Below are 57,671 nucleotides of genomic sequence, written 5' to 3'. Positions count from 1 at the left end.
AATTAAAAAAGTGGGAGATTCTACATATAAACACAAACAAATATCAACAAAAAATTTATTAAAGTGAAATATATTTGAGTGCTTTGTTATTTTAACCGCTTTACGGCAATTTATAGGCCAAAAAACACAGTGTTTTAGCGTTTTTTATTCCATTATATGCATAGATAAAATATCTAAACTTTAAGAGCAAATGTTAAAGGCGGTTGTAAAAGTGGTATTTTAAATAGTCATTTGGGTGAGCTTAGCTTTATTGCCATTTTACTATGACTTAACTCATCAATTTTTAAGGCTTTATTGTTATGTTATATCGTATGTTGTTGTTTTAAAAGCAACTCCTTAAAGCATCGTTTTTTTAGTGTAAACCCCCTTTACAGTTTTGGTGTTTATGGCAATAAATCACTTAATTAAGTGCTCTGAATACCACCTTAAAAAAATGGTTGTTTATCGTTAATTTATTGAACATATAGCTTATTTTTGTCAAAGTACACACTCCAAAATACCCAGGGATTAAAAATGAAAAAAACAATTGTTACATTGAGCGCATTTATATTGCCCTTAGTGTTATCAAATGGCGCTATGGCATCGTCAGTTGAGCAAACAAAAGGTTCGTTTGTTGATAAATTTCGCCAGTTAGATGAGGCGTTACCAACGCCTAATGTTTATCGCAGTGCAGCCGGTGCGCCTGCTGAGAATTATTGGCAACAGCGTGTTAACTACGATATTGATGTAAAGTTAGACGAAAAAAATCGTCGTTTAACTGGTGAACAAACAATCGAATATAAAAATAATTCACCACACACATTAAAATATTTATGGTTACAATTAGATCAAAATATTTTTAAAAGCGACTCTATCGCCGAAACAACTAAAACCTTTAACAGTACGTTAAAAAGCTTTCCTGCTGCTAAACCCGCTAAATTAAGTTTAACAGAGCTTCGTCGTCAGCAATTTATGAGCGATAACGAACTTGGTTACACTATCACTAATGTGAAAGACGAAGATGGTAAGCCGCTTAAAATAACGGTTGTTGATACCTTAATGCGTGTTGATTTAAACGAACCGCTAAAACCAGGTAAAGACGTTGAATTTAGCATGAACTTTGCGTTTAACATTGTTGAAGAAGATGCGGTAAATGCACGTTCAGGTTACGAGCATTTTGAAGAAGATGGCAATGACATTTTCTTACTTGCACAATGGTTTCCTCGTTTAGCTGCTTATACTGATTATGAAGCATGGACCAATAAGCCATTTTTAGGCCGTGGTGAGTTTACGCTTGAGTTTGGTGACTACGATGTAGAAATTACAGTACCGAGCGATCACATAGTATCTGCAACGGGTAAATTAGATAACCCAAGTAAAGTACTAACTAGCACGCAACGTAAACGTTTAAAGCAAGCTGAAAAATCAAAACGTCCTGTCTTTATTGTGACCGAAGAAGAAGCGCTAGAAAACGAAAAAGAAGGCACTAATAAAACAAAAACATGGCATTTTAAAGCAGAAAATGTACGTGACTTTGCATGGGCTTCTTCACGTAAATTTATGTGGGATGCTAAAGGTTATAACCAAGGTGGCAAAGAACAACCTTTAGTTATGGCTATGTCGTTTTACCCTAAAGAAGGTGGCGACTTATGGAAAAAATACTCTACCGAAGCGGTAGTACATACCATGGAAGTGTATTCACAGTACTCGTTTGATTATCCGTACCCTGTGGCTCAATCGGTAAACGGCCCGGTAGGTGGTATGGAATATCCAATGATCACTTTTAATGGTCCTCGTACTGATTTACAAGATGATGGCACGCGTACTTATTCTCAAGCTGAAAAACGCTTTTTAATTGGTGTTGTTATCCATGAAGTAGGTCATATTTACTTCCCTATGATTGTTAACTCAGACGAACGTCAGTGGACATGGATGGATGAAGGTTTAAATAGCTTTTTAGATGGTGTTGCTGGGCGTGAATGGGATCCAACGATCCCGTGGGGTGTTGAACCTCGTGATATCGTGTCTTACATGAAGTCTGAAACACAAGTACCTATTATGACCCAGTCAGACAGTGTTCTACGTTTAGGTCCTAATGCGTATACTAAGCCTGCTGCTGCACTTAATATTCTACGTGAAGTGATTTTAGGGCGTGAGTTATTCGATTTCGCCTTTAAAGAATATGCACAACGTTGGAAATACAAGCGCCCTACTCCGGCTGATTTTTTCCGTACAATGGAAGAAGCATCAGGTGTTGATTTAGATTGGTTTTGGCGTGGCTGGTTCTACAGTACTGACCATGTAGATATTTCATTAGATAAAGTGTATCAACTGCGTTTAGATACCAAAAATCCTGATATTGATTTTAATCGTCTTCGCGATATTGAAAACGACAAACCTAGCTCATTATTTGTTGAACGTAACCGCGCAGAAGGTAAAAAAACATGGGTAGAAAACAACCCAGATGTTAGCGATTTCTACGACGAAAACGACCGTTTTACTGTTACAAATAAAGAGCGTAATAAGTACAATAAATTCCTTAAAGGCTTAGAGCCATGGGAACGTAAAACACTTGACCGCGCTGTAGCAGAAGATAAAAACTACTATGTGATGGAGTTCTCTAATTTAGGCGGTTTAGTTATGCCTATTTTACTTGAGCTAACTTACGAAGATGGCAGCAAAGAATCGCGTTATATCCCTGCTGAAATTTGGCGTCGTAACTATAAAAATGTTCAAAAGTTAATTGTAACCGATAAAGATAAACCGCTTGTATCTGTAAGCGTCGATCCAGGCTGGGAAACCGCTGATGTTGATGTTGAAAACAATAACTACCCGCGCCGTATTATTCCTTCGCGTATCGAAACATACAAAAGGGAAAAAAGTAAGGCAAAAGTAAGTCGCGATATCATGCAAGATATTAAAACTGAACTGAAAAAAGACGACGAAGAAACCAAAACTGAGAAATCACAGTAATGCGTTGGCTTGTTGTTATTGCATGTCTTTTAGCTGCTGTGCCAAGTATGGCGCATCAGTTAAAGGCATCGGTTACTACGGTGTTATTTAATCATCGCACGCATAATATTGAGTTAATGCATCGATTTTATTTGCACGATACTGAACATGCGGTTGAGCATTTATTTAAAGGTAAAGCCGATATACTCAGTAACGAGGCCGATTTAGAGCGTTTTGCGCAGTATGTTGAGTCGCACATTGCCTTACAAACTTTAACCGGTGAGGCACTCACGCTAAACTCGGTAGGAGCGCAAATAGATGGCAAATTTGTTTGGGTATACCAAGAAGTTGCCATCCCTGAAACAATAAAGGGAATTCGTATGAGTAATGGCGCTCTGCGTGATTTATGGCCTTCACAAGTGAATATGGTTAATGTTGAAGGGCAAGGTAAAATTAAAACGTTGCAATTTAGCGAAGACGATACATGGCTTGAAGCTCGATTTGAAAGTAAATAAACCCGTTATAATTATAAAAACGCATGCCTAGGCATGCGTTTTTTTTTGCCTTTTTATAAAACAAATAGTCAGAACTTATGCTTTTATTTGTGTATGTGTAAATAGCATTTAGGGTTTAAAACTAAGGCGTTACCTTATTTTAATCGATGGTTAAAACTGAATTTGGCCGAATGTAAAGTTTGGTAAAGTTACCTAAAAAAGAGACGATTATTGATATAATGCGAATAACCCAATCATGACCTCAAGGAAATACATGACACATCATATAGAGGCAATAAAAGGTGTTATTTTTGATCTAGATGGAACCTTGGTTTCATCAGAATTAGATTTTGCACTTATTAAAGCACAAGTTGGTTGCCCAAAAGATAAAGACTTACTGGCGTATATTGATAGTTTACCTTCACCGTATATGCGAGAAGAGGCAATTAATATTGTGCATCAACACGAACTACTCGATGCACAAAGTGCCACTTTGTTACCCGGTGTTGCTCAGGCTATTTCTACTTTGCATAATAATAATATCCCTATGGCTATTGTTACCCGCAATTTTGAAAAAGCAGCCACGCTTAAGCTTAAAAATAATCCATTACCTATCGATATAGTACTGACTCGCGAAGACGGCCCTGCTAAACCCGATCCTACGGCGTTAAAAAGTATTGCCAGTTTGTGGAATATTCATAGCGACAATATCATTTATGTGGGTGATTATTTATATGATATTCAAGCGGCGCATAATGCTAATATGCGGGCGTGCTTGTATGTACCAGGGCAAGCTCCTACTTTTGCCAGTGAAGCCGACTATGTCATTCACAATATGCACGAATTAGTAACGTTAGTTGATAGTTACGCTGCTGAAAAAGAATTATGTTAAATTGGCTGTTTATAAACTTATTTAGCAAGTTAGTTTGTATTATAAAAATAATAACAAGGTTTAAAAGTACAGTTTAACGCTAGCCCAATAGGTTGTGAGTTGATAAAATAATTACAAATAATGAATTATTCAGAGGCGTAAGATGGGCAGAGCATTTGAAGTTCGTAAAAGCTCTATGGCTAAAACAGCCAATGCAAAAACAAAAATTAATTCAAAATACGGTAAAGAAATTTACGTAGCAGCCAAAAATGGCGAACCCGATCCAGATGTAAATTTAACATTACGTCGATTAATCGAAAAAGCCAAAAAAGACCAAGTTCCTGCACATGTCATCGAAAAAGCAATAGAAAAAGCAGCCGGTGGGGCAGGGGAAGACTATGCAACAGCACGTTACGAAGGATATGGTCCGGGTAACTGTATGGTGATCGTTGATTGTTTAACCGACAATCCAAATAGAACGATTAAAGATGTGCGTTTACCTTTTACTAAAACAGAGTCTAAAATTGGTACTCCTGGCTGTGTTGCGCATATGTTTGATCATTTTGCTGTTTTGGGCTTTTCGGGTAATGACGACGAAGTAGTACTTGAAGCATTAATGATGGCAGATGTCGATGTGACCGACGTTGAAGCGCAAGATGGAAAAGTATCGGTTTTTGCCCCTCATACAGAATATTTTAAAGCTAAAACAGCATTAGAAGACGCATTTCCTGAGATAAACTTTGAAGTTGATGAAATTACGTTTGTACCACAAGTACATATTGAAATAAGCGACGAAGAAGTTATTGCTAATTTTGATAAGTTTATTGCTATGCTTGAAGATTGCGACGATGTGCAAAATGTATATCACAACGCGATTATAAAAAACTAATTCGCTAGACTCGATTTAATTAAACAACGCATTGGTTAACGCTAATGCGTTTTTTTATATCTCGTGTTTTTGCTATTGGACTTAAAACAGCAAGGTCACAGCGGGCAAAAGCATCGGTGTCACTGCACATCGTATAAGCTTATTAACCTTAAATACCCTTTGCTTCGTTTGCGTTTAATTATCAGATCAGGTTTTAACCAAGGTGTAGTATTAGATCAGGTTTTAACTAAGTTTAGTATTTTTAGATCAGCATTTAACTAAGAATACTGTAAAGCGGTGTAACACCGGCAAAATCGAATGCTTTATCATTAAAATATTCGATTTTTTAGCGCATTTTACAATTATTTTTATATTTTTAGCTTTCTACAGTGTTTAATAAACCACATTTTTACTAACTTATAAGCCTTATAAACCAAATTTTTACTAACTGAGGGGTTGTAAACAGTGGCTCAAACCGATTTTTTACTAACTCAAAAGTAAAATAATAAGTTAAACCGAAATTTTACTAACTGAATTTCTCTTAAGTCCGATATTTAATGGGGTTTTATCTGTAAAGGGGGTTTACAGTTTAATTTTAAAGAGAAGCCACAGTATAAACTGTGGCTTTTTGTAGGTATACCGATGTGTAATTATATTACCTGTAAAGTAAATTTACTCTATGGAGTATATAAAGTTATTTACTGTGTTTATCAAACCACCACTGAATATAGGCCACTTTACTCATTAAGTTAGAAGGGCGTTTAGTAATACCATGCGACGCGTTAGGTATGCGTACCATCGCAGTGTCGACACCTTGTAACTTTAATGCTTGATAAAACTGCTCGGTTTCTGAAATCGGTGTGCGGTAATCAGACTCACCTGTCAGTAACATTGTAGGGGTGCTAACGTTACCGACATAGCTAATTGGAGATCGTTTCATGTAATGCGCAATATGATCCCATGGTTTACCCGGAAACCAATAATCTGCAAAAAACGGATAAAAATCGGCAGTTAGTACAAAGCTGATCCAATTAATCACTGGCTTAGCAACAACCGCTGCGGCAAAGCGGTCTGTGTGGCCAACAATCCACGCCGTTAAAACACCACCACCAGAGCCACCGGTAACAAACAGTTTAGACTCATCAATGTAGCCTTTTTTAATAAGGGCATCTACACCACTCATTAGGTCGTCAAAATCGTTACTAGGGTAATTATGATGAATCGTTTGGGCAAACTCTTTACCATACGAATCACTGCCTCGTGGGTTCATATAGAGCACCACATTTCCCTTCGCTGCATACAGTTGTACTTCAGCGCTAAAATGGGGGCCATAGTTAGCGACAGGCCCACCATGTATTTCAAGAATGAGCGGGTATTTTTTAGATTTATCGAAACCGGGAGGATATGCCACCCAACCTTGTATTGGCAATTGGTCGTGACTCGACTTAACCCAAATAGGCTCTACTTTAGCCAGCTCTGTGTTACCTAGCGCATCGTTGTTTAATTGAGTTAACCTATGTACTTTTTTGCGTTTTATCGTAGCGATATCGGCAGGGCGCTGGGTATCGGCCAAAGTAAATGCAAGTTCACCTTCGGCACTTACATCAAAGTCACCGCCCGAATATGGACGACCAAAAGAAACGCTGCCTAGCTGCTCTGTAAGTACTTTTCGGTTGCCGCTACGAGGTTGATAAGCCAATGCTGTTTGGCCTTTATCTGCATAGCTAAAATAAATCCCTTTCGAATTACTGCTCCACTTTATTTGCCCCACGCTACGGTCAAAATTTGGCGTTAAGCTAGCTGTTTTACCGGTTTTTAAATTACGAATATACAGTTGTGTATTTTCATAGTTTGTACGTTTATCATCATAACCGGTATACGCTAAGTAACGACCATCGGGCGATATTTTAGGTTGGTTATCGGGGCCATTTCTATCGGTGATTGCTTTTATGTTTAATGTGTCTAAATTAAGTTGATAGATATCGCTATTAGTAGGCTTTAATTGGTTATTGTTATGTCTATTAGCCGAGAAATATAGTGACTTTCCATCGGCGCTAAAGCTTACCATTCCAGCGTTATCAAAATTATCATGGGTTAATTGTTGCGCGTTTCCGCCATTTGCTTCTATTGCAAATAATTGGCTATAGCCTTTTTTGGAATATCCACCGCCATCGGCTCTGTAAAAAACATCGTCTATAAATTTAGCTGGCTCTGCCCATGTTGCTCCCTGAGGCTTTCCGGGCAAACTGACAGGCGCTGAAGCGGCACTGGGTACAAACATGCCAAATACAATTTTTGTTGAATCAGGTGACCAAACTAATGAGTGTGGACTGCTGGTTAAGTTACTTATTTTTGCAATTGCACCGGTTTTAAGCCACTTCATATAAATTTGGCTACTGCCATCACGGGTTGATATAAATGCTAAACGCTGTCCATCTGGCGAAAGCACGGGTGCATAATCCATATGCACGCCAGATGTAAGTGGCTGTAATTGTTTTGTTTTATAATCAACAGACCATATATTTGTAAATTTTCGATCTGTTTTTATATCCATGCGATTACGAACAAAGTAAACCGTTTTTCCGTCATCGGTCATATCAATTTGATTGGCATACTCAAGATTAAATACGTCTTGCAGTTGTAGTGTATTTGCAAAAGCACAATGACTAACGCCGAGAAGTAAACTTATCGCTAATGTTTTTTTCATGAAAATCCTTTGTTATTTTTATACTTTTTAATAATTACCAATGTAAACGTGATAGTCAGTATGTTTGTTACAACGTTGGTAATGTGTGATGTTCTACTATTTACGATACCGAAGTGGGTTAGGTTAGTTATAAAATACAGTGTGTGTAATTAGAAGCTTAATGCGATGAAGTCCTTAATTAACTCTATGAATGAAACTGTAAAGGGGGTTTACATAACGGCATAATTACTTAAAACCAAAACAAAAGCTATTACTCACTTAAAACAAAAACCAATGCTCACAAAGAGAAGCCACCGCGTGCTGAGAAGCCAAAAACACAAATTCATACACGAGATCTAGTTACTAATCACTAAGTCACTACTCTAAAGCGCAGCGTCTCTAGAGCGCAGCGTCTCTAGAGCGCAGCGCTTCTTTGTGTATAAGTGCTTTAATCACTAGCTTTAATCACTAACAAATCAAAAACAAAAAACAATGCTCACAAAGAGAAGTAAATGAGGGTAAATGAGAAGTGAAAAACACAAGACTAAACACGATCTGAACACTACTCTAAAGCGCAGCGTCTCCAGAGTGTAGCGCCTCTTTGTGCATAAATGTTTTAATCACTAGCTTTAATCACTAGCTTTAATCACTAACAAATCAAAAACAAAAACCAATGCTCACAAAGAGAAGAAAATGAGGGTAAATGAGAAGCCAAAAACACAAATTCATACACGATCTAGTTACTAATCACTAAGTCACTACTCTAAAGCGTAGCGTCTCCAGAGCGAAGCGCCTCTTTGTGCAAATAATGGCTTAATCGCTTAATTACTGAATCATTTAAAACCAAAAACAAAAACCAATGCTCACAAAGAGAAGCCACCGCGTGCTGAGAAGCCAAAAACACAAATTCATACACGAGATCTAGTTACTAATCACTAAGTCACTACTCTAAAGCGCAGCGTCTCCAGAGCGAAGCGTCTCTTTGTGCATATATGTCTTAATCACTTAAAAACTAAAAACTAAAAACTAAAAACTAAAAACTAAAAACTAAAAACTAAAAACCAATGCTCACAAAGAGAAGAAAATGAGAGTAAATGAGAAGTGAAAATACAAGGTCACACGATCTAATCACTAATTCACTAGGTCACTACTCTAAAAGCGCAGCGTCTCCTGAGCGAAGCGTCTCTTTGTGCATATATGTATTAATCACTAGCTTTAATCACTAACAAATCAAAAACAAAAACCAATGCTCACAAAGAGAAGTAAATGAGGGTAAATGAGAAGTGAAAATACAAGACTAAACACGATCTAGTTAGTAATTCACTAGGTAACTTACTCTAAAGCGAAGCGCCTCTTTGTGCATATATGTTTTAATCACTTAGTTTTTATTTAGTAAAAAATTAACGACAAAGCACTAAAACATGATTTAGCAAAGCCGTATAAGTAGTTAAATAAACACTATGTCTGAGTCGCTACTATTAATGCTTTGATATCTTGTATTAGCGCGATACTTGCCTCGTTGTCGCCATGAACACATAAGCTATCGGCATTAAGTACAAGCTTTTTATTACAGCGAGTAGTAACACTATTTGAAGTGAGTAATTGAGAAACTTGATCGATAAGTGCAGTTTTGTCATGCACGCTACCAGATAGTTTTCTTGAAACTAATTGACCCGTCGCGGTGTATTGTCTATCTGCAAAAGCCTCGAGTAACAACTCAAGATTTAAACTTTTAGCTTGTTGCCTATGTTTAGAGCTTTGCTGTGTTGCTAAAATCATTAATTTTAATGTGCTTGGATAACTTGAAACTGCTTGCATAACCGTATGTAAAATAGCATCGTCGTTCATCATATCGTTATATAAAGCACCGTGAGGCTTAACATAACTTAATGTAAGACCTTGCACCTTTGCCATACCTTCAAGTGCAGCAATTTGATAATGTAAGCTGTTTTGTAGCTCTTGCGATGAAAGCACCATCGAACGCCTACCAAAGCCTTGTTGATCAGGGTAACTTGGGTGCGCGCCAATTGTTACCTTATGTTCACCGGCTAACGCTAATGTACGAGCTATCACATCAGGATCACCCCCATGAAACCCACAGGCAATATTGGCCATATCAATATGAGGCATTACTTCACTGTCGAGGCCCATAGTCCATACTCCAAAGCTTTCACCTAAATCGCAATTGAGTTTCATAATTTTTATCGCTTATAAATTAAAATAAAGAAACATCACTGTTTTTTATATCAGTGATTAACATGTGCCCAGGACGTTGAGTTATTGTTGAGTCTATTCTTGCATTCATCATCGCCACTTCTGCCGTGGCAGAGCTTGCCCAAAAAACAGGTACTTCACCTTCTTTTATTGTCACGGGGTCCCCAAAAGTAGGGCGGTTTATATTTTTAATACCAATATCTGCTGGGTTACCAAAATGGATAGGTACTCCGTGCATATCGGGGTAACGGCAACATATTTGTATTGCACGTATGGCATCGGCAGGCTTCATTGGGCGCATACTAACCACTAGGTTAGATGCAAACTTACCCACGGCTTCACAAGGTATATTAGTTAAATACATGGGGGCATTTTTTAACTCAGTTATGTTGCGTACTTCAATACCGGCATTACGTATCGACTCTTCAAACGATAAAGAAGAAGCGAGTGCAAAGCTAATATAATCATCACGCCAAATATCTTTAACATTAGCCACTTCATTAAATAATTGGCCATGTTTAAAAACCCGATAACCAGATAAATCACTTCGTAAATCGAGATCAAATGCAACATGCTCAGGCAAATCGGTAGCCCCAGCTACTTTACTGCTAGCTAAAACAGGGCAAGATTGCCTATTTGCTTGGCAAAACTGTAAAAACTCTAAAGCGTACTGTTGTGGTAATACAATTAAGTTAGCCTGAATCATCCCTGGCACAAACCCCGATGTTTTTCCGGTGTAATCCTCATTGCGGATCATCATTCTAATCGAGTATGGCGTTGTGAGTGATGCGTTGTGTTGCATAATATCCTCTAAAATAAAATTTAAGCGCGTTAGTTGTTTATAGAGACCGGCAAAGTTCCTTTTGCTATTGCAGTACCTACTAATATTTTTGCCAGAGCGCTAAAAGCGGGACCAGATACGTTAGTGCCATCATCTACATCAATATTATATGCATAGGTTGCTAAAATTGTATCACTAAACTCACTAAATCGCGCTGTATCATAAGGCGCTCGTAAACTAATAAAAACCACTTTTTTATTATGGTTTTTTGCAGTGCTTAATAAAGCTTTTAATTGGTTTTCACGATCGCCATTTGCAATAGCAAAGGCAGGATTATCAGCTAAGTCATCCATACCGCCAATTTCCACGGCACTTTGATTCGGAGTCGCGTTACCCGCAATAACAATATCGGCTTGTGCAATGTGCTGGTTAGCTAATTTATAATCGAAACCTTGTAAGCTGCTACAACTAAAAGTAATAGAAGCCGGAACTAAAGGAATGAGAGCTTGTTCAAGTGCAGCACATTTACGCGTGTCGGGCATTATTATATGAATATGCTGTTGTGCTTTTAGCGCGAGCGGTAATAAGTTGTTATCATTTTTTATTTGAGTAACAGCCTCAAGTGCTAATTCGCTTTCTAGCTGACGATGAGCCTTGCTACCTATAATGCGCTTTGCATCGACTAAGGCTGTTAACTTGTCTTTTTGTTTAAGCAAATTAAATTTGTTTTTTAGATTAACAATCCTTTGCGTTGACGTAGCTATTTCTGAGCTGTTTAGTTGTTGATTTTTTACCGCATTCACTAAGCTATTAATTAATGTATCGAGCTTTAATAAATCGGCTTCGTTACGAATTTCTATTGGCATCAGTGCAATATCAACCCCTGCAGAAAATGTATTAATAACGGCTTGAGTGGGATCAAAAAATTGGCTAATACCTGCCATATCAAGGGCATCGGTAATAACAACGCCTTGATAATTAAACTCGTTTCGAAGTATGTCAGTCATAATAGTACGCGACATTGTTGCTGGCTTTATCATGCTTTTTCCATCAACACTGATAAATGTTGAATCATCAAGAGCAGGGTACTGAATATGAGCCGTCATAATCATACCGGGGTTTTCATTGGCGATAATATCTTTAAATGGCGCTAAATCTTGCTGGTATATCACCGCCTTAGAATGATTAACGCGGGGTAACCCAGTATGGCTGTCTACATTCGTATCGCCATGGCCGGGAAAGTGCTTTAACGAGCTTATAACTCCATTATTTTCAAACCCTTTAACTTGCGCCGCACCTAATAGTGCCACTTTTTCTGGGTCTTCCCCAAAAGAGCGCACATTAATCACGGGATTATTAGGGTTCATGTTTACATCAATCGTTGGCGCATAATTTACATTAATACCTAATACCGATAGTTCGGCAGCAATAACTTCTGCTGATTTTTTTGCATAAAATGTTCCGTGCTGTTCATAGGTTGCCCCAATCGACATATTTCCAGTGAATGAGGTGGCAACATCTCGGGGAAGGCGTGCTACTCGGCCACCTTCTTGGTCAATCGAAATAAAAAGTGGTAATTGAGAGCTAGATTGACTCGCTGCGTGTTGTAAATTGTAATTAAGCGATAGGGTTTGCTCTATTGATTGCGTATTTTCAGAAAACAAAATAACGCCACCAATATTATATTTAGCAATCGCCTCTGCTAAGGCTTTTGGCAAAATAGTCATGGGGGTACGACATTGTTTTTCGCTGTTATTATCACAGTAGTAACGAAAATCGAGCATCAGTTTTTGACCAATTTGTTGAGGCAATGAAAGTGAAAGCTCAGCAGATGAAGAATTAAATGGCATTAAGTACCCTAATGATAACAAACAGAAAAATATAACTGGCTTATTTAGCACAGCAAACTCCAGGCTAAATGTGTTTATAGATAGCCAGCTTAACTATTTTTGAGTGCAACTGCAAAGGCAGCAATGAGATAAGTTATGCTAAAAATTGCATGTTTTGATAAACATGAATAATTGGTTTTTAGAAATGATTTTTGTAAATTAATGTAAACAAAAAATTAGCAGGTATATATTAAAGTTAAAATAACAGTATTTAAATTAACTTGTTTAATAACAGTTGCTTGTGTTTTTTGGTGGTGTTTTTTTAATCGGGTTTGTTTGGGGTGTAAAGTTAAGTCTTTTAACATAAGCAAAAAGTTACTAGAGATTAGTAAACATAAAGACCACACCGCATTTACATTTAATTGTTCTGTGATATTGTCATAAAGTAGCTTTATATTCAGGATTTGTGTTTTTTTATTCATATTCTTGTTTGTATAAGCACAAAAATAATAATTACACAGCGTTATAAAACGTCAAGGAGAATTCCGTGAAAACTAAAGTAGCATTAGCTGTATCAGCAGCATTATTAACAGCGTCACTCAGTTCAGTCGCAAGTGTTGATGATATCCATCAAAAACTAGCACTAGCAAAATCACCTATTTCTAAAAACACTTCAGTAAGCAGTGTTAGTGTTGAAAAAATTGCTATTGAGCCTAACTTGGCTGCTGGCGAGTATACCTACATTGTTCGCTTAAAAGATTTACCGCTAGCAACTTACGACGGAAGCATTGAAGGATATGCTGCAACAAGTCCAAAAATTGCTAAAAAAGAATTATTCGCTCAACTAGCTACAAGTAAGCTTAGTTCGCAGCAAGTTCGTGATGAATTACGTTTAGACGTAAAATCGTCTGATGCTGTAAAATACGCAAGCTACCTTGAAGGCAAACAACAAACATTCCTTGCCCAAGCACAACAAGCTGCCGGCGTCAGTGCTGAAGTTCTTTATACTTACAAAAATGCATTTAACGGTGTTGCGATGCGTTTAACGCAAGCGCAAGCTATTAAACTTTCTGCACTAAGTGACGTTGCGTACGTTGAACGCGAAAAACTAGAAACAATGGACACAGATACGGGCCCTATCCATATCGGTGCTACACAAGTATGGGAAGGTGAAGGTACTTCTGCAATTAACATGGGTGAAGGCGTAATTATCGGTGTTATCGATAGTGGTGTTAACTCAGATCATGATTCATTTGCAGATATCGGCGGTGATGGATATGACCACACAAACCCATGGGGTGAAGGTGTTTATGTTGGTGACTGTGCTGGCGATTTTGTTGAGATGTGTAACGACAAACTAATCGGTGTTCGTTCATACGCAAGTGTTACTGATAGCTACGATGATGTTTCTGTTTTTGGTGATACTCCACCACCAAAAAATGGTGAAGATTACGGCGGTCACGGTTCTCATACGGCAAGTACTGCCGGCGGTAATATATTATTAGATGTACCATTAGTATCTGGCGATACAGGTAAATTAGAAAGTGACGGTATCGTTAATGAAGCGTTTTCTTTTGAACAAATTTCTGGTGTAGCACCGCATGCAAATATTGTTGCATACCAAATTTGTCGTGCAGGTAATGCTGATGATACATATACAGGTTGTCCGGGCGCTGCAATTATATCAGCACTAGATGATGCCGTTGCTGATGGTGTTGACGTACTTAACTACTCAATCAGTGGTGGTGGCAACCCGTGGACAAGCTCTACAGAACTTGGCTTTTTAGCAGCCCAAGAAGCGGGTATTTTCTCTGCTGTGTCAGCGGGTAACGATGGTCCAGACGCTTATACAACGTCTAAAAATGCTCCTTGGTATACTGTTGTAGGTGCATCTACTCATGGCCGTACTTTAGATAGCTTTGTGAATGTAAACGATGAAAGTTTTGCATTTACAATCGGTACAGGCCCAGTGCTAACTTCTGAAATTACAGCGATGCCTGTTTCTTCATTATCAGTTGATGCTGATAACTTTGAAGGTTGTAGCGCATTTGCTGCCGATTCATTTAAAGATGCTGTTGCGGTAATTAGCCGTGGTTCGTGTGCATTTTCTGATAAAGTAAACAATGCAACTGCAGCTGGCGCTGAAGCGGTAATTGTATACAACAATACCGATGGTGATGCCCGTATTACAATGTCAGGCCTTGAAGGCACGACTATTCCATCTGTATTTATTTCAGAAAATTCAGGTGCAGCACTAATTGACGTATTAGCAACAAACCCTGAAGAGCTAACTATCGACCCAGCTATTACGCTAACTATTGGCCAAGCTGATGATATGGCTGATTTCTCTTCACGTGGTCCTAACTTAACTGTTTCAGATATCATGACGCCGTCTGTAACTGCGCCAGGTGTATCTATTTATGCAGCTTACAATGACCAAGATTATGGTAATGACGTAACAGCAACTTCGCCTGCTGACTTTGCATTCTTGCAAGGTACTTCAATGTCTGCTCCGCATACCTCAGGTGCAGGTGCTGTACTAAAATCAGCTCACCCAACTTGGACACCAGATAACATCCGTTCAGCACTTATGATGACTGCAACAACCGATGTTCGTAAAGAAGATGGTGTTACACCTGCTGATGTATTTGACATGGGTTCAGGTAGTATTCGTGTTAACTTAGCACATCAAACGGGTCTAGTTATGGACGAAACGTTTGGTAACTACATTAAAGCTAACCCTGCAACAGGCGGTAGCCCATTAACGCTTAATATCCCTTCAATGACCAATACTCAATGTATTGACACATGTACTTGGACACGTACTTTCACTGCAACTACTGATGCAAACTGGACGGCTAGCACGGTTTCTGCAAGCAGCACGATGGACTTAACTGTATCACCAGCAAGCTTTGATATTGCAGCAGGCGAAACACAAACATTAACAGTAACCGCTGATGTTTCTGATTCAGCTGCTGATGTTTGGAACTTTGGTAGCCTAGAGCTAACATCTGCGGGTTTACCTGATTTACACTTACCTGTTTCAGTACAAGTAGCAGAAGATAACTTACCAAGTTCTCTTTCGATTTCAGCATCACGTACTTCAGGTTCTTACACATTTAGCGATTTAATGTCTAAATCATTAAGTGATATTGAAGTGGGTGTATTTGATAAAACATCTGATTTAATTGAACCGCAAACAGTGTTTGTACCAGACGGCGGCCTAGATTTCATTGTTCTAACGTTTGACGAAGTTGTACCTAATGTTGTGTTTAGCATTTCATCTGAAACAGCTCCAGATGTAGATTTACGTATATTGGACAGTGCATTCACTAACATCGGTAGCAGTGCTGGTATCGATTCTAACGAGTCTGTATCGTTCTTAAATCTACCAGCTGATACATACTACATTGTTGTTGATGGCTACACAGCGTCAGCTGAAGGAGCTACTGATGAAGTAGTGATTAAAGCATCAGCCATTTTAACTGATGAAGACTCTAAGAGTGAAAGCGTAACGGCTTCTGTATCTGAAAACGATGATTCATTCGATTTAACAGTAAACTGGACTGATAATTCAACAAGCAGTTCTCTGTTATCATTAAAATCAGGTGACGATACTCAGGTACAAATTCCTTTAACTATCTCTTACGCTGCTGATGAAGTAACTGAAGTTGTATCAGATGACCTAGCTGCTTCTATGCAAACTATGACTCCAGGTGAAGCGCAAGCAATTAGCTTTGAAATTGATCCTAACTATAGCAATGCAGATAAAGTGTACACGTTAACTGCAACGCTTCCTGCAGGTCATGAAGTTGAAAACGTTACTAACGACGGTGTTGTAACAGATAACGTTGTACAATGGGATGTTACGCGCGTAGCGGGTGAGTCTACAGAAACGTTAGTTGTAGGTTTTGACTTTATACCTAGAGCATCAGGTACTGAGCAAGAAATTACACTATCTAATACCATTGAAGATAGCACCGTTGAAACAACATACAGCTTTGGTGTTGTTGAAGTGGCACCTGTAGCATCAATTGCTGCTGTTACCTCTACGACAGAAGGTAGCACAGTTACTATTGATGGTTCTGGTTCTAGCGATGCTAATAACGATGAACTGACTTACTCTTGGACACAGTTGGCTGGTCCATCAGTATCATTCTCAGCAAGTGCTGCATCAATTAGTTTTGAAGCGCCGTCTGTTTCTGATGATTCAGTGCTTTCGTTCCAATTAGAAGTAACCGATGCAAATGGAAACTCTGATACAGAAGTTACATCTGCTACGATTGTGAACAAAAAATCAAGTGGTTCATTTGGTTGGATTATGGCGCTATTAACGCCAATGTTATTTATCCGTCGTAGAAAAAACAACGCAAAATAATATAAAATCTTAATACAAAAAGCCATTAACGAGAGTTAATGGCTTTTTTATTTTTTATCCAATAACTTACTGCAAGTAAATCAACAAAGAATACCTTTTATATACTTTGAATGTGTACTATTGTTTACAAATAGAGTTTGAGCTGGGGGGTCACTTGTTATTAAAAAGTATATTAAAACTTAATTTAAAAAAGTTAATTGTATTACTCGCACTTTCGGCGTCCTTAGCGTTATTAACTGTAAGTTTTTACTCAACCTATAAAGTACAAAAAGAGCAGTTAATTAATTACACTTTAAAAGCGAATTTTGCTTATGCGAGTAAATTAGCTTCAGCGACCGACAATTTTTTATATTCAGCACAACAGCAGCTTGAATACAGCGCACATACCCTCGAAAAAAATATTAACAACAAAGCTCTACTAAAAAGCGAAGTCGAACGTTTAAATTTACAAACCGATAGCTTTAATTCGGTCATCATTAGTATAGGTGGAGTTGTTGCGGCCAGCTCCCCGGTATTTGCCAATATGATTGGTAAAAAGCTTGAGTCAGCGGCTTCTTTAGCAGCTTATGCGGCAAAAAAACCACTGATCAGTAATCCCTTTGTTTCGTTTGCAAATAATTTGGTTATATTTATTTCGCAACCAATCTTTGATGAAAAGGGGGTCTACTTAGGTTACATCGGAGGGACGTTATACTTAAAAGAAACCAATATTCTCAGTAAATTATTAAAACAGCATTATTATGAAGGCGGCTCTTTTATTTACGTAGTTGATGAAGGTCGGCGCATTTTATTTCATCCCGATGAGTCACTCATCGGAACTCGTTTAGCACGCAATCCTATGCTTGATGCGGTTACCGCTGGCGAAACAGGAGCACAACCAATAACGAATAATTCAAATATAGAAATGTTAGCCGGATATGCACCTATAAAACGAGCGAATTGGGGAGTTATTGCCCAGCGTCCCGTTTCGGCTACGCTTTCGTCGGTTAGCGATCAGGTCATGGCTATTATTTGGCACACTTTACCCTCAGCGCTGATTATATTTATACTGGTTGGAATATTTGCTCATTACATTTCGCGGCCATTAAAACAACTTGCCGATAAGGTTGCCCTTTTAAACGATGTTGATACCGCCGAGTCGGTTAACAAGGTAAGTGCATGGTATTTTGAAAGTAAGCGGTTAAAGGGCGCGATGCTAAAAGGTGCAAATACGGTACAATTACAAATGGGGCAGCTAAGAAATGAAGCATTGCTTGACCCCTTAACAGGCGCTCAAAACAGAAGAAGCCTTAATTTAGCATTAGAGAACTTAGTTTTAAATACGACGGAGTTCACTATACTCACAATTGATATTGATCACTTTAAACGTATTAACGATAACTTTGGACACGATATTGGTGACAAAACGCTGTATCAAGCGGTAAAAGTAATTGAAGGAATGTCTCGTAAAGACGATATTGTTGCTAGAGTGGGCGGTGAGGAATTTATGTTAATATTACCTAATCAAAATAGGGATAGCGCAATAGTAATCGCAGAGCGGTTACGTATAAGAATAGCAAATACTTCATTTGAAACGATTGGCAACATTACTGTTTCTATTGGTATAGCACATTGGCCATTTCATGGTGATGATATTAACTCTGTATTTAAATGTGCCGACAAAGCGTTATATCAAGCAAAATCGAATGGTCGAAATTGTTGTGTACTCTCTCCAGCTGTTCTTAACGAATAATTTTACTTTTATCAATTATATCAAGCTATAAAAGCTTGTATTATATCTTGTATTTTGGCGAGTAAAAGCCGTATTGCTAATACGGTTTTAAAGCCCTTCCTAATACTGACTTCCTATAAACCATTCGCTATAACGACACTTTTTGTGTATGGTATTTATACATTACTTTTTAAAAAAAAGTAGTGCTTAAATACTGTTTTGTTAATGCGAATTTTTCATTAATCTAACTTAAAGTTTTTTTAATAACCTAGGTGCCCATTTGTCCCATTTATTACACCCTTTTATAAACATAAAACGCTTAATTTTATTTTTAGCGTTTACCGCAGCCATTATCACATTAATAAATGGGTTTTACTCAAGCTATCAAGTACAGCGTGAGGAGTTAATAAAGCATAATTTAGAAGTAAATCATGCTTATGCAACTAAGCTAGTGTCTGCTACCGAAAACTTTTTAAAAGATGCGCAACAACAATTAAGTTACAGCGCTAAATTAATCGAAGGCAATATTAAAAATACTGACTATTTAACTCAAGAAGCCGATCGCCTTCGCTTACAAACAAATAGTTTTAATTCAGTTGTGATCACCGATGCTAAAGGGGTTGTACTTGCCACCTCTCCTAATACATTACAAGTAAAGGGTAAAGTTTTAGCATCAACAGGGTCGCAGCAAGCTCTTGCTGCGCGCAAGCCTTTAATCAGTGAGCCTTTTGTATCGATAGCTAATAACTTGCTTATTTTTATTTCACACCCTTTATTTGATAATAACGGTCGTTATTTAGGATTGATTGGCGGCACTTTATATTTAAAAGAGCGCAGTGTACTTAACGATCTATTAGGACGACACTATCAACAAGATGGTTCGTATTTATATGTAGTCGATTCGCAAAAGCGTATATTGTACCACCCTAATGAAACGCGGATTGGCACTCAAGTCACAGGTAATAAAGCCGTTGACATGGTTTTAACGGGGCAAAGTGGTTTTTTAAGGGTCACCAATACAAATGATATTGAAATGCTTGCAGGCTTTGCGCCAGTAAACACAACAAACTGGGGGGTTATTTCGCAGCGCCCGGTAAACTCAACCCTTCACTCGTTAGATGGTTTAATAGGCGAGGTAATATACCGCACGTTACCTATGGGTGTGCTTACTTTCTTATTAATTTGGTTTTTAGCGCAGCTTATTTCAAAACCATTACAACAGTTAGCCGATACAGCTCGTACTTTAGATCATCCCGCAACGCCTGAGTCGCTAAATAAAGTTAAATCTTGGTATTTTGAAAGTGCAGAATTAAAACAGGCCATGTTAGTCGGTGTAAACTTATTGCAAACGCAAATAGGAAAACTTGAAAAGGACTCTCGAACCGATCCCTTGACCGGTGCACATAACCGTCGCAGTTTAGATTACATTTTACAAACATTAATTGTTAAACAAGAACCCTTCAGCGTGTTGGCTATAGATATAGACTATTTTAAACGCATTAACGATACCCATGGCCATAGTGTAGGTGACAGAGCTTTAAAAGAGCTTACATTACATTTAAAAAACATAGCCCGTGAACACGATACTGTTGCCCGTATGGGGGGAGAAGAGTTTGTTATGGTATTACCGAATACGAGCAGCGAAAATGCGTTAATCGTTGCCGAAAAAGTGCGTGAAAAGATTGCCAATACCCCGATAGACCCTGTTGGCAATATGAATATATCGTTAGGTGTTGCCAGTTGGCCTAAAGATGGTATTACCTTAGAACATGTATTAAACAATGCCGACACTGCGCTTTACCAAGCGAAGTTAAAAGGTCGTAATCGAAGTATTGTATATGGCGCTAAGGCAGTATTAACCGCAGTAAATAACCAACCTAATAAACAAGCCTAAAAAATAATAAGCGACAAGTAAAATAACTAATCTTGTCGCTTATTACACAAGCAGTTAGTACAACATAAAATATGTAACGAACTTTAACTTGACAACGAGCTGAAAATCTCTATAGTAGGCCGCAGCTAGAAAGAAAGCATGATAATTTTTAAATCTTTATTTCGTTGTTGTATAAGTATTACTTGTAGTACCGTCCTGAAGTTTTTAAGTACCATCTCATTTTTTGCTACACCCGCCCACATGGGCATTTATTAAATTTTATATCAGGATATTACAATGTCTAACATCGTATCAGGTACAGTTAAGTGGTTCAACGAGTCTAAAGGTTTTGGTTTCATCGAGCAAGAAAATGGCCCAGACGTTTTCGCACATTTCTCAGCAATCAAAAGCGAAGGTTTCAAAACTTTAGCTGAAGGCCAACGTGTAGAGTTCACTCTTTCACAAGGTCAAAAAGGTCCACAGGCTGATAACATCACGCCAGTATAATTTTTACTTTTAAAGTAAAAATAAAAAAAAGCGCCTAAGGCGCTTTTTTTGTGTCTTAAAATTAATTATAAGGCACAAAAAAAAGCAGCTTAATAAGCTGCTTTTTTAATATTCTATAAATGTTATAGCATAGTAAATAACTTTTGTAGTTGTGGCATGTACTCATTCACAAGTTCTAAGTTACTTTCGCTTACTACCGACTCTTCTTCGCTTGATGAACCACCAAATGCACCCATTAATGAGCTTGTATCTTTACTCTTTAATGCGCTTAAGCCACCCATAACTGTATTTGCAGTTTCTTGATTTTCAGTTGATAAACCAGACTTTAAGTTTTCAACATAAGCCATAGATACTTCTGTACCAACAGTTAATAACTGTTCAGGAGTAAAACCATAGCTTGAGGTTAAAGTAGCAAAGCTTTGATATAGCTCTTGCTCTTTAAGCATGCTCATTGCACCGCTTATCATAGAGCTTTGCGCTGTATCACTGGCAACACCACCTAGCATACTGGTTAAATCAAAGCCTTCTAAAGAGTCTTGGCTATCAGCCCAGCTAGAAACAGCCGGTAGTGCCGACATGTAGCTTTGTAATTCGCTTTCGCTAAAATCAAACGCTGCGCTTGAAAAGCTCATAGCAAGTAAACTGGCAGATAAAAGTAACTTTTTCATTAATGAATTCCTATTAGTAAGTTTGTAGTAATTAGAAACTAATTTGCAGGTAATGCCAACAAAAAAACACTTTTTTATGCATTTTATGTTAATTAGCGTCACTATAACGAGCTAGCAACGAACCAGCGATAGTTGAATATTACAAATATATATACAAATGATATAATGCATTTTTACGGAAAACAGCTGAACACGATGTTAACAATTTCAAATACAGTCACAATAGATGAATGGGAATTAGAGCTTACCGCTATTCGCTCTCAAGGAGCCGGTGGGCAAAATGTTAATAAAGTAGCCAGTGCCATACATTTACGTTTTGACATAAACCGCTCAAAACTCCCCGATTTTTACAAAGAACGTTTATTAAAATTAAACGACTCACGCATTACCAAAGAGGGGGTTTTAATCATTAAGGCGCAAAGCCATCGTACACAAGAGTTAAACCGTGAAGACGCGCTTAACCGCTTAAAAGAGCTCATTCTCAATGCAACAAAGGTAAATAAAGCACGCAGAGCCACTAAGCCGAGCCGCAACTCTCAGCGTAAACGCATGGATAAAAAAACAAAACACGGACAAACTAAAGCATTACGAGGGAATATTAAATTTTAATGGTGGGTTAAACTTTAATTAAACGATACAAAAGAAGTTAAAGTCAAAATAAACCTCAGTGTCTTCTTTACTACCTCAATTTTTAAATAACGTGTTGAGTTGATCTGCCTTACTTTCTATAAGTTTACTAATAGCATCAGCATCTTCTTGGCTGGTACTGCTTTTGCTCAAGGCGTAACGCACAACACTCTGATTTAACGGAGGTAGGTTTGTCGCTTTTAATGAAAATGAGTTTTTTAAATAAAAATCACCAACACGTGCATCTTCAGCTACATAGTCTACTCGTTTTAAATCAAGCATTTCAAAACGCTTTTTAGCCGAGTTTATATAAATGATTTGGCTCGGGTGGCTTTCTTTATATGCTTCAAACTCATCACCGTAATAACTGCCAATATTAGCGGCCACTGTCATATTGTTATTAATAATGTCGGCTAAATTAGCCATCGATTGCGTGTTGTCTATATGGGTATATAAACGTAAGGTTTCATCACGGTAGGTTGTCGTAAAGTTAAAAAACCGGGCTCGGCGAGGGGTGTAAGTAATTGCCCAACTTAAATCGATTACCCCTTTTTTTTGCTCTGTTAAAGCGCGTTTGGTATTCGCTAATTGTATTATGTTATAACAATACTTAGAATTTTCAAATATAAGATCAAGCGCTTTAACTTCTAAGCCTGTTACTTTGTCATTGCTTTTTGAAACATAGGGCGCCCATAAATTGTCGTGTATACCTACGTTAAAAGTTCTATCGCATGCGTGTACTGGCTTAGAGGCGAGCAACAATAAACCAAGTATGATTGTCATTATCCTTTTCATAGTATGCCTCCTGCGTAAGTAACCTTACTTAATGTAAGTATATGCAGCTTTTAATAGAGATAAAAGATAAAAGTACATAAAAGGAACAAAAATAATTAACAATAAGTTATTTTTGTCTTTTTCGTTCATGTAAATGAGCTTTTAAATCGGTTTTTATTATCGACGTAATTTAGTTATCACCGCTTTTATATCATTTTAAAAATACGACTTATAGCAGCATAAATATTGTGCATTCGTCATCCTCAGCAGGTCATGGCTTAACACACATCCATGCGGTGTTGTTACTCATTAATTACGCCTTTTCGGGCAAAATAACGGGGGAAGGGGAGTAGGTTTAGCTTTTTACATAAGGGGGCGCATTTATAAACCGTAAATACATGCCAATTATGTCGTGGTATATCGAGTAGTTAATTACATTAAGTACCTGTATTAGGTTTTTGTTGTCTAACCATCTATATTTATTAGTTTTATTAATGTAAATTAATAGTATGAGTACACTATTTAATAAAAACGTGAGTTAAATAGTACAAACCAAGGAGTGGTTTATACAGCCGCTTTAATATTGGAAGATTGATTATGCGGTTGAAAGAAGCCCTTAGCGTTTTATCAAAATCATCACCTTATGCCGTTTCTACAGTATATAGGGCGTACAAACCATGCCTACCTTCAGCTAAAAAGGTCTATAAAGTATAATGTTTTCTTCGTTAGACTTGAAGGAAGAGTATAGGACAGGAGAGGCTAATTTAGTCACTGACTTTTATCTTCCGTGCCTTAATCAAAGTGATGTATATCAACGTTCAGTTGGATACTTCAGCTCCACAGTATTTTTGCTTATTGGCCCTGAGCTAATAAATTTTGCTCGTAAAGGCGGGAAAATTCAACTCGTATGCTCGCCGTCTTTATCAGCAGCAGACATTGATGCGTTAGAGCAAGGTTATGGAAGGAACCTTCAAAAAGCTAACCAGGAAATAATTCACACAGTTGATACTTTGTTAAGTGATCCTAGATTAATTAAAAACACAGAAGCTTTAGCAACACTTATCAAGTTAAATATAATGCAAGTAAAAATAGCATTCAGGAAAAATTCAACTGGTATTTATCATGAAAAGCTTGGAATATTAACCAGTAATACTTCCTCAGTTTCTTTTAAAGGCTCGGTAAATGAAACATGGAGTGGCTGGCATGAGCGAGGTAATTATGAGTCACTAGATGTATTTTGCAGCTGGAAGGATGGAAGAGATGAGCGACAAGTAGAACGGCATAAAAGATATTTTGAAAAACTATGGGCTAATCAAGTTGAAGAGCTTGAAATAATCGATTTCCCTTTAGTCGCAAAAAATAGATTAGAGGCAAAAGCTTATAACTCTCTAGGTGAAATAGATACAGAAAAACTTACCGATTACTTTTCACTTGGTAATGAATATGAGAAGAAAAGATCATTGTCTCTATCACATAAGAGAAAGCCACTACCTCATCAGGTAGCAGCTTTAGAGGCATGGGAAACGCAAAACTACCAAGGTATTTTCGAACATGCCACCGGCAGCGGTAAAACTTTTACTGCACTAACAGCTTTAAAAGAGCACCTGTTAAATGGTGGCGTTGCAATTGTTCTTGTTCCTGACCGTCTCTTACACAAACAGTGGACTGAAGAAATAAAACAAGAGTTGCCTGACGCTATAATTTTAAAAGCAGGTGATGGATATAACCGATGGCGAAAAAATCGGAGGCTTTATCATTTTACTCAACTAGGTGAAGGGCTAGGGAAAAGGATTGTTTTAGCAACGATGCCAACAGCAAGATTAAATGATTTCATCAATGGTCTTGCTGATGGAAATCACCTTATGGTGGTTGCAGATGAAGTGCATGAAATTGGTAGTATCGAAAACTCTAAAGCGCTATCTATTCGAGCTGGTAAAAAGCTTGGTCTTAGCGCAACACCTACGAGGTATAGTGATGCTTTTGGGACACAAAAAATAATTGATTATTTTGGACCTATAGTTCAACCACCTTTTACCTTAATAGATGCAATCAAAAGTGGCAGACTAGTTGAGTATGAGTACTTGCCTGAAGCGATAAGGTTTACAGTTGAAGAATCTGAGGCTTGGGAAACTGCAACTAAAGAAATTTCTAAGGAGTTTGCTCGCTCAAAAAGAGATGATACGGGTAAGCCTGTCCCCTCAGTAAAATTGCAGAACATGTTGATTCAAAGAGCACGCATAGCAAAAAAAGCAAAATCAAAAGTGCCTTATGCAATTAAAACAATTATTGAAAATTATAAAGATGGTGAAAGTTGGCTTGTTTACTGCGAAGACCAATATCAATTAAAAGAGGTAATGGAAGCTCTTATGCTTAAAAGTTACTCACCTTGCGAATACCATACAAACATGGAAGGTGATCCTGCAGCATCATTAGACTGGTTTAAGCAATTTGGAGGAATAATGGTTTCTATTCGCTGTTTAGATCAAGGCGTGGATATCCCAAAAATTTCTCACGCAATTATTCTAGCATCATCGCAAAACCCAAGACAATTTATCCAGAGAAGGGGGAGGGTATTACGAACTTGTCCCGGAAAATATAAAGCAGTTATTTTTGACGCAGTAATGGTTCCTGTTTGTTTAGAAAGTGAGCCAGGGCAATTATCGTTGCTAAAAAGTGAGCTACAAAGAAGTATTCAGTTTTCAAAAACAGCCATTAATAAATCTGGTTCAAACAAGTTAATTAATATTGCTATTGAATTAGGTATTGATCCTGAAGAAGTTGGATTATTAGACTCTGATGGTATAGAGGAAGAAACATCATGACACATAAAAGCGACCCACTTACAGTCTTATTAGAACTAAATTCAAAGTTAAATCTAGAGTTAGATAAGCAGCTAATTAAAGATTGTTATCAAGTACAAAAAGATCATCAATACGATAAAGATCGAAATACTCTGGATAAAGTCAAAGCAATAGTTGAAGAGTCCGTAGTTGAAAAACAAGGAAGCAAGTTAATATGAAACTTCAAGAAATCGTCATTCAAAACTTTATGCCATACAAAGGGGAGCAGAAAATTGAATTCCCACAGCATGATACTCAAAATGTGATGTTACTTTTTGGGGATAACATGCGAGGTAAAACAAGCTTTTTGAACTCAATACGTTGGGGTTTCTATGGGTTGGCCTTGGGTCGACATATGCGACTAATTCCACGGCTTAATTTGATTAATAGTATTGCTGCATCAGAAGATGACTGGAGTATGTCGATTAAGCTTAAATTTAGTCATGAGGGAAAACAATATGAGCTTCGTAGGCAGCTAAACAAAAAAGAGCATGTTTCTATACCAAGAAACGATGGTGACTTTGAAGAGTCAATAGGGTTAAAAATTGATAACCAAGTTATAAATGGTGACTCAATAATTAATGAAATTAACCAAGTAACACCTGAAGAAATATCACGTTTTTTCTTGTTTGATGGTGAGCTACTTCAAGAGTATGAAAACCTGCTTGTTGAACAGAGTGAGCAAGGCGAGAAAATCAAAGAGCACATAGAGCAAGCTTTGGGTGTACCAGCCTTAGTTAATGGCAGAAATGAATTTTCTAAATTATTAACAGATGCAAGAAGAATACAAACCAGAGATGCAAAAAACTCTTCAGATGCAAAAACGTATGCAGAGCAGCAAAGAGTTAATGAGGCAAAACAAGCAACTTTAGAAAAGGATGTACAAGACCTTGAAATACAACAGCGTGATGTTCAAAAACAAATAGATGATATTGAAGAAGAGCTAAAAAATACTGAAGCTGTGCAAAGAAAAAAATACGAGTTAGATGCATTAAAGGCGCAGCTAAAAAAGGTTGAAGAGCAACTCGCATATGATGCGGACGAACAGAGAAAGTTATTCAAAGATGCCTGGAAAGATGTTTTATTTAAAGGCGTTGAGCCATTAATATCTAACTTGCAATCAAAGCGAAATTCTTTAATGTCAGCTGCAAATAATAAAGCTGTATTAGATTCTAAAATATCAGAATTGCAAAAAAGCTTAGCGAACCCGGTTTGTCCTACATGTACTCAAACTATTCCACGAGAAGAGCTTGATGGCATAAAAGCTAAGATAGAAGAACTAAAAGCTGAAGCCGAATTGTCTATGGTAAATTTTGATGATGTTACGGACATAAATCTTCAAATAGATAAATTAACTAAAGTTAAGTCGCATAATGAATGTAGCCGAATTTGTGAGTTAGTCACTAAAAGAAGAAAAGCTCAAGTTACTGTAATAAAAATTGAAACTCAGATTGATGAAATTCAAGAAGAGATTAGAGGCTTCGACACCGAGCAGATAATGCGACAAAGAGAAAAGAAAGACAGGCTTGGTAATCAATTATTTAAGCTTGAGAACGATATAAAAGATAGAAAAACTCAATTAAATAAATTGTCTGAAACCCAAGCACATATATCGACATTAATATCAAAAAGTTCAGGAAGCGAAGGGCAATCAAGTACAATTCGCGTCAATCTATATCAGAATTTAGAGGCGGTATTTAAAGCAGGTATTAACGAATTAAGAGATGCTTTAAGAGGACAAGTTGAGACATTTGCTTCAAATGCATTCAGTCAGCTTACTACAGAAAAAACGTATGCTGGCTTAGAAATAAACAATAATTATGGTTTATCTATTCTTGATCATACCGGTAATGTACTTAAAGAGCGTAGTGCAGGTGCAGAGCAAATTGTTGCTTTATCTTTAATTGATGGGCTAAATAAAACCGCTAGAAAAAGCGGTCCAATTGTTATGGATACACCACTAGGTCGTTTAGATCCTAACCACAGAAGTAATGTACTTAAATACTTACCTAAAATGGCAGAACAAGTTGTATTGCTTGTACATGAGGGCGAAATTGATCCAAGCCGCGATTTATCTAACTTTGCTGAGCGTATCGGAGCACGCTATCAAATCCACAGAATTTCGGCTACAGAGTCACGTATAGTAAGGAGTAACTAATGAATGAGCCTAATCGTATAGGGTTAACACCATTAACAGCACAACAATTAGATGAATTGTTAATGGAATTAAATCCGAGTGAAGATGCCAAAAATGAATCATATAAATTAATTAAATTTGATATTTATAGGCTCGCTGTTGCTTTAGGCATAAAGGAGAACAAACTTCCTAAGCCACTTGAAGATAAAAGTAACTCTGTATTTAGAGTCAGTGAATTAGACCCTGATAAAACATTATTTACCGTGGTCGAATGCTTAGGTATGCACTCAAAAGAGGTGTCAATATACAGTTATATCGAGCAACTAGCTGAGCAAGGTATAAAAGAGTTTTATCAACAATTCCAGTCAACAGGTGAGCTACCTTACGCTGAATATTTTTCGGATAGGACTTAAGGTATGTCAGCACTAAAGATGTTTTTTTGTATTGTAAATGATAATGGCTCTGTTGATGTGACGGTTCATCGAGAGCTTAACTCGATCTACACTTTGTGGAGCAACGAAAAAATGTTTAATAAGGTCGGTATTATACATATTGGCTTTATGCGTCCAAAAGTACCGAGTTATGAGGAAATCGAACACTTCAAGGAAAGTATACTTGTTTCTTCAAGTGTAAAGTGGGCCTTACCTGCAGAGTACCGAACAAGTAATAAGGTCGCAAATAATAGTAAAATACCCCTTTATCAATTGCTGTCAGGCTTTGGTTACGATATTGAGATAGAGGATGACCTCCCTGTAACGGAAAATGTAGTACAGGAAACTAGCGCTAAGACAGAAGCAAATTATACGATTACTTCTGCGGCTTTAGAAGTCTTGGAGTCAACATCTCAATCTATGTCTAAAGAGGAGATTTACGGACATATTATAGATCGTAACCTTTTCAATTTTGGTGCAAAAAAACCAATTAGTGTTTTAAACGTTGAACTGAATAGGCATTGTAAAGATTCAGACTATAGCCATTCATCATCAAATAAAATATTTGGAAAAACTAGCAATGGATTGTTTTATGCATTAAGTGCTAAAAGGGAGTTTACTGGTTGGTTAAAAGTATTACAAGATGAAAACCCTAGTTTGGAAAGTGAATGTTTAAAGTTACTTATTTTTGATGACAAAACGTATTTAGAAAAGAGGCATGAGATTACTGATCAAGTTAGCCGTGAGTTAGATTTAATAAGGTTTGAACAGCTCAAGCTATCAATAGATACTGAGGATCCAAGCCAGCTTATACCTCTGCTTCCATCACCTATCCTAAATGCACATATTAGCCAACTAGGTTTAACTGTAAGAACGAGTAATGTGTTTAGTATTCAAGGTATTTTCTTTTTAAAAGATGCAATTGGTATTTCACTCCCTGACATGCTTAGTTGGCCTAACTTTGGGAAAAAATCAGCCAAAGACTTGTGTGAATTGTTAATAGCAAGTGCTGTCAAATTAACTTTTCAGCTTCCAAATCCTTCATTAAAAAATACCAACTTAACTGAACCGTATAATATAATAAATGGCCCTACTTCAGAATATGAGAATCAATCGGACGATTATACATTTGAGCATATAAAACAAGTTCCACTCAAACAACACTTTGAAAACTCATTAGCGTTGTTAAGTGAGAATGCGAGGCTTATTCTTGAATACCGTACTGGTTATAAAGAGCCAATAAAAACTTTAGAAGAGGTAGGGCGTTTACTTGGCGTGACCAGAGAGCGCATACGGCAAATACAAAAAAAGAATATTAGTAAAATTATAGATACTGAATATTGGGATGATTGTATTGCCATAAAAATTGGTAATTTATTGATAGATAGGGATCAACCTTTATATCTAGAAATGCTAGAAGTTGAAGATGATTGGTTTTCAGGTTTTATTGGAAATTACCAACACTTAGCGGCAATAATTCAACTTTTCTCAGAGAATCAAATACAGCTATTAACTATAAATGGCGCCGTAGTAATTTCGAGGATTAGCCAGGATGACTGGGATAGCCTTATTAGTGGTTTTAGAAAGTCACTAAGAGCTAAAGCAAGTGAGTGCCGCTGGACTAGAGACGATATAAAACTAATATTTAAAGCTGATTTAGAAAGTAAAGGCGCGGTAGAGCTGTTACCTGTTTTATTAGACACTTTCAATGATACCTTGCAGTTCAATTCTGAGGACGAAGTATTAATTGCTTATGGCAAGTCAAGTGAAAGTGCCGTTTTTACTGTATTGCAGCAAGCAGAATCACCATTACACTACAGTGAACTAGCGGAGAGGGCATCTGCACTGTTAGGTAAAAAAGTGGATGTAAGAACCGCACATAATTCGTTGGCAAGGCTCGGAGCTAAACTTTTTGGTCGTGGTACTTACGGTTTACCTAAATTTAATCCTATTTCAGACTTAATATGCAACCATATTCGCACAGTTGTTGCCAAAACGCTTTACGAAGGACCTTTAGCAAAACAGTGGCATGTCACTGAGTTGCTTACATATTTAAAAGAGAAATTCCCAGCATTACCTAAAGATCTCGATATGTATATTTTAAATATAATTCTTGAAGATTGTGACGAACTTACATATTTAAATAAAAATGTTTGGGCAAGAGCAGACTCTGGGCAAAAGCCATCTGATAGAGTTGATATGGCTGATGCTTTTACAAAAATATTGGAAGACGCAGGAAAACCATTAAAAGGTAAAGAAATTAAGGCCCGGTTAGAGGTTGTAAGGGGAGTGCATGACTCTTTACAAATTCAGCCAACTGAGAGAATGCTACAAGTAGGTCCTGATACATGGGGGCTTTACGAAAGAGACATTAGTATTGAGCCTGAAAATATCACTCAGTACTTAAATGTTCTGTATAACCACTTGAAAAATGAGGGAAAAGGTATTCATGTTACTGAGGTCGAAGACTTTTTAGATAAAATAAACTTAGGTTTAGAATTACCAGAAAGTTATACCTTACTGAGCTTAGCGCAACAGGATGCGCGTTTTTATCTTGGTCGCTCTATGTTCCTCGGGCTTGCGGATTGGGGGGATGACACTAGACGTTATACAAATGCACAGGCCGTGAGAAAAATATTAGATGGTATGACTAAGCCAATGAGCATTATAGAAATCAATGCAAAAGTGCATGCTTTAACTGGTATAGATACAGATACAACAGTAACGGGTATTTTGATAAACGAAGGTGCGAAGTATTACAAAGAACAGCGACTTTGGTTTAAAGAGTAAAATATAATAAAGAGAGCCTAAAATGAAAAATATTGCAGTTGATGCAAATCCTACAAAAGATTTTTTTATATCGATGCTAACAAGAGATATTCCTCTTAATAGATCTATTTTAGATTTGATTGACAATAGCGTCGATGCTGCTTGCTCATTAGATAATGAAAGTCTTATGGGGAAAGAGATTTTTATTACACTAAGTAAGGATGAATTTCGAATAGAAGATAATTGTGGTGGTTTCGATATTGATATTGCAAAACACTATGCTTTCCGGTTCGGGCGTGATTCCAAGGCTTTACGTCAAACACCTAATTCTGTAGGTCAATTTGGCGTTGGTATGAAACGTACTCTTTTTAAGTTAGGTAACAACTTTACTGTTCGTTCTATTTTCTCTTCTGGGGCATTTGAGTTAAAAGTAAATGTTAACGAATGGCTAGCAGCGACAGCGGATAAGTGGGAATTTAACTTATTAGAAATTACAAAACCTAATAAGCCAGAAGGGACTTACATTGAAGTAGTTGACTTGTTTCCTTCTGTGAGTGAGCAATTTGAGGATAATGAGTTTATAAGGTTATTCAAAGAGGAGGTTGCAATTGCTTATTTCAAGAGAATTAACCAAGGTTTAAAAATTTTTATAAATGGCGATCCAGTAGAACATTACGATATAAAAGTTAAACAATCTGAAGAGCTAGGAAGTGTTTATTTAAAAGAAACTTATGATGGTGTGGATATTACTGTAAGGGCTGGTGTTGCAGAACAGGATTTAATAAAAGGTGGTTGGTATATCGTTTGTAACGGACGATTAGTTGAAAATGCAGAGAAAACTTTTAAAAGTTTATGGGGCACAAATAGCATACCTAAATACCATGACCGATTTGCATTCTTCAGAGGCGTTGTTGAGTTTGAGTCCTCTGACTCCTCAAAGCTACCTTGGACAACGACTAAAACCGGTGTTGACATAGATAGCTCTGTATATAGGTTTGCTAATAAATTGATGATAAGAGCTATTGAGCCAGTAATTAAATTCTTAAATCAAAGGGAGGCCGAGAGAAAACAAGTTGCTGAAAATAGGCTCGAAAAAAATGATCAAGTCCTTGAGTTAGCAATAAGCAATGCAAAAACAGTCAGCATTTACAGCGCTGCAAATACTGAGCAAGCTGAGTTTATTAGACCAGAAAAAATGGAAGCTAGCGCAGCTAAATATGGGACAGTTTCTTATCAGGTTGAAATGGAAAAGCTTAGCCTTGTAAAGGAAGCAACTGGAGCAAGTAGTGCAAGTGAAGCAGGGAAACTAACTTTTGACTACTACTTAGATTTCGAGTGTTAGAATGAATAGTTCAAGAAAAATCAACTACTCAACTAGGATTGCAAAAAATATAGAAAGAAAAATGCTTCGAGATATATTGATTCGTTTTTCGTCTAATTTTCCGATGAGTGATTATACTTATGTAGGCTTTGGTTCTAAATTTTTCACAGATTTTTTAATGTTTCATAAGTACCTTCATATAAATAAATTGATAAGTATTGAAGGTGATGAGGGGAACCGTAAAAAGTATGATTTCAATAAACCCCTTAATTGCATCGAAATGATGTATGGAATGTCCTCTGATATTTTGCCTAATTTACAACTAAATAAAAATAAATCAATTATATGGCTGGATTTTGATGGTCTTCTCGAAGAAAGTTGTTTAGCTGATATAGCATCTTTGGCCGAACGATTAGAGACTGGGAGTGTATTATTTATTAGTTACAACAGTAGACCATTGAAGTCTTTGGAGTTAAGGAATAAATATCCGAATATAACCTCAGAGAAAGAACAACTTGAAAGGTATCTTCGAGACGTTCACGGCGAAAATTATCTCCCGCACAAGCTAGAGCTGAGAGGTTTGAAAAAGTGGGATGATTATTCAAGACTTTTACGAGAGATTATAATTAATTGCTTGACTAAAAGGCTTGAAATTAAGAACAGAGGCGCTTCGGAGAAGATACAGTTTAAGCAAATTGTTAATTTTAATTATCAAGATGGTTGTGAGATGTCCACACTTGGTTTTACATTTTTTAATAATGAAAAAGATCTAGCTAAGATAGAAGATACTCGCTTAGATGCATTTGATTTTTATTGCGATGACAAAGAATATTATCAAATCGAAGTCCCAAGTTTAACTATGAAAGAAATTAAAGCTTTGTTGGAGATAATGCCCAAAGCATCAAAGGGAGCTATGAGAAAGATGGAGAGTATAATACCTCCATCAGAAATTATCCAATTCTCAAAAATATATAAATATTTACCATTGTTTACAGACTCAGAGATTTCATAACTGGTTTTGGTAAAAACTAATCCCACGATTTAAATGTAACTTAACAAAATCGCCAAAGTGTACGCCTTCTAGGTGTGCACTTTGTTTTTGATAAGCTTCACGCAGCACGGCTAAATATACATCGGCATATTCACCTGCAAACACCTTCCAGCTCATTTCTACGTTACTGTCTGAGGGGATCTCCTCAACAGGTGGTATTGAGTCTTCAGCGAGCGACATGCAAAGCGCCCAGCGACATAATACGTTCCAGTTTTCGATGCCTGTTTTACTTTTAAGGCGAACGAGTTGCTGCTTTTGTTTTTCAGAGAGCTTAATTGAGTCAATTGTATGGAGTGTGGTATTCATTAAAAGTACCCCTCAGTAAAGGTTGAGGTTTGTTCTTGCTCGTTGTAATTAATGTGGTATTCACGGCAAATAGTAGGCTTTAATTGCGTGTAATATTGCCCTGTTATTTCTTCGTCAGTGGATAGTAAAATCACTTGGCTTGACGCTTTAGGGAAGTAGTTATTAATTAACTTAGTACGGTGTTTACCATCTAAACGCCCTAGTGGAGTATCGATAACGGTTGGGATTTCTTTACCAGACGCTTCTGCTAATCCCCATAAAATAGCGATAGCCAGTAACTGCCTTTCACCAGCGGATAATCGGCTTGGCGACATTGGTTTTTTATTGGTGTCAAGCAACGTAAGTTTGAATGAATCTGGGCAAATTTTAACGCTGGTAATTAAGTTGTTTTTACGGGAAAGATCAAAAAACTTAGCTGTTATGTGCTCTTCAAGCCCTGTTACATTTTCACGTATTAACTCATCTGCAAATGACTTCATGGTATTTTTAAGTTTACCAATATGTTCTGCTACTTGAATTGCACGTTTTTGCTCAAACGTGTCTTTGCTTTGCTGGGTTAGCAGGTTTGCGTAGCGAGTGTTTAATACTTCGTCGCGCGCTTGCGCTTGCTGTAATAATTGCTGCTTTTGTTTTATTAAAACAAAATCGTTTTTAAGCTCGGCTTCGAGCCCTGAAAGTTCACTCAATAAATGTTGCACAGTTTCATAATCAGGGATCGACTCTAACTTTTTATCAAACAATGCTTGTTGCTCGAGGAGCCCTTCGCGAGCTTTTAGCAAGTTTTCACGCTCTAACTTATCTTGCGCAATTTTTTCATCAAGGCCATTAAAAATGGCCGCATTACTGCCAATGTAGCATTCTGTATTGGCGAGCTCTTCACGCTCTTTAGCCAAACTAGCCATTTTATTATTAAGCGCTTTAAGTGCGCTTTGTGGCACATTTTCGTTAATTAGCGTTTGGGTAATTGTGGTTTCGTACTCAGTAATAGCACTTTGAATAACATTAGCTTGTACTGCTTGCTCTTCTTTTATAATTTGTGCTTGTGTGCTTGCAATTAAATTAGGTATTAAACCAAGCGGTCCGCATCCGGCATCCAATTTTACGCGCTCGGCTAAATTGGCTTTGAGCTTTTCTTCAATAGCACCGAGTTCAAATTTAATAGAGTCGCGCTCTTCAATTAAGTGAGCGCCCGCAGAGCGAACCTTTTGACGGGCTTTATTAATACTTAAATTAGTATCGCTAGCGCGCTTTTCGAGCGCTGCTATTTCTGTTTTAAGATTTGAAACAAGTGTTGATTGGTCGCCAATTTCAGCCTCTAAGGCTTCAACTTTGGCAATTACGCTGCTTTCTAAATTATCGCTTTTACGCTTACGCTCAACGTTATTTAAATCGATATGCAGTTGCGAAAGAAGGTCTAGTCCAAGTAAGTTTTCAATACCTGTTTTTATTAAATCGGCGCTTCTGTCTGGGTGTGCCAGGTTTTCGATTTTTTCGCCATCGAAAAAGAATAAGTCAGACAGGCTAAGTGGAATAAACTCATTTACAAACTCATCCCAGTATTGGCTTAAGTGGCTATCTTCTTCTTTATTACAGTAAACCGTTACTTTGTCTTTAACGTCTTTTGTGTTGGTTTTCCAATTACGTACAACAACAAACTCTTTGGTTGTGGTATCGGTTGTGTGTGTAAACGTAAGTGAAATCTCAACGGTGTCGTGATCGCCAACATAACGGTTTTTGGTGCTGCTTAAAAAGCTGCTATAAGACTGATGCCCACGGTTAGAACACTTCGCATGTTTACCATAAAGCACGAGTTGCAATGCATCTAAAAAGGTTGTTTTACCGCCGCCGTTTAAACCACCAAATAAAATAATAGGTTTATTTTTTGCGGTGGTTAAATCAACTTCGTGTCGCCCCTGATAAATACCAAAGTTTTCAAGGGTAAGTTGTTTAATTATCATCGTGTACCTCTTCAAAATCGATAAGTAGTGAGCTGTAGCCTTGTTCTTTTATCGACTTAGTTACCATGATGATTTTTTCTTGAATTGCAGCTTTATCATCTTCAGTTAAATTAGGAGAATTATTTAGTTGTATTTGTAAGCGGTGGCGTTCGCGCTCTAATGCAAATTGCTTTGCTTCAAATAAGTTATTAAACGCGCCTTTATCGAGGCTTTGTGCAAGCTCGTCAGAGAGTTTGGCTCTGCGTAACTGGTTTTTATGCTTATTAGCAATGCTCATTACTGAGCGCATTTGTTGGTATAGCAAACCGTCTTCGTCGCCTTGCTCTTGGCAATGCGCTTTTAATTTATTAAGTACATCTAAATTAAGAATAGGGTGGTGTGCGCGTTGCTTACCCGGGTATTCTCTTTTAAGTACTTTTTGGTAAATTTTTGGCACGCTGTCTTCTGCCTCGTGCTTTTCTTCTAGCCAAATTCGGCGAATTTCTTCAAGGTCTTCTAGTGGCAGTAGTTCAAGATCTTTAACTTCTTCTGGCCCAAGGTGTTGTACAGCTTGTTGTGCTTCTAATACTTTACCCAGCAAATGCTCTCTAAAAGATTGTATATAGGGGCCAGGAACTAAATCTGCACCGTGTTTAGATACATGCACGGTTAGGTTGCCGTTCATACGTCTAAAGTCGCGATTGGCTTTATCACGAGTTAATTTTTCAATTTTTTTAGCGCGGTTGGCATCGTTCACTTCAATCTCATTGCGAAGTGCTACAAGTGGATACATCCACTCTTTTTCTTCATCGTTTGAGATCATGGCATTCATTGATTTATCTTCAGATACCATTGTGCATACGTAACATCCAAAACGGCTATCGCCACAACTTTGCGTTGATTTATCAACAACAAGAGGGCATTCCCCACCTTCTGTTGCGCCTTGGTACATGCCCATTAGGTCATGATTTGGGAAGTTCCATGGGTTATCTACACTATTTAAATACACCCAAACATCGTCGTTACTCCAGCTAGCTATAGGGGTATAAACCCACACGCGCTCAAGCGATCCGTTTTCGGTTAAACCAAGCGCTTTTCGAGTATTGGTCGTTGAGCTTTCGAAGCGTTCCATACTTGCTGCACGCGCTGTACTTTCGGCTTTACGTGTTCCGAGTACTAAAATAGCTTCGCCGTTTTTATCAGCCATGTTTTGTATAAATGTATTCGATGGCGATATTTTTAAGCGATCTGTACACCAGCGAAATTTATAACGAGGGGCTGGGTAACCTTTACCTATTAGGTTAACCCAAAAACGGTCTTTAACTGCTGGAGTTAAGCGATGCGGCACGATTGGTAAGCCTTGCTCGTCTGCTTGCTCTTTCATGCGCTGCAGAGACTTACCTACCCACATTGCTACAATTGGATTTTCTACAAGGGTGTCTGTACTGATTACATGTACTTTTTTCTCGCATTTACCTTCTTGCACTAGCTCTTGCAGGGCATACCAAGTTAATTGAAGTATTGCCGTTGAATCTTTACCGCCGCTGTAACCAATTACCCATGGGATTGAGTCACTTTGGTAAAGCATTTTTATATGATCGATGCTTTGGCGAATAGAGCTTTTTAAGCCAGTTTCGCCAAAGGCCGAATGGAACTGTACACCTTTATCAGTAGCCATTTCGTTCCTCTATGAATGATTTTTCTACCGGCTCTTCTTTGTCGGTAAGTGGTATCTTTAAATAAGTTTTAATTTGAATGCAGGTGAGCTCAGCTGCTTTGCGATTATTTGTCATTGACTTGTTATTTACACAGCGACGGTTCCAGTCAGGGTTATGACGACTCCAATTTATTTTTTGTAAGCCTTTAAGTTTATTGTGCCATTTTGGCTCATTATTAAGTAAATAAAATCCTAAAAGACCGAGGGCATGAAAGGTTACTGCATGAGCATGTATTGATTCGTCGCGTAATTCTCCACCTGATGCTTTATCATCGCATACAAGCTGCCAAGCTGGCATATTTTTGAGTACCTCATGCCAAAACTCATAGGCTATAGGAATTAAAGATCCATAGTTACTTTTAGTTATTGTACCAAGTAAGTATTTACTAGCTTTATTTACGGCACTATGGCTAATTAGTTTTTTAGAACGAGGCCCTAAATTACTTTTTTCCATATGCACTAACTTTGTTAATTGTTCACTTCTGAATATGATTGTTTTAGATAAAATTGCATCTGGTTTATCGTCGTAAGTAATACTCAATGAGCTATCGGTTTTTACTGGATAAAGATTAAGGTCTTTAAAGATCCTTTGGCGCTCTTCCAGTGATTTATTTGTGAAAAAAACGACTGAAATAGTTTCATCTGCAAGTGTTGGATCTGCTTTTAAAGCTTCTAATATTGCTGCATTTCGGTGTTGCCCATCAGTAATATAAATCTCGGCGTCTTCATCAATAATAAGAGTACCAATTTTTTGTTCGTGTTTAGATTCACCTATTGCTACAAACTCACTTAAACCATCTATACATGCTGTTAAAGCAGAAAAAACATAGTTATCTCTACTATCTAGAATGTAGTTTGCAATATCAGGAATACGCTCTTCGTTGATAATACGTTGGGCGCGTTGGTCTACAGGTAATTGCCCTTCATCTAAAGTAAATATCTTACTAAGCCTTTTTAGTGGGCACATTACAATGTAATATTCTGTTTTTGCTTGCATTCCCTTTATTGCGGGGAATGAAGTTCCTGACACTATTTGGTTCATATCTATCGTAATTCAGTTATAGTTTAATTTGTTCGTGACTTTTATTGTTTGTTCGTACGAACACTGTGGCGAGCTATTCTACATGAATAACTTTATACTGTCTTGCATAGATATGAGTTTATTTGGGGATTTAATGACAACTTATTTAGATATGAATGCAACTTCGCCAGTACTTGATGAGGTAGCTGATTTAGTTAGAGAAATTTTTTTAGAGGAGTATGGCAATGCTGGCAGTCGTACTCATGAATTTGGTGCAAGTGCAAAAAAGGCTGTTGAAAAAGCACGCAAGCAAGTTGCAGATGTAGTTGATGCAGATAAGTCTGAAGTTATTTTTACCAGTGGTGCAACCGAAAGCAATAATATTGCAATTTTAGGCTTAAAAGAGTTTGGAGAAGCGAATAATAAAAAACACATCATCACAACACGAATAGAGCATAAAGCTGTTTTAGAGCCAATTGAACATTTAGAAAAAAATGGTTTTACTGTAAGTTACCTTGAAGTTGATGAAAGTGGAGCTATAAAGCCTGAAGAGCTAAAAAAAACACTTCAAGAAGATACTTTGCTTGTATCAATAATGCACGTAAATAATGAGACGGGTTCGATTCAATCTGTTAAAAATATATGTGATGTACTTGAATTACATGAGGCTTACTTACATATCGATGCAGCGCAAAGCTTTGGAAAATTAAGTGATGATTTAAAAAATGACCGAGTAGACTTAATAAGTGCAAGTGGGCATAAAGTGTATGCCCCAAAAGGTATTGGTGCGTTAATAATGAGAAAGCGTGGCTTTTTAAAGCCACCACTTAAACCAATTATGTTTGGTGGTGGGCAAGAGAAAGGACTACGACCTGGTACTTTAGCCGTTCCACTTATTGCAGGTTTTGGTTTAGCGTGTGAGATTGCACAGAAAAATGCAGCTGCATGGCAAAAGCATGCACAAAAATTAAAAAATGAATTGGTACGAGCCTTAAATACACTTGATGCTCAATACAACGGTGAAAATACATCTCCATTTGTACTTAATTTTTCAGTGCCAAATATAAACTCTGAAGCTGCTATGGTGGTGTTAAAAGGAATTGCAGCTGTATCTAATGGTTCAGCATGTACATCATCAAGTTATACACCTTCACATGTTTTAACGGCAATGCAGTTAGATGAAAAACGTATTGCTGGTGCTATAAGGGTTTCATGGGGACATATGACAGAGTCATTGCCTATTTCTGAAATAATTGAGAAGTTGGAACAGTTAAAGTTGTGATATTGATTCAGTCTATTTATGCTCCGTAGCTAAGATAATCCCCCTTCAACTTCATCTGCAAACAGATAATTAATGAGTAATTATCTCGCATGGATGCGAGAAAAGCGATGCTTGCACATGGATGTGCTTTCATCGCGTTTACGTTCATATTGATTGTTTGTTTAAAGGAAAGTGGAGTTGTGGGGCGCCGTGGGGTTCCAAGGGGCGGACGGCGGTATTCGCCCTTTGGTTGCCGCCAGCAAGCTGGCATTTTAAAAAGGCTTTTATCTTTTATAAAATTTATTATTTTTTAATTCCACAGCCCAATATTCAAATACCTTTTGTAATATGGGCCAGTTAGGCCACTCTGCTTTGGCTACGCCTTTAAGCATATCAGCTAGTTTTTTATCAAACCGTTGTTGGCTTTTGTATTCGCTACTGCCTTTATGTAAATAATCTATTTTTTTATAAAAGGGCTGGTAGGGATAAATATCGCCGTAATAAAAATAGTCTATATCTTGCTCTAGCATTTTCACTTTTATTCGCTCAGTGAGCAGTGGTAGATTTTTATTAAAATCATCGTATTTTAAAAATGTCACTTTGCCTGAGCGCATGTGTATTTTTACTAAATCTACGTCGTCAATGTCGCCATAAAGTTGCACAGCGCAACCTATGTAAACCCGTAATATAGCGGGGAGTTGATTTAAGTGACGAGTGGGTAACATATACGAGTGGCTGTCGTGTAATTCACCAAGCTGAATTAGCTCAAAAGCTTGGTAACAGGCATTTCCAATATTAGCGGGCTCTGCAATTGAGAAAAGCAGTTGCTTTGCTTGCTCTAAAGCTTGGTTGTAATCGCTAAAATGTACTTTTAAGTCCCGCGTTAACCTTGCAGGCATGTGGCTTTTAGCTTGGCGTTTACCAAATAGGCTAAGTGCAAAATAAACCAGTAAATCGTGTTTGCGTTTTAGTTTAGCTTGCTCAAATTCATTTTGCTCGTAGTAATTTTGCAGTAGGGTAAATGCTTTGTTGTGGCTTGCAAAGTATTTACGCAATGTTGTACTTTGCTCAAACTCGTCATTTGTAGGTAAGCGGCCAAAGTGTAGGCAGTGTTGCCAAAAATCATCAAGCAGGGTTTGGTGCTTTTCAAACAAGGTTTTTTGTTGGGCCTTGGGTAATGCTTTTGGTTGTGGCCTTTGGGTTATGTGTTGCCAGTTATAGTTTTGAAATTGCAGCTCTAGGTGATGTGCCTCTTCTAATTTTGGGCATTTAAAAATAGCGATAATACCTTGCCCAAACGCCATAGTTTTAACGTTTAGGGTTTGCTCTATGTAAGCTCTTATTTGAGCTTGGCTATAGTATTTTTGAAAGGTATTCCATTTAGTAATTACGCCATCTTTGTATTGCTTAAAATGCTCTTGCTTGGCTTCGTTGGCGAGCATTACTGATACTAAAAGCAATTTTTTAGTATGTTTGTAAGCCGCTTTTAAAGTGTCTTTTCGCTCTTGCTGCTCTTCAATAACATTGAGTACAAAGCCCAAATTAACAATATCACTTGCTTGCTTACTTCCGTTTGGCCTGTGTACTGGATCCCATGCGTTAATATTTAAACCGTGAGCTTCAAGCTCTGTTGCATCATCTGCCAGGCCACATCCGTAATCAAGTATTGAGTAATCACCATTTAAATAACCATACTTTGCCAGCTTTTGAAAAGGCGCTGAAAGCCTATCACGATTTATTGCGGTTAAATGTCGTTGTATTGTTTGTGGTTCTTGTTCTGTTATGGGCTCTGGTAACTCTGCTATTTTATGTAGCCTGCCTTGCTTATCCAGCTCGTAGCCTTTGCGCTTAATTAAGTTTTTCCACTGGCTCTTAAAGCCAATGCTCTTAGTGTTTTGGTATAGACCTATTTGCTCGCCTTCATCGGTAATATCTTTAAATAATAGGTATTGAGGGTAATTAGGTAAAACAAAGGTTTCTTTACGGTGCAAGATAGGCGGGTTATTTGAACTCTTGTAGTGTGTAGTTTTTATTGTTAGTTCATCGGCGTCAATTGTATAACTGGTATGTAGTGAGGGGTATGCGTATTCATCAAAGTCAGGGTAATTGAGTAGCGTAAATTTTAAGTCACGTTTATAAAGCTTTATTAGGTTCCACGGCTGTTTTACTTCAAGCTTTTGAATGATGCTTTCTACGAAGCTGAATAATTTAGGTGACAGGGCTTTTTCTAATGAGCTTTTATGTAAATAGATAGCTGTTGGTAATGATTTACCATGTTTGAGGTTTTTTACTAAATCACGATACTCAGGGTAGTTCATTTGTTTATACTTTCGAGATTTTCAACGTAATAAAAATACGCCCGTCCGCGCTTTTCAAACTTAAGATCACTCCGCTCGCGACGGTGCATAAGCTCACAGCCCGTTATTTTTAGGTGCGCCATCGCCTCTTTACTGGAAAGCCATTTCCCTTTTTGATCTTGATTAGTCATTTAAGTTACTCAAACTTAGTATAAATTTAATATACATAACTCTTCGCATATCGACAAATTTTGCTTAAAGAACGATGTGAAGATAATTCCCCCGTGATCACACCCGAAAGTTATAAATTGATGAGTAATCACTTGCATGGATGCAAGTTAAGCCGTGACTTCGCCATGGATGGCGAATACACGGCGCTTACGTTCACACCAATTTTTAACTTGAGGAAACAGTGTGATCCTCGGGGCGCCGTGGGGTTCCAAGGGGCGTACGGCGCTATGCGCCCCTTGGTTGCCATCGCCAACGCGACATAATTAAAGTTGGTAATACAAACAAGCATTAACTCATTATTGAATTAAAGGCCGCTGCTAAGATAATTCCCCCGTGATCACACCCGAAAGTTAATTAATGATGAGTAATTAACAGCATGGATGCTGTTAAAAAGCGTAGCTTGGCCATGGATGGCCTATCTACGCTGGTTACGTTCATATCATTAATTTAACTTGAGGAAACAGTGTGATCCTCGGGGCGCCGAGAGATTCCAAAGAGAAGTCGGCGGTACTTCTCTTTGGTTGCCATCGCCAACGCGATATAAGGAACTGAAAATACAGAGCGCGAGCAAGCTTCGCGCCTAAAGGTGTTTAGGTGAGTTTTGTAGCATTGGTTGTATTTGAGTTTGAATCATACGACATGTATCTTTTTTTAATGTATAAAGTAAAGATTGTTATTATAGGAACTCATCATGGATGATTTATTAAGCCAAGGTTTAAGCCTTTTATTTGTTATTGGTAGTGTTTATTCCTTATTAGGTGTTTTGTTTTTTCGTATTTGGTTACATCAACGCAGTGCTAAACTCCCTATTGAGCGTAATAAATTAAAACGTGTTGCTGCACAAACTCTTCAAGAACAAGTAAATAACCAAATTGTTGATGTTATTGGCTTAGTATGTTTAGCTACGCTCATGATTATAATGCCTTTTGCTATTAAGGGTATTGCTGAAGTCTTTGCCAGCGGCAAGTTTAATTACTTTTTCATTATTTTGATCGTATTGGTTTTAGCTTATGTAGCAAGAAAGCTTTGGGTTAAATCTAACGACTTAATAAAACTAAAGCTGGGGCGTGATGCAGAATTAGCAGTTGCTTCAGAGCTTATAGAATTACAGTCACACGGATACCAAGTATTTCATGATATACAAGCTGATGGTTTTAATATTGACCATTTAGTTGTTGGGCCTAATGGTATCTTTGCCATTGAAACCAAAGGTCGGCATAAACGAATAAAAGATGAAACAAACTACAAAGTTAAATTTGAGAAAAATCGTTTAGCATTTCCTTCTTGGTTTGAAAGTAAGCCGCTAGAGCAAGCCCAAAATCAAGCTAATTGGGTGAATAAGTGGCTTTATGAGTCAACTGGTTTTAATACCCAGGTTTTGCCAATTTTATGCTTTCCGGGTTGGTTTATAGAGCTTAAACAAAAGCCAGTATTTCCTATTGTCTCTCATAAACAAATGGTTAAAACGATCCTTTCAATGCAACAGGTTAACTTAAACCAAGAACAGCAGCGTGCTATTTGTTATCAAGTAGTGCAGCGAGCCTTAAACGATAGTAAGGCAATTTAAAAGTTTTACTTTTCGCGTGGGCAAGCTTTGCGCTTACGTTCACACCAATTTTTAACTTGAGGAAATAGTGTGATCCTCGGCGCCCCGTGGGGTTCCAAGGGGCGTACGGCGCTATGCGCCCCTTGGTTGCCGTCGCCAACGCGATATAAGTAAATTATTTTAAACGCCCCCTTTTTTAAGCGAGCAAGCTTCACACCTACTGTAAATTTTAAGCCGATCTGCTAAGAAAACTCTGCCGTGATTACATCCATAATTAAATTAATGATTAGAAATTAACAGCAGGGTTTATTAGGAGGAACGATGCAACCATTGGATTGGTTGTCATTACCAAAGCGATTTTTCAAATTTTTATTGAATATATTTATATATATCAATACTCTATATTTATAAATTAAGGAAAGGAATTATAGACAGTAATGGATGCATCAAAAAATAAAAGTAACTCTGAACCCCTCAATATTGTTTGCCCTGCTTGCACAGAGGAAAACTCTTTAGAGTATGGAAGCCATATAAGCTGCAATAAATGCGAAAAGACCTTTGCAGGTCATACCTATAAAAAATTTAAAAAGCCTCTGCTCTCGGTTAAAGCTGCATTATTTATAGGTGCAGTGGGCGCATATAAAGTAGATAAAGAATTTTTGGAGCCAAAGCGTTATTCAACTGGTGCTATTGTTGAAATAGTCAGCTTTTGTGCAAACTCCGATACTATTTTTAGAAAAGCCTCCCAAAGAGTCACTGCGCAGGCTTGTATTTGTGCTTTAGACGAGACAATGAAAGAAGTGCCAGAGGCGGAGCTATCATCAAATGCAAAATTGTTTAAAAATGCGTTTGTGAGTAATTTACAGCAATGTAGATAGCGATACGTTTGTATCGCTATCCGCCTACTTTATTTTGATTTAGGTGCGTTATTACCTCGCCCTTTTCCAGATATGTTTCCTGTTTTACTAGGGCCATTAGGTGGGGCCGGACGAGAAGGTTGTTGGTTATTTGCAGCAGCCCTTTGAGCTCGTGCTGCAAAGCCGCCTTTTTCAACTAAACCGTTGTTAGCTTTTGCTTCTGCTGCCTGAATTCGTGCAGCGGCACTTTGATTCATATTTTTCATGGTATTACCTTTATTTAGTTTAAATTATGCTCTTCGCTTTGAGAGCAAATTCATCTTAAATAAGGTATTGGGACAAATTGGGACAGAAAATGGATAAATGCAAAGAATTACAAAATAAAATTAAAATTATTATAAAAGAGCTTGGTTTAACTCAAATAGAAATGGCTAAGCGAGTTTATTGTGAGCGTTTTGAAGATGATGATCCTGAAGAAATACGTAAATTTACAGAAACATTTCGGCAAAACTTAAAACGAAAAGCAAAGCCGGAATTACTTGAAAGCTATTTAGCAAATATCGCTAATTTACGAGCGTTTAAAAACTCAGAGATGGCTATTTCTAGTCCTTTAGATCTTGGTTTTATACCTGTAGATATAAAAAGGGCACTTGAAGGGATATCTAAAAAGCTAATAGATGACATAGAGTCAGAAGCTAATAAGCTTTAATCGATTGGGCTGTTTTAAAGTGTTATATGACCCCTTAGTTGCCGTCGCCAATGTGACATAATTAAAGGCGACTGCCAAGGAAGCTCCCCCCGTGATCACACCCGAAATTTAATTAATGATGAGTACAGAACGTATGTTTGGCGTTATTCGGAAACTAGATAAGGGTAAGAAATTTGTTTTTATAACGTCAGAACATGGTGATTTTCATTTTAGGGTCGATGAATTATCAGGTAATATTGAAAAATACGAAGAAACAAGCAAGGTTTCTTTTTACCCAATTAAATGTAATAAGGTAGTTACACAAGGGCTAAAATGCCCAAGTGTACATAAGATTGAAATATGTAATTAAAGGGATTAAAAAGGGGCTGTTACTTAGTCAGTTTGCTCCTTTAACTTTTAGTTTAGGGATTAATTAATGATTAAATGGATTTTTATTTTTCTTGGTTTTATAAGTGCCTTTTCATACGCTGATGATGCTTATACGCAATCTCAGTGTGACCATATCAAAAAGCAACGTGAATCTATTCGCTCTCAATTTAGGCAAGGTTATAGTAATAAAAAAGGTGAGCGGCTAAGGGCTCGAGATAAACAACTCTTTAAAGAATTAGCTAAACACTGTAATCGCCCTCAAAAAAATAGCAAGGCACCCCCTAGCTACTCTAATCGTACGCTTAGCAATACATCAAATGCTAATTGGTTACTAAATCAGAAGGTGTCGAATTCAAGCCTTTATAGTAATAGCTATAAGAATGAAGCTAAGTTAGCAGCGTGGTCGAGGTTTTATAAATTACCAAAGCGGTGTCGGCAAAAGAATATGGAAACGGCCAATTTTGTATGGTGCAGCGAGTATAGGGGTAAGCAAAAAAAACTATTTGAAGCACAGTGGCAAGGGCGCCCATAAATATGTTTAAAACAAAATTACGTGTTGTGTTTATATTTTTTGTACTGCTAATTGTATCGGCTCTTATTGCAAATTATTTTACTGGGCGAGTATTTAATTATCATGATCCTATAGGCGAGGTAAAACGAATTTATAGTAGTTTATCGTCGCAGCTAGCGAGCGAGCCGTTAGCGACTAAACAGTTAAAAAAAGAAGATGTAGCAACTGTAAAAGATGTATCTGTACCTGTGGATCATCACTTATCGCAAGTTAATAATACGCGCTGTGTGGATGTATCGTTAGGGCAGATTAAATATAAACGTAATGGCGATATTTTTACGTGGACAGACAGTGATGGCGTACCACACTTTAGTGATAAAAAACCTGATTTTGCCGTAGCAACTTACGATACGGGTTTTATTGAATCGTTAGATTACTTTGATCTTACTTTAAATACGCCTAAATTGCCTGGATCATTTAACCAAGAGTTACGCATGAAGCTAAATACGGTATTTAAAGTATATGGGCAGGTTATTGGCGTTCATGCACTTAAAAAGGTAAAACTTAATTTAACAGTATTGCCTACGCGCCGCGCTTATGAGGCTGCAATAAAGCACCGCGGTGGTAACCCTACAAATACTGCTGGTATGTATTTTCACGCGAGTAATTCTGCTTTTATTCATTATGATAATGCACACAAAGCAATGCGAACGGCCGTACATGAGGCCGTACACGCCATTAATAAAGCCGTTTTAGGTTATACTCCTCGATGGTTTAACGAGGGATTTGCTGAATATTTTGAGTTTACTAAAAATAATATGCAAACCGCTATTGTGGCGCCAAATAGTTCGTGGACGAAGAATAATAATCTTACTAAAAGTGTATTTTCAATTGATACGTTAGTGGGGTTAGATGACACGTGGAAAGAAGGTGATACCAGTAAGCTTTATGCAAGCAGTTGGGCTGCGATTTATTTTTTAATGGATACTCAAACGGGGAGAGCATTACTTAAGAATATAATGCTTGCTGAGCAAGAGCACCTCTGTAATAAGCTACCTGAAAAGCAATTAAAAGCGATGGTGTATAAGCAATTCCCTAATCTTAATCGTGAATATTCTCAGCGATTAAAAAAGCCTTTAAAAGCGCATACATTTTAAATAAAGTGAAAATTTAATCGCCACACTTCGCGCGATTAGCTAGAACCTATAGATGTTTAAGCTGCTGCATTAGTCAGAAACGTTATTTTTGAGTGTGAGTCAGCTAGAAACTTATAATAGTTTTAAGTACCCATGTGATTTTAGTTACTATTTAGTTACCCTTAATAAACTTTTTAATCGGGCGAAAGTCGGTGCGTTTAAAGTGTGAGCTTGGGCGTAATTTAAAGCCGATTTACTAAGTCTAAATAAAAATTTAAAAAGGCTGTTTTAATAAAAAGTTAAGATGACAGTCCCTAATAAAATACTTATAGTAACTAGCCCTCGGCATATAATTTTAAAGGTAAGTAATGGGTAACAATAATGGACCTGGTGGAAAAGTTATTATTTTTACGCTTATTGCTGTATGTGTGTTAGTTGTTGTAGTGCAAATAGCGATTTCTCCTTCAGAGCCTGTGTACCCCGCGCCATACGATGCGCCTAAAAGCGTTGAAACCACGCAATATATACCGTTGGCCCCCACGTCTAATAAAATTGAAAACCCGCAGCGGGTTGCTCCCATAAAAACACAACCGGCTAAAAAGCGGCGTGTGATTGATATAAACGATATTGAAGATTTAGATACAAGTGTTGCGCACCAGTGGCATGAGGTAAAACCCACTTCACGAGACCTTAAATTGTGCCGTGATATGCAGTTAACCCCAATTGCTTATACCAACGAAGATGGTTCAACCGGCTTTGATTATTTAACACTTACATTAATAGCTTGGCATAATGGTAAAACCTATCCGCTTGAGGATATTTATGGGAGGTCTTTTTCAGAGTCGGTATCTAAGGCATTGTACGACAATTTAGAACAAGTATATTTACAATATATTAAGTGGTTTGGTGCACAGCGGTTATCTAAAACCGATATTACAATATATATAACTAACTCGCGTGAGCAGTATATAAATGCCTTGTTAGATAATGGTGCCGACGATTCTATAAACAGCTTAGGGGTCTATTTACCTCAAAAACATAAGGCGTTTGTTAATATACCTTACACGACTGATAAACGATTCGATTCTACGTCATTTATGAGCACTTTAACGCATGAAGGTACTCATGCAATTAACTTTGTGCAGTTTGGTTACATGCACCGTTGGGCGCAAGAAGGTTTAGCAGAATATTTTGAATTTTTAAGCAACACCGACACCCCCGAGTTAGCGCTTAGCTATAAACAATGGCAAGTATATAGCGATAATTTAGGCGAACCGTTTACACTTGCTGATTTAATTTATCAAAATGAAAAATGGTCACAAAATAAGGGGGCGTTATACACAACTAGCTTGATATATATGCAATATTTTAGTTCGTTATCGTTGGATAATAATCCGTTAGTTAATATGTTAATTGATGAAATGCTTCCGCGTTGTTCAACAATAGATAAAAGTAAAACCATAGATATACTCGATAGCGATGGCCTGCTTAGTAGTAATATGTATGAGTGGTTTAGCCATAATGTGATTCATTATAAAGATCGCGCTATCGAGCTTGCTGAAAAAGAGCGTAGTAAAAGTAAGTAAACACTCGCTATACACTCAATCAATACACCAAGATTAAAGCTTAGTGGTAAGTATCGGCGCAAAAATTAAGTGTACAGCCATTATTGCTACAAAAAGACCTGCGCTTGTGGATTAGTGTTTGGTTTGTTTTTAAATTATTGATTATTTGTTTTTTCACTTCTCATTTACCCTCATTTGCTTCTCTTTGTGAGCATTGTTTTTTGTCTTTGGTTTTAAGTAATTAAGTAATTAAGTAACTAAGACATATATGCACAAAGAGGCGCTTCGCTCAGGAGGCGCTGCGCTTTTAGAGTAGTGATTTAGTGACTAGAACGTGTTTTTGGCTTCTCATTTACCCTCATTTTCTTCTCTTTGTGAGCATTGTTTTTTGTCTTTGGTTTTAAGTAATTAAGTGATTAAGACATATATGCACAAAGAGGCGCTTCGCTCTGGAGACGCTGCGCTTTAGAGTAGTGATTTAGTGATTTAGTGATTTAGTGATTTTTAATTTAACTAACTGTTTTTATTATTTATTCACTTCTCATTTACTCTCATTTGCTTCTCTTTGTGAGCATTGTTTTTTGTCTTTGGTTTTTAAGTGATTAAGACATATATGCACAAAGAGGCGCTTCACTCTGGAGTCGCTGGGCTTTAGAGTAGTGATTAGTAACTAGATCGTGTATGAACTTGTGTTTTTGGCTTCTCATTTACCCTCATTTACTGCTCTTTGTGAGCATTGTTTTTTGTCTTTGGTTTTTAAGTGATTCAGTAATTAAGCGATTAAGCCATTATTTGCACAAAGAGGCGCTTCGCTCAGGAGACGCTGCGCTTTTAGAGTAGTGATTTAGTGACTAGAACGTGTTTTTGGCTTCTCATTTACCCTCATTTGCTTCTCTTTGTGAGCATTGTTTTTTGTCTTTGGTTTTAAGTAATTAAGTGATTAAGACATATATGCACAAAGAGACGCTGCGCTTTAGAGTAGTGATTTAGTGATTTAGTGATTTAGTGGTTAGCTATTTTTATTTAACTAGCTGTTTTTATTGTTTTTTTACTTCTCATTTACTCTCATTTGCTTCTATTTGTGAGCAATGGTTTTTTGTCTTTGTCTTTGTCTTTGTCTTTGTTTTTAGTGGTCAGTGTTTTTAGTTGGCGGTTTATATTGTAAATATATTAAATACCGCTAAACTAATCATTATATAGTTAATGATTAGTTTGGTATTCATTTGTGAGATCTGAAAAAGCATTAAAATTAGCTAAGCGCATGGGGGATTTGATCCGCCAATATCGTACTTTACAGTATACCCAAAGCACATTTGCAAAAATGATAGGGGTATCGCGATCGACGGTACAAAAACTTGAACAAGGAGAAGTTGTAAAAAGCGATATTTTGTTTGAAGCGTTAATTGTACTGGATTTGCAAGGAACACTCTTAGATGAAATTAACGATTTAGCTGAAGAGGTGGGTGGCTACCAGGCTCGCCAACGTAAGAGTAATAAACCTCAGGTAATTAACGATGACTTCTGAATGTTATGTATTTATTGATGGCCTAGAAGATAAACCTATTATTTGTGGTTTTTTTAAACTGAATACACAAACTGGCCGAGGAGAGTTTAATTATGGTAAAAGCTATTTAGCTCGAAGTGATGCATTTTCGCTTGACCCTATACATTTACCTTTACAGTCTGGAGTTGTTAGTTATACCGCGAATAAGGGGATTTTTGGTGTATTAAGTGATGCGGGCGCAGACTCATGGGGGCGAAAATTAATAGTCTCTTTGCATAGTACGAAACCTAAAAATGAATTGGAATTTTTATTAGCGGGTTCTGGGTATGGTGTTGGGGCTTTGGTGTTTAGCTTGTCACGCAGTGCGGCAAAACATAAAAAAAATAAAAACACCTTGGCCGATTTAGCATTACTAGATCAAGCAAAAGACGACTTACTGGCTAATAAGGCTATTTCAAATGAAGCTAAAAAAGCCTTTGAGTTTGGTCAAAGTATGGGAGGCGCTCGTCCTAAAACATCACTAGAAGTGAACAGTATTCTTTATTTAGCAAAATTTAACCGTCAGGACGATTTATTTAATTTAGTTAGAGCTGAACATGCGGCTATGTGTATGGCTAATAAATTAGGGATCCGTACGGCTAATACACATATTCATGAAACAGAGAATGGTGATGTATTGCTTGTAGAGCGTTTTGATGTAAAAGCTGGCGTCCCAACCCATCATTTTTTAAGTGCGAATAGTTTAGTGCAAAAGGCAAAGGTAGCAATGAGTGATTTAACCACTTATTACAGCTATGCAGAATTGGCCGAATTTATTCGTCATCACACAGCGGAGTACGCTGATGATGCAACCGAGCTATTTAAGCGAATGGTGTTTAATGTATTTATTGGTAACACGGATGATCATAGCCGTAATCATGCCTTTGTATATTGTTTTACTGAAAAAAAGTGGCGATTAAGTCCTGCTTATGACATTACCCCTATTAATAATTCAAAGCAGTATGGGTTGGGAATTGGTGATGAGGGACGATATGCCAGTATCGAAAATATGTTATCGCAAGCCAAGCGTTTTGGTTTAACCCGAGCACAAGCAAAGTTGGTTATTGATGACATTGAAAGTTATACCCAGCAGTGGCGCAATCACTTTAAAGATTTTGCTGATATTAGTGATGCTGATATACAACGTTTAGGTGCAGTGATCCCGCATATTACTTAAACAATGTATTGTTCATAGTTTATATTAATAGTGATTTAAATATGTTTATAATACAGTTGGTTAGGTGGTTTAAAGTAATTGTTTTCAATTCACATTTACCCTCGTTTTCTTCTCTTTGTGGGCAATGTTTTTTGTCTTTGGTTTTTAAGTGATTCAGTAATTAAGCGATTAAGCCCTTATTTGCACAAAGAGGCGCTTTGCTCTGGAGACGCTGCGCTTTAGAGTAGTGATTTAGTGGTTAGCTATTTTTATTTAACTAGCTGTTTTTATTGTTTTTTTCACTTCTCATTAACTCTCATTTTCTTCTCTTTGTGAGTAATGGTTTTTTGTCTTTGGTTTTAAGTAATTAAGTGATTAAGACATATATGCACAAAGAGGCGCTTCGCTCTGGAGGCGCTGCGCTTTTAGAGTAGTGATCAGATTGTGTTTGGTCTTGTATTTTTCACTTCTCATTTACCCTCATTTGCTTCTCTTTGTGAGCATTGGTTTTTGTCTTTGATTTGTTAGTGATTAAAGCTAGTGATTAAGACATATATGCACAAAGAGGCGCTGCGCTCTGGAGACGCTGCGCTTTTAGAGTAGTGATCAGATTGTATGTGAACTTGTGTTTTTGGCTTCTCATTTACCCTCATTTTCTTCTCTTTGTGAGCAATGGTTTTTTGTCTTTGGTTTTAAGTAATTAAGTGATTAAGACATATATGCACAAAGAGGCGCTTCGCTCTGGAGACGCTGCGCTTTTAGAGTAGTGAGCCAGTGACTAGATCGTGTTTGGTCTTGTATTTTTGGCTTCTCATTTACCCTCATTTTCTTCTCTTTGTGGGCAATGTTTTTTGTCTTTGGTTTTAAGTGATTAAGTGATTAAGACATATTTGCACAAAGAGGCGCTTCGCTCAGGAGGCGCTGCGCTTTAGAGTAGTGATCAGATCGTGTTTGGTCTTGTATTTTTGGCTTCTCATTTGCTTCTCATTTGCTTCTCTTTGTGAGCATTGGTTTTTGTTTTTGATTTGTTAGTGATTAAAGCTAGTGATTAAGACATATATGCACAAAGAGGCGCTGCGCTCTGGAGACGCTGCGCTTTAGAGTAGTGAGCCAGTGACTAGATCGTGTTTTTCACTTCTCATTTACCCTCATTTACTGCTCTTTGTGAGTAATGGTTTTGTTTTCACTGCTTAATTGCTTCTATTTCTGCTCTTTGTGATTAGTTGTTTTTTATTTTAAAAGTGATTAACACAAAAACGAACTCTCAGAACGTACCACGATGGATATGGCGTACGTTACACGCGGTGTTAGAGGGGTAGGTGATGCAGTAAAAAGCACAGAGCGAAAGTAGACTAATTACGATAACTAACGAGATACCTTTTTTGTTCAAATCAGTATGTTATTTAATGTATGGTTTGCTAGTATGCATATTCACATAGGGAGCTCTATAATGACTAAAATCGAAAACGTCGCCGTTGTTGGCGGAACACATGGTAATGAATTCAGCGGTATTTACTTATTAAAAAAATGGCAAGCATCCCCGCAACTTCTCGCTAAAAGTAACCTTACAATTAATACGCTTTTTGCTAATCCAAAAAGCTTCGAAGAAAACAAACGCTATATTGACTGCGACTTAAATCGCCAATTTACTTTGCCTGATTTAGTTAATAACACCTTAGCAAACTATGAGCAAAGTCGGGCTAAAGTCATTAATGCTGAGTTAGGCCCTAAAGGTGGCGCAAAAACCGATTTTATTATTGATTTGCACAATACAACAAGCAATATGGGGCCGACTTTAATTTTATTAAAATCAGATGACTTTAATAAAAAAATGGGGGCTTATGTGTTGTCTGTTATGCCACAAGCTATTATTGTTTTTGAAGATCAAGTTTCTATGCACGATCATACCTTTTTAGCCTCAATTGCTGATCAAGGGGTTATTGTTGAAATTGGCCCGCAACCACAATCGGTAATACGACAAGATGTACTTGATTGGATGGATACCATGACCCACGCTATTTTAGATTTTGTGGTTATGTACAATAAAAGTGAATTGCCTGCGCTACCTGCTAGCTATACCGCTTATAAATACGTTGAAACCATTGCATTACCGCAAAATCAGCAAGGCGAACGTATGGGGATGGTGCATAAAAATGTGCAAGATCAAGATTTCAAAGCGTTAAATAAAGGTGACCCTATTTTTACTTTATTTGATGGTAGCGAAATTACTTATCAAGGCGATTATCAAGCCTACCCGCATTTTATAAATGAAGCGGCTTATTATGATAATAATTTAGCGATGTCGCTTGGTGAAAAAATAACGGTAACGCTTTAAATTTACGTGGGTAAATCAGTTTTATGCCCTATTTTAAAGCAGTATGGCCAAGTCGTAATTATAAGTAGCTCGCTTAAGTGATTAAGTAATAAGCCCTTATTTGCACAAAAAGGCGCTTCGCTTTTGGAGGCGCTGCGCTTTAGAGTAGTAGCCTAGTGATTTTTAATTTAACTAACTGTTTTTATTATTTATTCACTTCTCATTTACCCTCATTTTCTTCTCTTTGTGAGCAATGGTTTTTGTCTTTGATTTGTTAGTGATTAAAGCTAGTGATTAAGACATATATGCACAAAGAGGCGCTACGCTTTGGAGACGCTGCGCTTTTAGAGTAGTGATTAGATCGTGTTTGGTCTTGTGTTTTTGGCTTCTCATTTACCCTCATTTTCTTCTCTTTGTGAGCAATGGTTTTTGTTTTTGATTTGTTAGTGATTAAAGCTAGCGATTAAGACATATATGCACAAAGAGGCGCTGCGCTCTGGAGACGCTGCGCTTTTAGAGTAGTGACTTAGTGAATTAGTAACTAGATTGTGTTTGAGCTTGTGTTTTTGGCTTCTCTTACCCTCATTTTCTTCTCTTTGTGAGTAATGGTTTTTGTCTTTGGTTGTTAAGTGATTAAGTGATTAAGACATATATGCACAAAGAGACGCTGCGCTTTAGAGTAGTGACCTGTTTGGTCTTGTGTTTTTCACTTCTCATTTACCCTCATTTTCTTCTCTTTGTGAGCATTGGTTTTTGTCTTTGGTTTTAAGTAATTAAGTGATTAAGACATATATGCACAAAGAGACGCTGCGCTCTGGAGGCGCTGCGCTTTTAGAGTAGTGATTTAGTGACTTTGTGAATTAGTAACTAGATCGTGTGACCTTGTGTTTTTCACTTCTCATCTGCTTCTCTTTGTGAGTAATGGTTTTTTGTTTTTAAGTTATTTGTTTTTTAGTGTATTACAGTTAGTTTATACACCTAGTTATATAACCAATGAGGGCTTTGTTACTCATACGTATGATGGCGGGTCGCGCTAAAGCGATTTAAAATACGGTGCACAATATACACCGCGCATAGGCTTGTCATAATGGCGACCGATACTGAACTAAAACGATATAAAGCGCTGTAAATAAGGTCTTGTCCTGGGCCGAGAGATTGACCAAATAAAATACCGAAGGTGGTTAACACCCCAAAACCAACCCCAGGGGTTCCTCCTGCCAATATATGAAAACGGCTAAATATGAGTGATAACACCCATAAAATAATAACCGGGAATAATAAAAAATCGGTGTGGTTATACAATAAAATTTGCGCTAATAATGCAACATTACAGCCAATTAAAGTGCCAATAGCCCGTTGCCAACCCGCCACACCAGCCGCTTTCCAACACAACGAAAACAAAATTAAAACCGAGGCTGCTTGCGCCGAAATTGAATCGTTTAAATCGAGCACCTGAAATACCACAAATGATAAGGTAGCGACGGTGGCGCAAAGGAGTACTTCGTGGCGTATGCTTTGTTTAGCTTTAGCCGGCATTTGTGGCATTTGCCGTGCCGATACATCGGGGAATAGTCCATGCATTAAAAGGGCAATAACGATGGATAATAATGTAGCAGCAATATTACTGATTATTAAAGGATAGATACTACTGCCTGCGGTTACATAGCTTGAAAAATGCAATTGTATCGAAAGCCCCACAGCCCCTAATGCGCCAAATAAAAAACCGCCGCCACTGCTCATCTGATAAAACAATATACAAAATGCGGCAAATGCGATCAGTGCCATTAGTACAGGTAAGTGAGAAAAAAATCCCTGTAAAATAAGCACAACAACCGCACTAAAGCCTGCGCTGGCAATAAATTGACGTACTACACTTATATTTATTACCGGTACTAACCCGAGTAATAACATAGGGTAAACGGTAAAAAATATGCCATTTGGCCAGTCCATTAGTTTACTTATGGTAAAGCCAAGGGTACAACCACCGGCAATACGCAATGCTTGTCTTAAGCCATTGGTGGTTAACTGTGGGGCGTTAATGTTATTACTCATAGCGCGTCCATTAATATATGTAATGTAACCAGCTGATAAAGCGAATTTGGGCAATGGCAAACCATTGGCCAATTGTTGATTCAGGTAAAAGCTGTACGGTGGCTCTGGCACCTGAGGGCATGTTAGCAATTAAATTGGGGTGTTCGTTAAGCGTTAAATGTATGCGCTGGCGTTGTGCGTCGCGCACCCAACGTGAGCTGGTGTCGGTGGTACTTAAAAGCCCGTTAGCGCTTAGCTGACCATCGCTTACACCGGCTTCAAATAAGGCAATCTGTGCACTGTAAACTTCCCCAGGGCGATTATCAAATACAACGCGAGCTTGTGTTGAGAGTGTCATATTTTTAAGCGATTTTTCACGAAAGTCAGCCACTAAATCTGCTTTTTTTGCCACAATCGCTAACAGCGGGCTGCCTGTAATGGCGTAAGCACCGTTAAGTAATTGTAAGTTAGAGACCACTCCATCGGTAAGCGCATGAACCTGTGTGTATGACAAATTTAGTTTTGCTTGTGCTAATTGGTTTGCTGCATGGCGAATGGCTAGGTTGTCGTTGCCCGATTTACCGCGCGCTAGGGTGGCTTCGGCTAATTGCGCTTCAAGGGCGGCGGTATTTGCTTTACTGGCTTGAAAATTAGCATGTATCGCTTCGAGCGCTTGCTCCGATATCGAGCGTTTTTTATAAAGGGCTTCGGCCCGAGTTTGCGACAGCTTTTGCTCGTGCTGTTTGGCTTTAGCTGCAACAATTTGCGCTTTAAGGGCTTTTACATTGGTGTCTAAGCGCTGGTTTTGTAACTTTGCATCGTCTAGGGTTAGTTGCGCTTGAGCTAATGCAAGTTGATAGGGGGTTGGGTCTATTTCAAAGAGAATATCGCCCACTTTTACTGTTTGGTTATTACTAACACGTACGTTGGTCACTTGGCCACTAATTTGCGGTGCAACTTGTACTACCGAATGATATACCCTGGCTTGTGGCGTAACAGGCATCGTCATATCGGCAATGAGGTAGTAGATAAATAGGCACACAAAAGCAATTAATGAAAAGCGTACATAACGTGTAAATTTTTGATCGGGAGTCATTACTTTCCTTTATCTGTTACTGTGTTTAGGGCGATTGCGTGGGCATTTTTTTCGATATTAATTAATGCATAAGCCATTGCGTCTAGTTGTTTGTGGCTTAAACCGCTATAAAGTTGGCTTTTTAGCGCTGCTACTTTTTCATCTAACAAGGCTAAAGTACTGCGTCCTTGTTTGGTAAAGTAAATTTGCTTGCTGCGTTTATCATTACTGGCAACTTGGCGGGTGATTAACTTTGCGTGTTCGAGCTGCTTTAAGGTGCGTGTTAACGAGGGCATTTCTATACCTAAGCTGTTTGCTAACGCTAATT

General features: G+C 37.6%; 42 protein-coding genes (1 of these 42 only partly in view). 26 read left to right on the top strand and 16 right to left on the bottom strand.

The window, feature by feature from the left end:
- Positions 1–513: 513 nt before the first annotated feature.
- The 4 genes from J8L70_RS10445 (at position 514) to J8L70_RS10430 (ending at position 5,185) form a co-directional block, all read left to right on the top strand.
- Complete coding sequence (locus J8L70_RS10445; RefSeq protein ID WP_211055517.1) at positions 514–2,952, top strand: M1 family metallopeptidase; 2,439 nt, start codon at positions 514–516, stop codon at positions 2,950–2,952.
- The gene (locus J8L70_RS10440; RefSeq protein ID WP_211055516.1) at positions 2,952–3,446 is read left to right on the top strand and encodes a DUF6702 family protein; all 495 of its coding nucleotides are present in this window, start codon (positions 2,952–2,954) and stop codon (positions 3,444–3,446) included. Before J8L70_RS10445 ends, J8L70_RS10440 begins: the two co-directional genes overlap by 1 nt.
- A gap of 253 nt (positions 3,447–3,699) precedes the next feature.
- Positions 3,700–4,317 carry an HAD family hydrolase gene (locus J8L70_RS10435; protein WP_211055515.1) on the top strand — a complete coding sequence of 206 codons (618 nt, stop codon included), beginning with the start codon at positions 3,700–3,702 and terminating at the stop codon, positions 4,315–4,317.
- 142 nt (positions 4,318–4,459) lie between these two features.
- Positions 4,460–5,185, top strand: coding sequence for a YebC/PmpR family DNA-binding transcriptional regulator (locus J8L70_RS10430; protein WP_211055514.1), 726 nt, complete (start codon positions 4,460–4,462; stop codon positions 5,183–5,185).
- A 673-nt stretch (positions 5,186–5,858) separates the two neighbouring features.
- On the opposite strand, the gene J8L70_RS10425 is transcribed toward J8L70_RS10430, so the two are convergent.
- The 4 genes from J8L70_RS10425 to J8L70_RS10410 form a co-directional block, all read right to left on the bottom strand.
- Positions 5,859–7,871, bottom strand: a complete 2,013-nt coding sequence (locus J8L70_RS10425) for a S9 family peptidase (RefSeq protein WP_211055513.1) — start codon at positions 7,869–7,871, stop codon at positions 5,859–5,861.
- A gap of 1,437 nt (positions 7,872–9,308) precedes the next feature.
- Complete coding sequence (locus tag J8L70_RS10420; RefSeq protein ID WP_211055512.1) at positions 9,309–10,046, bottom strand: 5-oxoprolinase subunit PxpA; 738 nt, start codon at positions 10,044–10,046, stop codon at positions 9,309–9,311.
- A gap of 19 nt (positions 10,047–10,065) precedes the next feature.
- On the bottom strand, positions 10,066–10,866 hold the full coding sequence (locus J8L70_RS10415; protein WP_211055511.1) for a putative hydro-lyase: 801 nt from the start codon (positions 10,864–10,866) through the stop codon (positions 10,066–10,068).
- Between the two features lie 29 nt (positions 10,867–10,895).
- On the bottom strand, positions 10,896–12,695 hold the full coding sequence (locus tag J8L70_RS10410; RefSeq protein WP_211055510.1) for a glycoside hydrolase family 3 protein: 1,800 nt from the start codon (positions 12,693–12,695) through the stop codon (positions 10,896–10,898).
- 526 nt (positions 12,696–13,221) lie between these two features.
- Between J8L70_RS10410 and J8L70_RS10405 the strand changes: the two genes are divergently transcribed.
- From J8L70_RS10405 to J8L70_RS10390, 4 genes are all read left to right on the top strand, one after another.
- Entirely contained in the window at positions 13,222–17,052 is a 3,831-nt protein-coding gene (locus J8L70_RS10405) for a S8 family serine peptidase (RefSeq protein WP_211055509.1), read from the top strand.
- A 154-nt stretch (positions 17,053–17,206) separates the two neighbouring features.
- Complete coding sequence (locus J8L70_RS10400) at positions 17,207–18,784, top strand: sensor domain-containing diguanylate cyclase (RefSeq protein WP_211055508.1); 1,578 nt, start codon at positions 17,207–17,209, stop codon at positions 18,782–18,784.
- A gap of 259 nt (positions 18,785–19,043) precedes the next feature.
- Positions 19,044–20,657: a diguanylate cyclase gene (locus tag J8L70_RS10395; RefSeq protein WP_211055507.1), complete on the top strand. Its 1,614-nt coding sequence runs from the start codon at positions 19,044–19,046 to the stop codon at positions 20,655–20,657.
- Between the two features lie 276 nt (positions 20,658–20,933).
- A complete protein-coding gene (locus J8L70_RS10390; protein WP_247664773.1) occupies positions 20,934–21,143 on the top strand; it encodes a cold-shock protein in 210 nt (69 codons plus the stop codon).
- Between the two features lie 122 nt (positions 21,144–21,265).
- Here J8L70_RS10390 and J8L70_RS10385 read toward each other — a convergent pair whose 3' ends face one another.
- A complete protein-coding gene (locus J8L70_RS10385; RefSeq protein ID WP_211055506.1) occupies positions 21,266–21,811 on the bottom strand; it encodes a short-chain dehydrogenase in 546 nt (181 codons plus the stop codon).
- 195 nt (positions 21,812–22,006) lie between these two features.
- Between J8L70_RS10385 and arfB the strand changes: the two genes are divergently transcribed.
- Positions 22,007–22,420: an alternative ribosome rescue aminoacyl-tRNA hydrolase ArfB gene (arfB, locus tag J8L70_RS10380; protein ID WP_211055505.1), complete on the top strand. Its 414-nt coding sequence runs from the start codon at positions 22,007–22,009 to the stop codon at positions 22,418–22,420.
- Positions 22,421–22,495: 75 nt separating this feature from the next.
- On the opposite strand, the gene J8L70_RS10375 is transcribed toward arfB, so the two are convergent.
- Positions 22,496–23,233 carry a transporter substrate-binding domain-containing protein gene (locus tag J8L70_RS10375; protein ID WP_211055504.1) on the bottom strand — a complete coding sequence of 246 codons (738 nt, stop codon included), beginning with the start codon at positions 23,231–23,233 and terminating at the stop codon, positions 22,496–22,498.
- 692 nt (positions 23,234–23,925) lie between these two features.
- Between J8L70_RS10375 and J8L70_RS10370 the strand changes: the two genes are divergently transcribed.
- From J8L70_RS10370 to J8L70_RS10340, 7 genes are read left to right on the top strand one after another with little or no spacing between them, the layout of a single operon-like run.
- Positions 23,926–26,034, top strand: coding sequence for a DEAD/DEAH box helicase family protein (locus J8L70_RS10370; protein ID WP_211055503.1), 2,109 nt, complete (start codon positions 23,926–23,928; stop codon positions 26,032–26,034).
- A complete protein-coding gene (locus tag J8L70_RS10365) occupies positions 26,031–26,231 on the top strand; it encodes a hypothetical protein (protein ID WP_211055502.1) in 201 nt (66 codons plus the stop codon). Before J8L70_RS10370 ends, J8L70_RS10365 begins: the two co-directional genes overlap by 4 nt.
- The gene (locus J8L70_RS10360) at positions 26,228–28,210 is read left to right on the top strand and encodes an AAA family ATPase (RefSeq protein WP_211055501.1); all 1,983 of its coding nucleotides are present in this window, start codon (positions 26,228–26,230) and stop codon (positions 28,208–28,210) included. The genes J8L70_RS10365 and J8L70_RS10360 overlap by 4 nt, the downstream gene beginning before the upstream one ends.
- Positions 28,210–28,602 (top strand): hypothetical protein, encoded by a 393-nt coding sequence (locus J8L70_RS10355; RefSeq protein ID WP_211055500.1) that lies wholly within the window; start codon positions 28,210–28,212, stop codon positions 28,600–28,602. Before J8L70_RS10360 ends, J8L70_RS10355 begins: the two co-directional genes overlap by 1 nt.
- Before the next feature lie 3 nt (positions 28,603–28,605).
- Positions 28,606–31,410: a sigma factor-like helix-turn-helix DNA-binding protein gene (locus tag J8L70_RS10350; RefSeq protein ID WP_211055499.1), complete on the top strand. Its 2,805-nt coding sequence runs from the start codon at positions 28,606–28,608 to the stop codon at positions 31,408–31,410.
- Between the two features lie 22 nt (positions 31,411–31,432).
- Positions 31,433–32,731, top strand: a complete 1,299-nt coding sequence (locus J8L70_RS10345; protein ID WP_211055498.1) for an ATP-binding protein — start codon at positions 31,433–31,435, stop codon at positions 32,729–32,731.
- Position 32,732: 1 nt separating this feature from the next.
- Complete coding sequence (locus J8L70_RS10340; protein ID WP_211055497.1) at positions 32,733–33,722, top strand: O-methyltransferase; 990 nt, start codon at positions 32,733–32,735, stop codon at positions 33,720–33,722.
- Here J8L70_RS10340 and dndE read toward each other — a convergent pair.
- The 4 genes from dndE to dndB are packed head-to-tail and all read right to left on the bottom strand — an operon-like array spanning position 33,717 to position 38,763.
- A complete protein-coding gene (gene dndE, locus J8L70_RS10335) occupies positions 33,717–34,067 on the bottom strand; it encodes a DNA sulfur modification protein DndE (protein ID WP_211055496.1) in 351 nt (116 codons plus the stop codon). The genes J8L70_RS10340 and dndE overlap by 6 nt on opposite strands.
- Positions 34,067–36,025, bottom strand: a complete 1,959-nt coding sequence (gene dndD / locus J8L70_RS10330) for a DNA sulfur modification protein DndD (protein WP_211055495.1) — start codon at positions 36,023–36,025, stop codon at positions 34,067–34,069. Before dndD ends, dndE begins: the two co-directional genes overlap by 1 nt.
- Positions 36,015–37,682, bottom strand: coding sequence for a DNA phosphorothioation system sulfurtransferase DndC (gene dndC / locus J8L70_RS10325; RefSeq protein ID WP_211055494.1), 1,668 nt, complete (start codon positions 37,680–37,682; stop codon positions 36,015–36,017). Before dndC ends, dndD begins: the two co-directional genes overlap by 11 nt.
- A complete protein-coding gene (dndB, locus tag J8L70_RS10320; protein ID WP_211055493.1) occupies positions 37,672–38,763 on the bottom strand; it encodes a DNA sulfur modification protein DndB in 1,092 nt (363 codons plus the stop codon). The genes dndC and dndB overlap by 11 nt, the downstream gene beginning before the upstream one ends.
- Positions 38,764–38,896: 133 nt before the next feature.
- On the opposite strand from dndB, the gene dndA reads away from it, so the two are divergent.
- The gene (dndA, locus tag J8L70_RS10315) at positions 38,897–40,024 is read left to right on the top strand and encodes a cysteine desulfurase DndA (RefSeq protein ID WP_211055492.1); all 1,128 of its coding nucleotides are present in this window, start codon (positions 38,897–38,899) and stop codon (positions 40,022–40,024) included.
- Between the two features lie 263 nt (positions 40,025–40,287).
- Here the strand turns inward: dndA and J8L70_RS10310 are convergent, their stop codons facing one another.
- Positions 40,288–42,321, bottom strand: coding sequence for a DNA phosphorothioation-associated putative methyltransferase (locus J8L70_RS10310; protein WP_211055491.1), 2,034 nt, complete (start codon positions 42,319–42,321; stop codon positions 40,288–40,290).
- Entirely contained in the window at positions 42,318–42,491 is a 174-nt protein-coding gene (locus tag J8L70_RS10305) for a hypothetical protein (RefSeq protein WP_211055490.1), read from the bottom strand. The genes J8L70_RS10310 and J8L70_RS10305 overlap by 4 nt, the downstream gene beginning before the upstream one ends.
- 731 nt (positions 42,492–43,222) lie before the next feature.
- On the opposite strand from J8L70_RS10305, the gene J8L70_RS10300 reads away from it, so the two are divergent.
- Both J8L70_RS10300 and J8L70_RS10295 read left to right on the top strand, forming a co-directional pair.
- Positions 43,223–44,098 (top strand): nuclease-related domain-containing protein, encoded by an 876-nt coding sequence (locus J8L70_RS10300; RefSeq protein ID WP_211055489.1) that lies wholly within the window; start codon positions 43,223–43,225, stop codon positions 44,096–44,098.
- A gap of 416 nt (positions 44,099–44,514) precedes the next feature.
- Positions 44,515–44,955: a hypothetical protein gene (locus tag J8L70_RS10295; RefSeq protein WP_211055488.1), complete on the top strand. Its 441-nt coding sequence runs from the start codon at positions 44,515–44,517 to the stop codon at positions 44,953–44,955.
- Between the two features lie 29 nt (positions 44,956–44,984).
- Here J8L70_RS10295 and J8L70_RS10290 read toward each other — a convergent pair whose 3' ends face one another.
- On the bottom strand, positions 44,985–45,200 hold the full coding sequence (locus tag J8L70_RS10290) for a hypothetical protein (protein ID WP_211055487.1): 216 nt from the start codon (positions 45,198–45,200) through the stop codon (positions 44,985–44,987).
- 89 nt (positions 45,201–45,289) lie between these two features.
- On the opposite strand from J8L70_RS10290, the gene J8L70_RS10285 reads away from it, so the two are divergent.
- The 7 genes from J8L70_RS10285 to J8L70_RS10255 all read left to right on the top strand — a co-directional run bounded on the left by J8L70_RS10285 (position 45,290) and on the right by J8L70_RS10255 (position 54,258).
- Positions 45,290–45,643 (top strand): hypothetical protein, encoded by a 354-nt coding sequence (locus J8L70_RS10285; protein WP_211055486.1) that lies wholly within the window; start codon positions 45,290–45,292, stop codon positions 45,641–45,643.
- Positions 45,644–46,058: 415 nt separating this feature from the next.
- Positions 46,059–46,544, top strand: a complete 486-nt coding sequence (locus tag J8L70_RS10280) for a hypothetical protein (protein ID WP_211055485.1) — start codon at positions 46,059–46,061, stop codon at positions 46,542–46,544.
- 2 nt (positions 46,545–46,546) lie between these two features.
- On the top strand, positions 46,547–47,680 hold the full coding sequence (locus tag J8L70_RS10275) for a DUF1570 domain-containing protein (RefSeq protein WP_211055484.1): 1,134 nt from the start codon (positions 46,547–46,549) through the stop codon (positions 47,678–47,680).
- Between the two features lie 347 nt (positions 47,681–48,027).
- The gene (locus J8L70_RS10270) at positions 48,028–49,245 is read left to right on the top strand and encodes a hypothetical protein (RefSeq protein WP_211055483.1); all 1,218 of its coding nucleotides are present in this window, start codon (positions 48,028–48,030) and stop codon (positions 49,243–49,245) included.
- 1,204 nt (positions 49,246–50,449) lie between these two features.
- A complete protein-coding gene (locus tag J8L70_RS10265; RefSeq protein ID WP_211055482.1) occupies positions 50,450–50,749 on the top strand; it encodes a helix-turn-helix transcriptional regulator in 300 nt (99 codons plus the stop codon).
- Positions 50,739–51,944, top strand: coding sequence for a HipA domain-containing protein (locus tag J8L70_RS10260; protein WP_211055481.1), 1,206 nt, complete (start codon positions 50,739–50,741; stop codon positions 51,942–51,944). Before J8L70_RS10265 ends, J8L70_RS10260 begins: the two co-directional genes overlap by 11 nt.
- 1,429 nt (positions 51,945–53,373) lie before the next feature.
- On the top strand, positions 53,374–54,258 hold the full coding sequence (locus tag J8L70_RS10255; RefSeq protein ID WP_211055480.1) for an aspartoacylase: 885 nt from the start codon (positions 53,374–53,376) through the stop codon (positions 54,256–54,258).
- Between the two features lie 984 nt (positions 54,259–55,242).
- Here the strand turns inward: J8L70_RS10255 and J8L70_RS10250 are convergent.
- The 3 genes in view from J8L70_RS10250 to J8L70_RS10240 are tightly spaced (at most 10 nt apart) and all read right to left on the bottom strand, a layout consistent with a single transcriptional unit that may run on beyond the window.
- A complete protein-coding gene (locus J8L70_RS10250; protein WP_211055479.1) occupies positions 55,243–56,289 on the bottom strand; it encodes a DUF2955 domain-containing protein in 1,047 nt (348 codons plus the stop codon).
- A gap of 10 nt (positions 56,290–56,299) precedes the next feature.
- Entirely contained in the window at positions 56,300–57,364 is a 1,065-nt protein-coding gene (locus J8L70_RS10245) for an HlyD family secretion protein (protein WP_211055478.1), read from the bottom strand.
- A protein-coding gene (locus J8L70_RS10240; RefSeq protein ID WP_211055540.1) for a MarR family transcriptional regulator crosses the window boundary here: on the bottom strand, positions 57,364–57,671 show its 3' portion. It continues 175 nt past the right edge of the window; the window shows 308 of its 483 coding nt (coding positions 176–483); its start codon lies off the right edge, out of view; it ends in the stop codon at positions 57,364–57,366. Before J8L70_RS10240 ends, J8L70_RS10245 begins: the two co-directional genes overlap by 1 nt.

The organism is Pseudoalteromonas sp. MMG010 (assembly GCF_018100905.1).
GTDB lineage: Bacteria > Pseudomonadota > Gammaproteobacteria > Enterobacterales > Alteromonadaceae > Pseudoalteromonas.
Note: the sequence above shows the minus strand (reverse complement) of the source record. Positions and strands in the feature narration are given on the sequence as shown.

What these genes read in the sequence shown, in the direction of transcription:
- J8L70_RS10445 (WP_211055517.1), top strand. Translation starts at nt 514, where the DNA reads ATGAAAAAAACAATTGTTACATTGAGCGCATTTATATTGCCCTTAGTG.
- J8L70_RS10440 (WP_211055516.1), top strand. Translation starts at nt 2,952, where the DNA reads ATGCGTTGGCTTGTTGTTATTGCATGTCTTTTAGCTGCTGTGCCAAGT.
- J8L70_RS10435 (WP_211055515.1), top strand. Translation starts at nt 3,700, where the DNA reads ATGACACATCATATAGAGGCAATAAAAGGTGTTATTTTTGATCTAGAT.
- J8L70_RS10430 (WP_211055514.1), top strand. Translation starts at nt 4,460, where the DNA reads ATGGGCAGAGCATTTGAAGTTCGTAAAAGCTCTATGGCTAAAACAGCC.
- J8L70_RS10425 (WP_211055513.1), bottom strand. Translation starts at nt 7,871, where the DNA reads ATGAAAAAAACATTAGCGATAAGTTTACTTCTCGGCGTTAGTCATTGT.
- J8L70_RS10420 (WP_211055512.1), bottom strand. Translation starts at nt 10,046, where the DNA reads ATGAAACTCAATTGCGATTTAGGTGAAAGCTTTGGAGTATGGACTATG.
- J8L70_RS10415 (WP_211055511.1), bottom strand. Translation starts at nt 10,866, where the DNA reads ATGCAACACAACGCATCACTCACAACGCCATACTCGATTAGAATGATG.
- J8L70_RS10410 (WP_211055510.1), bottom strand. Translation starts at nt 12,695, where the DNA reads ATGCCATTTAATTCTTCATCTGCTGAGCTTTCACTTTCATTGCCTCAA.
- J8L70_RS10390 (WP_247664773.1), top strand. Translation starts at nt 20,934, where the DNA reads ATGTCTAACATCGTATCAGGTACAGTTAAGTGGTTCAACGAGTCTAAA.
- J8L70_RS10385 (WP_211055506.1), bottom strand. Translation starts at nt 21,811, where the DNA reads ATGAAAAAGTTACTTTTATCTGCCAGTTTACTTGCTATGAGCTTTTCA.
- arfB (WP_211055505.1), top strand. Translation starts at nt 22,007, where the DNA reads ATGTTAACAATTTCAAATACAGTCACAATAGATGAATGGGAATTAGAG.
- J8L70_RS10375 (WP_211055504.1), bottom strand. Translation starts at nt 23,233, where the DNA reads ATGAAAAGGATAATGACAATCATACTTGGTTTATTGTTGCTCGCCTCT.
- J8L70_RS10370 (WP_211055503.1), top strand. Translation starts at nt 23,926, where the DNA reads ATGTTTTCTTCGTTAGACTTGAAGGAAGAGTATAGGACAGGAGAGGCT.
- J8L70_RS10365 (WP_211055502.1), top strand. Translation starts at nt 26,031, where the DNA reads ATGACACATAAAAGCGACCCACTTACAGTCTTATTAGAACTAAATTCA.
- J8L70_RS10360 (WP_211055501.1), top strand. Translation starts at nt 26,228, where the DNA reads ATGAAACTTCAAGAAATCGTCATTCAAAACTTTATGCCATACAAAGGG.
- J8L70_RS10355 (WP_211055500.1), top strand. Translation starts at nt 28,210, where the DNA reads ATGAATGAGCCTAATCGTATAGGGTTAACACCATTAACAGCACAACAA.
- J8L70_RS10350 (WP_211055499.1), top strand. Translation starts at nt 28,606, where the DNA reads ATGTCAGCACTAAAGATGTTTTTTTGTATTGTAAATGATAATGGCTCT.
- J8L70_RS10345 (WP_211055498.1), top strand. Translation starts at nt 31,433, where the DNA reads ATGAAAAATATTGCAGTTGATGCAAATCCTACAAAAGATTTTTTTATA.
- J8L70_RS10340 (WP_211055497.1), top strand. Translation starts at nt 32,733, where the DNA reads ATGAATAGTTCAAGAAAAATCAACTACTCAACTAGGATTGCAAAAAAT.
- dndE (WP_211055496.1), bottom strand. Translation starts at nt 34,067, where the DNA reads ATGAATACCACACTCCATACAATTGACTCAATTAAGCTCTCTGAAAAA.
- dndD (WP_211055495.1), bottom strand. Translation starts at nt 36,025, where the DNA reads ATGATAATTAAACAACTTACCCTTGAAAACTTTGGTATTTATCAGGGG.
- dndC (WP_211055494.1), bottom strand. Translation starts at nt 37,682, where the DNA reads ATGGCTACTGATAAAGGTGTACAGTTCCATTCGGCCTTTGGCGAAACT.
- dndB (WP_211055493.1), bottom strand. Translation starts at nt 38,763, where the DNA reads ATGAACCAAATAGTGTCAGGAACTTCATTCCCCGCAATAAAGGGAATG.
- dndA (WP_211055492.1), top strand. Translation starts at nt 38,897, where the DNA reads ATGACAACTTATTTAGATATGAATGCAACTTCGCCAGTACTTGATGAG.
- J8L70_RS10310 (WP_211055491.1), bottom strand. Translation starts at nt 42,321, where the DNA reads ATGAACTACCCTGAGTATCGTGATTTAGTAAAAAACCTCAAACATGGT.
- J8L70_RS10305 (WP_211055490.1), bottom strand. Translation starts at nt 42,491, where the DNA reads ATGACTAATCAAGATCAAAAAGGGAAATGGCTTTCCAGTAAAGAGGCG.
- J8L70_RS10300 (WP_211055489.1), top strand. Translation starts at nt 43,223, where the DNA reads ATGGATGATTTATTAAGCCAAGGTTTAAGCCTTTTATTTGTTATTGGT.
- J8L70_RS10295 (WP_211055488.1), top strand. Translation starts at nt 44,515, where the DNA reads ATGGATGCATCAAAAAATAAAAGTAACTCTGAACCCCTCAATATTGTT.
- J8L70_RS10290 (WP_211055487.1), bottom strand. Translation starts at nt 45,200, where the DNA reads ATGAAAAATATGAATCAAAGTGCCGCTGCACGAATTCAGGCAGCAGAA.
- J8L70_RS10285 (WP_211055486.1), top strand. Translation starts at nt 45,290, where the DNA reads ATGGATAAATGCAAAGAATTACAAAATAAAATTAAAATTATTATAAAA.
- J8L70_RS10280 (WP_211055485.1), top strand. Translation starts at nt 46,059, where the DNA reads ATGATTAAATGGATTTTTATTTTTCTTGGTTTTATAAGTGCCTTTTCA.
- J8L70_RS10275 (WP_211055484.1), top strand. Translation starts at nt 46,547, where the DNA reads ATGTTTAAAACAAAATTACGTGTTGTGTTTATATTTTTTGTACTGCTA.
- J8L70_RS10270 (WP_211055483.1), top strand. Translation starts at nt 48,028, where the DNA reads ATGGGTAACAATAATGGACCTGGTGGAAAAGTTATTATTTTTACGCTT.
- J8L70_RS10260 (WP_211055481.1), top strand. Translation starts at nt 50,739, where the DNA reads ATGACTTCTGAATGTTATGTATTTATTGATGGCCTAGAAGATAAACCT.
- J8L70_RS10255 (WP_211055480.1), top strand. Translation starts at nt 53,374, where the DNA reads ATGACTAAAATCGAAAACGTCGCCGTTGTTGGCGGAACACATGGTAAT.
- J8L70_RS10250 (WP_211055479.1), bottom strand. Translation starts at nt 56,289, where the DNA reads ATGAGTAATAACATTAACGCCCCACAGTTAACCACCAATGGCTTAAGA.
- J8L70_RS10245 (WP_211055478.1), bottom strand. Translation starts at nt 57,364, where the DNA reads ATGACTCCCGATCAAAAATTTACACGTTATGTACGCTTTTCATTAATT.